Annotated in this window: 49 protein-coding genes and 1 riboswitch; of the genes, 24 read left to right on the top strand and 25 right to left on the bottom strand. The window is 63.4% G+C overall.

Translation table 11 applies throughout. The features are described 5' to 3' along the window. Both RIN13_RS10455 and RIN13_RS10460 read left to right on the top strand, forming a co-directional pair. Window positions 1–1,014 (top strand): ice-binding family protein (locus tag RIN13_RS10455; protein WP_309107269.1); only part of this gene is annotated, 1,014 nt, incomplete at its 5' end. Window positions 1,015–1,083: 69 nt separating this feature from the next. After that, entirely contained in the window at window positions 1,084–1,404 is a 321-nt protein-coding gene (locus RIN13_RS10460; RefSeq protein WP_309107270.1) for an MmcQ/YjbR family DNA-binding protein, read from the top strand. A 45-nt stretch (window positions 1,405–1,449) separates the two neighbouring features. Here RIN13_RS10460 and RIN13_RS10465 read toward each other — a convergent pair whose 3' ends face one another. From RIN13_RS10465 to RIN13_RS10480, 4 genes are all read right to left on the bottom strand, one after another. After that, window positions 1,450–1,911, bottom strand: coding sequence for a DUF4383 domain-containing protein (locus tag RIN13_RS10465; protein ID WP_309107271.1), 462 nt, complete (start codon window positions 1,909–1,911; stop codon window positions 1,450–1,452). Window positions 1,912–2,134: 223 nt separating this feature from the next. After that, window positions 2,135–2,374: a hypothetical protein gene (locus tag RIN13_RS10470; RefSeq protein ID WP_309107272.1), complete on the bottom strand. Its 240-nt coding sequence runs from the start codon at window positions 2,372–2,374 to the stop codon at window positions 2,135–2,137. A gap of 7 nt (window positions 2,375–2,381) precedes the next feature. Beyond that, a complete protein-coding gene (locus tag RIN13_RS10475) occupies window positions 2,382–2,681 on the bottom strand; it encodes a DUF4193 domain-containing protein (RefSeq protein WP_309107273.1) in 300 nt (99 codons plus the stop codon). Between the two features lie 157 nt (window positions 2,682–2,838). After that, window positions 2,839–3,063, bottom strand: a complete 225-nt coding sequence (locus RIN13_RS10480; protein ID WP_309107274.1) for a hypothetical protein — start codon at window positions 3,061–3,063, stop codon at window positions 2,839–2,841. A gap of 99 nt (window positions 3,064–3,162) precedes the next feature. Between RIN13_RS10480 and RIN13_RS10485 the strand changes: the two genes are divergently transcribed. Genes RIN13_RS10485 through purM form a run of 3 tightly spaced genes read left to right on the top strand, consistent with a single transcriptional unit; the run spans window position 3,163 to window position 6,415 of the window. After that, complete coding sequence (locus RIN13_RS10485) at window positions 3,163–3,558, top strand: hypothetical protein (RefSeq protein ID WP_309107275.1); 396 nt, start codon at window positions 3,163–3,165, stop codon at window positions 3,556–3,558. Window positions 3,559–3,605: 47 nt separating this feature from the next. Continuing rightward, a complete protein-coding gene (gene purF, locus RIN13_RS10490; protein ID WP_309107276.1) occupies window positions 3,606–5,255 on the top strand; it encodes an amidophosphoribosyltransferase in 1,650 nt (549 codons plus the stop codon). Then, window positions 5,252–6,415, top strand: a complete 1,164-nt coding sequence (gene purM, locus RIN13_RS10495; RefSeq protein ID WP_309107277.1) for a phosphoribosylformylglycinamidine cyclo-ligase — start codon at window positions 5,252–5,254, stop codon at window positions 6,413–6,415. Before purF ends, purM begins: the two co-directional genes overlap by 4 nt. Window positions 6,416–6,493: 78 nt before the next feature. Here the strand turns inward: purM and RIN13_RS10500 are convergent, their stop codons facing one another. Next, entirely contained in the window at window positions 6,494–7,315 is an 822-nt protein-coding gene (locus tag RIN13_RS10500; protein ID WP_309107278.1) for a VOC family protein, read from the bottom strand. Between the two features lie 275 nt (window positions 7,316–7,590). Beyond that, a complete protein-coding gene (locus RIN13_RS10505) occupies window positions 7,591–7,824 on the bottom strand; it encodes a DUF3073 domain-containing protein (protein WP_247041105.1) in 234 nt (77 codons plus the stop codon). Between the two features lie 552 nt (window positions 7,825–8,376). On the opposite strand from RIN13_RS10505, the gene RIN13_RS10510 reads away from it, so the two are divergent. Further along, window positions 8,377–8,904 (top strand): septum formation family protein, encoded by a 528-nt coding sequence (locus RIN13_RS10510; RefSeq protein ID WP_309107279.1) that lies wholly within the window; start codon window positions 8,377–8,379, stop codon window positions 8,902–8,904. Between the two features lie 33 nt (window positions 8,905–8,937). On the opposite strand, the gene clpB is transcribed toward RIN13_RS10510, so the two are convergent. Both clpB and RIN13_RS10520 read right to left on the bottom strand, forming a co-directional pair. Then, window positions 8,938–11,595 carry an ATP-dependent chaperone ClpB gene (gene clpB, locus RIN13_RS10515; protein WP_309107280.1) on the bottom strand — a complete coding sequence of 886 codons (2,658 nt, stop codon included), beginning with the start codon at window positions 11,593–11,595 and terminating at the stop codon, window positions 8,938–8,940. Between the two features lie 103 nt (window positions 11,596–11,698). Continuing rightward, window positions 11,699–12,730, bottom strand: coding sequence for a PHP domain-containing protein (locus RIN13_RS10520; protein ID WP_309107281.1), 1,032 nt, complete (start codon window positions 12,728–12,730; stop codon window positions 11,699–11,701). A gap of 189 nt (window positions 12,731–12,919) precedes the next feature. Here RIN13_RS10520 and RIN13_RS10525 point away from each other — a divergent pair, with 189 nt between their 5' ends. Both RIN13_RS10525 and RIN13_RS10530 read left to right on the top strand, forming a co-directional pair. Then, entirely contained in the window at window positions 12,920–13,546 is a 627-nt protein-coding gene (locus RIN13_RS10525) for a PadR family transcriptional regulator (protein ID WP_309107282.1), read from the top strand. 95 nt (window positions 13,547–13,641) lie between these two features. Beyond that, the gene (locus RIN13_RS10530; RefSeq protein WP_309107283.1) at window positions 13,642–14,127 is read left to right on the top strand and encodes a carboxymuconolactone decarboxylase family protein; all 486 of its coding nucleotides are present in this window, start codon (window positions 13,642–13,644) and stop codon (window positions 14,125–14,127) included. A 27-nt stretch (window positions 14,128–14,154) separates the two neighbouring features. Here RIN13_RS10530 and RIN13_RS10535 read toward each other — a convergent pair whose 3' ends face one another. From RIN13_RS10535 to RIN13_RS10550, 4 genes are read right to left on the bottom strand one after another with little or no spacing between them, the layout of a single operon-like run. Next, window positions 14,155–15,213: an ATP-binding cassette domain-containing protein gene (locus tag RIN13_RS10535; RefSeq protein ID WP_309107284.1), complete on the bottom strand. Its 1,059-nt coding sequence runs from the start codon at window positions 15,211–15,213 to the stop codon at window positions 14,155–14,157. Beyond that, window positions 15,210–16,082, bottom strand: a complete 873-nt coding sequence (locus tag RIN13_RS10540) for an ABC transporter permease (protein WP_309107285.1) — start codon at window positions 16,080–16,082, stop codon at window positions 15,210–15,212. The genes RIN13_RS10535 and RIN13_RS10540 overlap by 4 nt, the downstream gene beginning before the upstream one ends. A 4-nt stretch (window positions 16,083–16,086) precedes the next feature. Next, entirely contained in the window at window positions 16,087–16,908 is an 822-nt protein-coding gene (gene modA / locus RIN13_RS10545; RefSeq protein ID WP_309107286.1) for a molybdate ABC transporter substrate-binding protein, read from the bottom strand. An 8-nt stretch (window positions 16,909–16,916) separates the two neighbouring features. Next, the gene (locus RIN13_RS10550) at window positions 16,917–17,327 is read right to left on the bottom strand and encodes a TOBE domain-containing protein (protein ID WP_309107287.1); all 411 of its coding nucleotides are present in this window, start codon (window positions 17,325–17,327) and stop codon (window positions 16,917–16,919) included. Window positions 17,328–17,439: 112 nt separating this feature from the next. Here RIN13_RS10550 and RIN13_RS10555 point away from each other — a divergent pair, with 112 nt between their 5' ends. Together RIN13_RS10555 and RIN13_RS10560 are read left to right on the top strand one after the other, a co-directional pair. Then, window positions 17,440–18,330 carry a DUF4031 domain-containing protein gene (locus tag RIN13_RS10555; protein ID WP_309107288.1) on the top strand — a complete coding sequence of 297 codons (891 nt, stop codon included), beginning with the start codon at window positions 17,440–17,442 and terminating at the stop codon, window positions 18,328–18,330. After that, window positions 18,330–18,485 carry a hypothetical protein gene (locus tag RIN13_RS10560; RefSeq protein ID WP_309107289.1) on the top strand — a complete coding sequence of 52 codons (156 nt, stop codon included), beginning with the start codon at window positions 18,330–18,332 and terminating at the stop codon, window positions 18,483–18,485. Before RIN13_RS10555 ends, RIN13_RS10560 begins: the two co-directional genes overlap by 1 nt. Window positions 18,486–18,553: 68 nt before the next feature. Here RIN13_RS10560 and xylB read toward each other — a convergent pair whose 3' ends face one another. Together xylB and xylA are read right to left on the bottom strand one after the other, a co-directional pair. Next, window positions 18,554–19,957 (bottom strand): xylulokinase, encoded by a 1,404-nt coding sequence (xylB, locus tag RIN13_RS10565; protein WP_309107290.1) that lies wholly within the window; start codon window positions 19,955–19,957, stop codon window positions 18,554–18,556. Between the two features lie 71 nt (window positions 19,958–20,028). Continuing rightward, on the bottom strand, window positions 20,029–21,216 hold the full coding sequence (gene xylA / locus RIN13_RS10570; protein ID WP_309107291.1) for a xylose isomerase: 1,188 nt from the start codon (window positions 21,214–21,216) through the stop codon (window positions 20,029–20,031). 115 nt (window positions 21,217–21,331) lie between these two features. Here xylA and RIN13_RS10575 point away from each other — a divergent pair, with 115 nt between their 5' ends. Then, entirely contained in the window at window positions 21,332–22,543 is a 1,212-nt protein-coding gene (locus tag RIN13_RS10575) for an ROK family transcriptional regulator (RefSeq protein ID WP_309107292.1), read from the top strand. Window positions 22,544–22,698: 155 nt separating this feature from the next. Here RIN13_RS10575 and RIN13_RS10580 read toward each other — a convergent pair whose 3' ends face one another. From RIN13_RS10580 to RIN13_RS10590, 3 genes are all read right to left on the bottom strand, one after another. Continuing rightward, window positions 22,699–23,595 carry a dihydrodipicolinate synthase family protein gene (locus tag RIN13_RS10580; protein WP_309107293.1) on the bottom strand — a complete coding sequence of 299 codons (897 nt, stop codon included), beginning with the start codon at window positions 23,593–23,595 and terminating at the stop codon, window positions 22,699–22,701. Between the two features lie 165 nt (window positions 23,596–23,760). Then, window positions 23,761–24,162, bottom strand: a complete 402-nt coding sequence (locus tag RIN13_RS10585; protein WP_309107294.1) for a YccF domain-containing protein — start codon at window positions 24,160–24,162, stop codon at window positions 23,761–23,763. Next, window positions 24,159–24,707: a YceI family protein gene (locus RIN13_RS10590; RefSeq protein WP_309107295.1), complete on the bottom strand. Its 549-nt coding sequence runs from the start codon at window positions 24,705–24,707 to the stop codon at window positions 24,159–24,161. Before RIN13_RS10590 ends, RIN13_RS10585 begins: the two co-directional genes overlap by 4 nt. 525 nt (window positions 24,708–25,232) lie before the next feature. On the opposite strand from RIN13_RS10590, the gene RIN13_RS10595 reads away from it, so the two are divergent. After that, on the top strand, window positions 25,233–26,660 hold the full coding sequence (locus RIN13_RS10595; RefSeq protein WP_309107296.1) for a PLP-dependent aminotransferase family protein: 1,428 nt from the start codon (window positions 25,233–25,235) through the stop codon (window positions 26,658–26,660). Between the two features lie 62 nt (window positions 26,661–26,722). Here RIN13_RS10595 and RIN13_RS10600 read toward each other — a convergent pair whose 3' ends face one another. Both RIN13_RS10600 and RIN13_RS10605 read right to left on the bottom strand, forming a co-directional pair. Then, window positions 26,723–27,760 carry an LLM class flavin-dependent oxidoreductase gene (locus RIN13_RS10600; RefSeq protein ID WP_309107297.1) on the bottom strand — a complete coding sequence of 346 codons (1,038 nt, stop codon included), beginning with the start codon at window positions 27,758–27,760 and terminating at the stop codon, window positions 26,723–26,725. Window positions 27,761–27,813: 53 nt separating this feature from the next. Then, complete coding sequence (locus RIN13_RS10605; RefSeq protein ID WP_309107298.1) at window positions 27,814–28,410, bottom strand: phosphoribosylanthranilate isomerase; 597 nt, start codon at window positions 28,408–28,410, stop codon at window positions 27,814–27,816. A 115-nt stretch (window positions 28,411–28,525) separates the two neighbouring features. Between RIN13_RS10605 and RIN13_RS10610 the strand changes: the two genes are divergently transcribed. The 3 genes from RIN13_RS10610 to RIN13_RS10620 are packed head-to-tail and all read left to right on the top strand — an operon-like array spanning window position 28,526 to window position 30,148. After that, window positions 28,526–28,879: a hypothetical protein gene (locus RIN13_RS10610; protein WP_309107299.1), complete on the top strand. Its 354-nt coding sequence runs from the start codon at window positions 28,526–28,528 to the stop codon at window positions 28,877–28,879. Between the two features lie 58 nt (window positions 28,880–28,937). Continuing rightward, complete coding sequence (locus tag RIN13_RS10615) at window positions 28,938–29,570, top strand: HutD family protein (protein WP_309107300.1); 633 nt, start codon at window positions 28,938–28,940, stop codon at window positions 29,568–29,570. 47 nt (window positions 29,571–29,617) lie between these two features. Further along, on the top strand, window positions 29,618–30,148 hold the full coding sequence (locus tag RIN13_RS10620) for a ferritin (RefSeq protein ID WP_309107301.1): 531 nt from the start codon (window positions 29,618–29,620) through the stop codon (window positions 30,146–30,148). Between the two features lie 83 nt (window positions 30,149–30,231). Here RIN13_RS10620 and RIN13_RS10625 read toward each other — a convergent pair whose 3' ends face one another. The 5 genes from RIN13_RS10625 to RIN13_RS10645 form a co-directional block, all read right to left on the bottom strand. Continuing rightward, on the bottom strand, window positions 30,232–31,941 hold the full coding sequence (locus tag RIN13_RS10625) for a CBM35 domain-containing protein (protein WP_309107302.1): 1,710 nt from the start codon (window positions 31,939–31,941) through the stop codon (window positions 30,232–30,234). A gap of 65 nt (window positions 31,942–32,006) precedes the next feature. Then, a complete protein-coding gene (locus tag RIN13_RS10630) occupies window positions 32,007–33,950 on the bottom strand; it encodes a beta-L-arabinofuranosidase domain-containing protein (protein WP_309107303.1) in 1,944 nt (647 codons plus the stop codon). 117 nt (window positions 33,951–34,067) lie between these two features. Continuing rightward, window positions 34,068–34,886, bottom strand: a complete 819-nt coding sequence (locus RIN13_RS10635; RefSeq protein ID WP_309107304.1) for a carbohydrate ABC transporter permease — start codon at window positions 34,884–34,886, stop codon at window positions 34,068–34,070. Next, window positions 34,883–35,851, bottom strand: a complete 969-nt coding sequence (locus RIN13_RS10640; protein ID WP_309107305.1) for a sugar ABC transporter permease — start codon at window positions 35,849–35,851, stop codon at window positions 34,883–34,885. Before RIN13_RS10640 ends, RIN13_RS10635 begins: the two co-directional genes overlap by 4 nt. Window positions 35,852–35,880: 29 nt before the next feature. Further along, a complete protein-coding gene (locus tag RIN13_RS10645; RefSeq protein WP_309107306.1) occupies window positions 35,881–37,140 on the bottom strand; it encodes an extracellular solute-binding protein in 1,260 nt (419 codons plus the stop codon). A gap of 256 nt (window positions 37,141–37,396) precedes the next feature. Here RIN13_RS10645 and RIN13_RS10650 point away from each other — a divergent pair, with 256 nt between their 5' ends. From RIN13_RS10650 to RIN13_RS10675, 6 genes are all read left to right on the top strand, one after another. After that, window positions 37,397–38,437, top strand: a complete 1,041-nt coding sequence (locus RIN13_RS10650) for a LacI family DNA-binding transcriptional regulator (protein WP_309107307.1) — start codon at window positions 37,397–37,399, stop codon at window positions 38,435–38,437. Window positions 38,438–38,564: 127 nt separating this feature from the next. Then, a riboswitch (guanidine-III (ykkC-III) riboswitch) is annotated at window positions 38,565–38,630 on the top strand. 9 nt (window positions 38,631–38,639) lie between these two features. After that, window positions 38,640–38,963 (top strand): SMR family transporter, encoded by a 324-nt coding sequence (locus tag RIN13_RS10655; protein WP_309107308.1) that lies wholly within the window; start codon window positions 38,640–38,642, stop codon window positions 38,961–38,963. Continuing rightward, window positions 38,963–39,334 (top strand): multidrug efflux SMR transporter, encoded by a 372-nt coding sequence (locus RIN13_RS10660; RefSeq protein WP_309107317.1) that lies wholly within the window; start codon window positions 38,963–38,965, stop codon window positions 39,332–39,334. Before RIN13_RS10655 ends, RIN13_RS10660 begins: the two co-directional genes overlap by 1 nt. 97 nt (window positions 39,335–39,431) lie before the next feature. Beyond that, window positions 39,432–40,058: a nucleoside/nucleotide kinase family protein gene (locus tag RIN13_RS10665; RefSeq protein ID WP_309107309.1), complete on the top strand. Its 627-nt coding sequence runs from the start codon at window positions 39,432–39,434 to the stop codon at window positions 40,056–40,058. Window positions 40,059–40,146: 88 nt separating this feature from the next. Further along, on the top strand, window positions 40,147–41,142 hold the full coding sequence (locus RIN13_RS10670) for an aldo/keto reductase (RefSeq protein WP_309107310.1): 996 nt from the start codon (window positions 40,147–40,149) through the stop codon (window positions 41,140–41,142). A 3-nt stretch (window positions 41,143–41,145) separates the two neighbouring features. Beyond that, entirely contained in the window at window positions 41,146–41,796 is a 651-nt protein-coding gene (locus tag RIN13_RS10675) for an MBL fold metallo-hydrolase (RefSeq protein WP_309107311.1), read from the top strand. 111 nt (window positions 41,797–41,907) lie between these two features. Here the strand turns inward: RIN13_RS10675 and RIN13_RS10680 are convergent, their stop codons facing one another. Beyond that, entirely contained in the window at window positions 41,908–43,779 is a 1,872-nt protein-coding gene (locus RIN13_RS10680) for a DEAD/DEAH box helicase (protein WP_309107312.1), read from the bottom strand. 442 nt (window positions 43,780–44,221) lie between these two features. Between RIN13_RS10680 and RIN13_RS10685 the strand changes: the two genes are divergently transcribed. From RIN13_RS10685 to RIN13_RS10695, 3 genes are read left to right on the top strand one after another with little or no spacing between them, the layout of a single operon-like run. After that, window positions 44,222–44,569 carry a molybdopterin oxidoreductase gene (locus RIN13_RS10685; protein ID WP_309107313.1) on the top strand — a complete coding sequence of 116 codons (348 nt, stop codon included), beginning with the start codon at window positions 44,222–44,224 and terminating at the stop codon, window positions 44,567–44,569. Next, window positions 44,569–47,082 (top strand): nitrite reductase large subunit NirB, encoded by a 2,514-nt coding sequence (gene nirB, locus RIN13_RS10690; protein WP_309107314.1) that lies wholly within the window; start codon window positions 44,569–44,571, stop codon window positions 47,080–47,082. The genes RIN13_RS10685 and nirB overlap by 1 nt, the downstream gene beginning before the upstream one ends. Before the next feature lie 59 nt (window positions 47,083–47,141). Then, entirely contained in the window at window positions 47,142–47,456 is a 315-nt protein-coding gene (locus tag RIN13_RS10695; RefSeq protein ID WP_309107315.1) for a Rieske (2Fe-2S) protein, read from the top strand. The last annotated feature ends 275 nt before the right edge of the window (window positions 47,457–47,731 follow it).

The raw sequence follows: 47,731 nt of genomic DNA on the forward strand, positions 1-47,731 counted from the left end.
CCTGTGGGGTTGGGTGCTGCGGGGACGTATTCGGTGCTGGCCGGAACGATGGTGACCAGCACTGGCGCGACCACCATCAGCGGTGATCTCGGGGTGAGCCCGGGCACCGCCGTTGTCGGGTTCCCTCCCGGCATCGTTACCGGCGCCATCCGCACCGGAGAGAACGCAGCCCAGGCCCAGACCGACCTGCTGGCCGCCTACAACAACGCCGCCGCCCGCACCCCAACAGGCGACTTCAGCGGGGACAACAACGGCCGGACCTACACCCCAGGTATCTACCGGACCGCCGCAGCCTTCGCCCTGACCGGGGCCATGACCCTGGACGGCCAAGGCGACCCCAACGCCGTCTTCATCTTCCAGGTCAACGCCGCCCTCAACACCGCCGCCGACAGCAACATCACCCTGATCAACGGCGCGCAGGCACCCCGCATCTACTGGCAGGTTCTCGGCGCCGCAGGAACCGGAGCATCATCAACCTTCAGCGGAACCATCATGGCCACCGGCGCCATCACCCTCGGAGCCGGCGCAACCCTCACCGGCAGAGCACTCTCCCGCGACACAGTCACCCTCGCCGGAAACACCATCACCACATTGGGGGGAACACTCTCCATCAGTGCACCGACGGAAGCCGGCAGCCTTGGCTCCGCTTCCCCTCAACCTGGTGGGCGGGTGATCAGCGGCGCTTTGGGACAAGTGCAGGTGACTGACACGCGCCTTGCAGGCGAGGGGTCAGGCTGGACAGCAAGCGTTACCTCAACAGCCTTCACAACGCCCATGGGAGCAGCCATTCCTGCAAGCGCGGTGGGCTACGCCGCGGGCCCAATCATTAAGACAGGTATTGGGGATCACACCTCTAATGATCCGGGTGCGCTCACAGTAGGGACGCCTGTAATGACCGCCGCCGGAATCAATGGTGACAACTCCGCGGCCTGGAACCCTCTTATTAGCGTCACGATCCCAGACAACGCCATCGCCGGCATCTACTCTGCCACGATCACCCACTCGGTCCTGTAAGGCTGGATACTTTGCCCCGCGCACTCCGGTTTTCCTTGCCTGCCCGGCAGCCAGGTGCCACAGTAGGGCATGCCCACCGAAGAAGACGTGCGGAGCATTTGCCTCGCCATGCCGGGGGTGACCGAGCGGCTCAGTTGGAACCAGCCCGCGTGGTTTGCCCGCACCCTCATGGCAAGGATCTGGGAGCCGGGCGTCCTCACGGTCAAGACCGGGGAGCGTGAGGCGCTGGCCGGAACCGATCCCGAAACGTACTTCTGGACACCCCATCACCAGCGCTCGCCTCAACTGGTCCTGGTCCGGCTGGCCAGGGTGACCAAAGAGGAGCTCAGTGAGCTCCTCGAAGATTCCTACCTGTTGGCCGGCGGCCCGGGGAGGACAGGCCAGGCCTGACATCCGCCGGGTCGCACCAGCTCGGCGTCCCTTGTGAGTGGTCCCTTATGCTAGCGCCCGGGCCTGGTTTTTCCGGCCCTTTGTCAGCAGCAGGGCGAGCGCAATCATGGCCACGCCCAGCAGCAGGTGGAGCCAGTTGTCAGCAGCGTTCAGCGGGACAAAGTTGCCAGCCGATTCCTGATCAACCACCAGACCGTAGATCCACAGGACGAGGTAGATGATGCCGCCGAAGAGCAAGTAGGAGCGGGAGCCTGACGCGCTCCGGGCAAGGACCAGTCCCGCCACACCGAACAACAGGTGCACGGCGTTATGCAGCACGGAAACCTGAAACAGGCCCAGAAGCATGGCCCCTGAGTGGTGCCCGGCGAAGCTCAACTGGTCCACGTTGCTGGTGATCCCCGGGATGAAGCCCAGGATTCCGACGAGGAGGAAAACGGCACCGATAACCAAAGCTGCCTTTTGCACGTTAGTACGCACCCCGGTGCGTGAGTTGCTGACTGTTGTCATGATCGCTCCTGATCAATACCTATATGGATTGGGTAACAGAACCTGCTGGTTCCAGCTGTTATTCGGGAGCGACGGCGCAACGGATGGGCCATCCTGGAAGTTTTCTTACTGCTGGCTACTCCACGGCGGCCCGAGCTGTTCCTTCCTGACCTTCTTTGCGTGCGGATAGGGGTCCGACACGCTGACTTACTGCGTTTTGGCCCTCGTTGCAGCGCAAAGAGGGTCAATTGGGACGGTCGCCGGACGCGTTGTCGTCCTCGCCCTTGACGTCAGGCTCTTCCTCATTTTTGTGGCGGGCTTCCTGGAGGTGTTGCTCCAGTTTTGCTTCAGCGTCACGACGCCGGTGACCGATAGCCCGCAGCTGCCCGGTAGTCGGCGTCCGATGCTCCCGTTCCCAGGCGTGGTCGTTGATTCCGGTACGGTACAAATCGTCGTCGCGGTGCTGTTCCCTGTCTTCACCCATAGCTGTTCTACCCTTCACACTCACTGCAAAAGGTCATGCCGTTGGACTGCCGGGCTACCTGGGATCTGTGGCGGACCAGGAAACACGACGAGCAGACAAACTCGTCCGGCTGGGGCGGAATGATCTCAACCGTGAGTTCCAGTCCTGAGAGATCCGCGCCGGGCAGTTCGATGCCTTCGGCCGTCTCCGCTTCATCGATGTCGGCATCCCGTGTCCGGACTGCACCCGGGACCGCTTGGAGCTCGTCGAGCGATTCCGGGACCACGTCTGCTTCAGACTTCCGGGGTGCGTCATAATCAGTGGCCATGCCAGGTCTCCCTTCAGCGATCGGGCCGGAACCAATGAGCCCCGGAGTGACTGCTCGGACAAGCAGGGTGTCATCCTTTGGTATGCAATAGTAAGCGTACTTATTTTTTAAGTACAGTTACGGCAACCCCATCGCACGGCTGACTTGAGATGATCCCTCAGGCACGGTTTCGATCCCGAAGCATCTGAAGGTGTTCCTTTCTGGCTGCCGCATTGAGCGGGCCAAAAAGTGCCAGGTACAGTCCGAGGGCAATGAAGAACGCCGTCCAGAATTCCAGGAACGTCATCAGCACCAAGCCGAGCCCTACGGCCAACAGCAATCCAATGGACCCCCACTTCGCGAGCCTTCGGGCTTTAGGCGGGAGTGATTCATATGTTCTCATCGGCGTCCTCCTCGAGGAATTAATCGTATGCAGCCCCGGTATGCCTGTCGATTGCCGCCCGCATCGCTGGAGGACAACCAGCACAGTAGGCTTGATGGCATGGCTTTCGAAGAAAACCCCGGCGCTGCAGGCAACAACCCACAGCCGGCTGAAACAGAACGCCGGGCCGTCACTGTTCGCAGGGCTCCGAGGTATGTGCCGTTCCTCATACTGGGAGGCCTCGTGGGTATTGCGGTGGCAGCCGTCGTCGCCTTCGCCGTGCCAGGGAGCGCCAGCTACGACCCCGGCTCGGTTTTTGGTTTCTTCATGATCCTGTTCGCCGCGGGTGGAGCCCTCCTGGGCGCCGCTGCGGCCCTTGTGCTGGACCGTTTGAGTGTCCGACGGGCCGAGCACGCCGTCGTCGAATCTGTTCCCGATACGGAAGCGGACGCAGGCCCTGCCACAGGCACCAACCCAGAGCCGGGCGCAAACGGCCGCCCTTCTCCGCAGTCATAAACGCCCCGCCGGAAAAGTCTTAGCGTATGGCGTGAGATAATCGACCAGTGGCACGCGGCGACGGAAAACTTTCTCATGATCTTCTCCCTGGCGAAAAAGGCCCTCAGGACGCATGTGGCGTCTTCGGGGTCTGGGCACCAGGTGAAGAAGTAGCAAAACTCACCTACTACGGGCTGTATGCATTGCAGCACCGCGGTCAGGAGTCGGCTGGCATAGCCACGTCCGACGGCAAGCGGATCAACGTCTACAAGGACATGGGCCTGGTGTCCCAGGTCTTTGACGAGACGACGCTGAACACCCTGACAGGGCACCTCGCTGTAGGCCACTGCCGCTACTCCACCACCGGCGCAAGCCACTGGGCCAACGCCCAGCCCACCCTCGGCGCAACCTCAACAGGCACCGTCGCCCTGGCACACAACGGCAACCTCACGAATACCGCCGAACTCAAAGCAATGATCATGGGACGCAACGGCGGCCAGCTCAGCGGCGAAATGAAGCAGGGAAACACCTCTGATACCGCCCTGGTCACAGCCCTCCTCGAAGGTGAGCCCGGCAAGTCCCTCGAACAGACCGCCATCGAGCTCCTGCCAAAGATCAAGGGTGGATTCTGCTTTGTCTTTATGGACGAAGGAACCCTGTACGCAGCACGCGACACCTACGGTATCCGCCCCCTGTGCCTTGGCAGGCTGGAACGCGGCTGGGTTGTCGCCTCCGAGCAATCCGCTCTGGCCACCGTGGGCGCGAGCTTCATCCGCGAGATCGAACCCGGCGAATTCATCGCCATCGACGAAGAGGGCGTCCGGTCCCAGCGCTTTGCAGAGGCGACGCCGGCCGGTTGCGTTTTCGAGTACGTCTACCTCGCCCGCCCGGACGCTTCCATCGCAGGACGTTCCGTGTACGAATCCCGCGTGGAAATGGGCCGCCAGCTTGCCCGGGAAAACACCCAGGAAGCCGACCTCGTCATCCCGGTCCCGGAATCAGGAACGCCGGCAGCCGTAGGCTACGCCGAAGAATCCGGCATCCCCTTCGCGCACGGGTTCGTGAAGAACTCCTATGTGGGCCGTACCTTCATCCAGCCGTCCCAGACACTGCGCCAACTGGGCATCAGGCTCAAACTCAACGCCCTCGAATCCGTTATCCGCGGGAAGCGTGTTGTTGTGGTGGACGACTCGATCGTCCGCGGCAACACCCAACGCGCCATCGTCCGGATGCTTCGCGAAGCCGGCGCCGCCAGCGTCCATGTCAAGATTTCCTCGCCGCCCGTCAAATGGCCCTGCTTCTACGGCATCGACTTCGCCTCCCGGGCAGAGCTCATTGCCAACGGCGCTACCGTGGATGAGATCACCCAGGCCATCGGCGCTGACTCCCTGGCCTATATCTCCGAAGACGGCATGATCGGCGCCACCCAGCAGCCGCGCGAACGCCTGTGCACCGCCTGCTTCACGGGCAAATACCCCATCGAGCTCCCCGGCGCGGACAAGCTCGGCAAGAACCTTCTGGAGCGCACCGACCTCGGCGGAATCCCGGCCACAGGAGCCTCAGCATCGGGCAGTCCCTCTGATGAGGTCCCGGCTGATGAGGACCCCGCTGAGAAGGCGGGCGCTACCGGCTGCGATCCGGGACCGGACTCCGAATTTGAAAACCTGCTGACTGACGCTGATCGCCTGATCGACTCTGACAAGAAAGAGCCAGTATGACTTCCGCCTCCCCAGCCGCCGGAGCCAACAGCGCCGGAATCACCTACGCCTCTGCCGGCGTCGACGTCGAAGCGGGCGACCGCGCCGTCGAGCTGATGAAGGGCGCCGTCAAGGCGACCCACAATTCCTCGGTGCTTGGCGGAGTGGGCGGCTTTGCCGGCCTTTACGACGTCTCCAGGCTGCTGACCTACAAGCGGCCGCTGCTGGCGACTTCCACGGACGGCGTCGGCACCAAGGTTGCCATTGCCCAGGCGATGGATATCCACGACACCATTGGTTACGACCTCGTGGGCATGGTGGTGGACGACATCGTGGTGGTGGGCGCCGAGCCGTTGTACATGACTGACTACATTGCATGCGGCAAGGTTGTACCCGAACGCATCGCCGACATCGTCCGCGGGATCGCCGCAGCCTGTTCCGTAGCCGGTACCGCATTGGTGGGCGGCGAAACCGCCGAGCACCCCGGCCTCTTGGGCGAGCACGAATACGATGTTGCCGGTGCGGCCACCGGTGTGGTCGAAGCCGATTCCCTCCTCGGCCCGGACCGCGTCCGGGCCGGAGACGTCGTGATCGGCATGGCCTCTTCCGGACTGCACTCCAACGGCTACTCCCTGGTCCGACGGGTCATCAACCACGCTGGCTGGGCCCTTGACCGGCAGGTCTCCGAGCTGGGGCGCACCCTCGGCGAAGAGCTCCTGGAACCCACACGCGTCTACGCAGCAGATTGCCTGGACCTCGCCCGCACTTTCCCGGTAAGTAATCCGTCTGCAGCAAGCGGCGCTGTCCACGGCTTCAGCCACGTCACCGGTGGGGGCCTCGCGGCAAACCTCGCCCGCGTTCTCCCGCAGGGCCTGGTGGCCACGGTGGACCGTGCAACCTGGGAACTTCCCGCCATCTTCAAGCTGGTCTCCGAGCTTGGCAACGTGCCTCTCGCCGACCTGGAGCGCACACTGAACCTGGGTGTCGGCATGGTGGCCATTGTGTCGCCGGAAGCCGCCGACGCCGCGGTGAACCGCCTCAATGACCGCGGGCTGCCCTCCTGGATCATGGGCACCGTGGAACAGGATTCCGACTCCATCCTCAAGACCGGACCGGACTACGTCCAGGGTGCCAAGGGTGTTGACGGCGGCGCGGTCCAGCTGGTCAACGCCTACGCGTAGCCCTACCTTTACCATCGAGTGCTCCATAGCTGCCCTTTAGCAGGCTTATAACGGCAGTTATGGAGCACTCGATGCTGTTTATGTCGAAGGGGCGGGCTCAATCTCCACAACACTGAAGACGCCGCCCTGCGGATCCTTCAGCGTGGCCACCAGGGCTCCGGCATCTTCACCGAACTCCGGTTCCACCAGAACTTCCGCTCCCGCGGCCGCAGCTGCCAGGACGGCCTCGGAGGCACTGGACACCCCAAAGTACACCTGCCAGCCGAGGGTGGCAGGTGAAGCCTTGGCCTCTTCGTCTCCTTCAACACCTGGCGCCGGTGCGATTCCAGCTACCTCAGCGCCGTCCACCATCAGCGTGATGTATATACCGCCGTCGTCCTGCAGGTATTCGGTGACATCATGGCCAAAGAGATGCTGGAAGAACGCGACGGCGGCCTGCGGCTCAGGTGTCAGCAGCTCGGTCCACGCGAACGCCCCGTGCTCGTTGTACAGGGCGGAACCGGTATGCGTGCCTGCCTGCCACACCCCTGTTGTTCCACCGCCGGGCACCTCCATAAAGAGCATCACCCCTGTATCGTCCACATCCTCCGGGCCGAACTGGACTGTGCCCCCGGCGTGCACCACGTCGTGTGCGAGGCTCCGGGCGTCATCCGCAGCAAAGTAGACGTTCCATTGAGCGGGCTGGCCCGCAGCCTCCTGCTTGGGGTTCTGGGGCGCGATCACACTGACCAGGTCCTCATCGATAAAAGCCTGTGCGTAGCTTCGGCCATCCGGAGTGGGAAGGTCCTGAAAGGTCCAACCGAACACAGCGGCATAAAAGGTCTTGGCTGCCTCCACGTCAGGGGTTTGGACGTCCGCCCAGCAGGGTGCGCCCTCCTGGTAGCGTTCGACTCGCGCCATGATCATCCCTCCGCAGCTTTCGGTAACCCAATCAATCTAGTGCGGGGACGGGTCCATACCAACAGTCGAACCACGGACACCAAGGCAGATTCGGTCAAACAGCAAGGCCCGTTGGTACACCAAGATAAGGCGTGGCCAACGGGCCTGATAACTGAGGTCGGAACTCCTCGTCCATGCGTACATGGATCCGGCGTACCGCAATAGAAGCATCGCACTCCAGGCACGACGGCGGCACACGACTGAGAGTGCCTTACGGCAAGTTCAGTGGGTGACAACTAGCCGATGCGACGGGTGTCTACCTCGTCGTCGTCTTCTTCCAAATCGTCCGCGTACTTATCCACATAAGCTGAATAGTCCGGTTCTACCGGGTCATCCGCGAAATGGCTCGTGGCACGACTTCCCGGGCCCGTCAGCTCGCGCTGAAGTGCCGTGTAGTCAGTGTTCGGGGAGTAGTACTTGATGTCCCGAGCCTGCTTTGTAGCTTTTGCCTTTTGACGGCCGCGCCCCATGGCGTGACCCCCTTTTGTACTTGGACCGGAGGTGGTCACCTTGGCGATCGGTGAGGCCCCGGAATGTTTGGTCAATTTGTCGTACACCTAGGTTACATGCTTTCTGGTGCAACTGCGCGCCAGTTAACCGCCCCTGTGGCAAGTGTCTCGCACAGCGCACTCTTAGCACACCACTTCCCTGACTGTTTCTTGGGTAGAGTCGGGGTGGGGGATGCACGGAATTGCTGGCCGCCGCCGGTATCCCGCATCAGAATTAGCAGGGAAGAGGTGAGCTCCGCAGTGGATAAAAAAGATGCCGGACAGAATAAGGATGATTCGCATCAGCCCGGCTCCGGCCCAGGAAAAGGCACTCGGCGTGTGCCGCCACAACCGGCAAAACCTCCGACCGTCCCAATCGCGGTAATCCCTCCCGCTCCGCCACGGAAACCGGCGGACGTTCCCCCAGCACCCGCCGTAGAGCCAAGCGCCGCGGAAGCAATCACGCCGGGACCGAGCTTCCCTGAACCAGCTGAATATGAACCAACCGCAGCCGAACGCAAACCGAGACAGCCGATGTCAGATCGTTCCAAGCAACTCCTCACTAATGGCAGCATCATCGCAACCGGCCTGGTGTTGCTGGGCCTGATGGCCTGGGGTCTGCTGACATTCTTGAACACAGGCTCCCAGGACGGACAAGCTTCCGACGGCGGAACCCCCACGTCCACTGCAGACGCCAGTCCCCTTCCACTGCCCCGGGAAGGGGTGAGCCCGTTGGACTTCCGCCTCGGTGACTGCTTCAAAGACTTTGACCCCAACGCCACAAGCTCCACACTGGTGGCATGCGATACGGAGCACTCAGCGCAACTCGTCGCTGTCCATCACTATCCTGAAGGCGATGCCTACCCCGGACAGGATGCGCTCAGGAACAAGGGCCGCGAAGTCTGCCAGGGCGCCAAACTCAATGGCGCCGAGGCGAACTACGTGCTCTTGCAGCGCACTGCGTTCCCGAGCACTACGAGCTGGGAAACAGGCGACCGCCGTGTGGACTGCTACGTCACAGCCGATGCTGGCAACGTCATCAAGGAAAACCTGCTCCCCTGATCGGCGTCGCCCAGCTGGCCCCTCCGGCCGTGCCTAGCCCTTCCGGCGGACCGAGAGACCGCTCCCTGCGAGTTCCCTGCCGTCATTCGCGCCTGCTGACATCAGGCCCTCAACCGTGAGTTCGTCGACGTCGGCGGCGGTATCCACCAGGACGGTGTCGCCGTCGGCGATCTCCCCGGCGAGTATCGCCTTGGCCAACCGGTCGCCGATCTCGCGCTGCACCAGGCGGCGCAATGGACGGGCGCCGTAGGCAGGGTCAAACCCGGACATCGCCAGCCATGCGCGGGCACCGTCGGTCACTTCCAGGGTCAGCCGCCGCCCGTGCAACCGCGCGGCAAGCTCGTTCACCTGAAGCTCCACGATTTTCGCGAGCTCCTCCACGGTCAGCGCGTCGAAAAGCACCACTTCGTCAAGCCGGTTGAGGAACTCGGGCTTGAAGGAGGCGTTCACCGCAGCCATCACTGCATTCCGCTTCGCGTTGGCATCCAGGGTCTGATCCACGAGGAACTGGCTGCCCAGGTTTGAGGTCAGCACCAGGATCACGTTCCGGAAGTCCACCGTGCGCCCCTGGCCGTCAGTGAGCCGGCCGTCATCGAGCACCTGCAGGAGGATGTCGAAGACCTCAGGGTGGGCCTTCTCCACCTCGTCCAGGAGGATCACGGAATACGGACGACGGCGGACGGCTTCAGTCAGCTGACCGCCCTCCTCGTAACCCACGTAGCCCGGAGGGGCACCAACCAGCCGCGCCACTGAATGCTTCTCCGAGTACTCGGACATGTCGATCCGGACCATGGCGCGTTCGTCGTCGAACAGGAAGTCCGCCAGCGCCTTTGCCAGTTCCGTCTTACCCACGCCAGTGGGTCCCAAGAACAGGAAGGATCCTGTGGGCCGGTTGGGGTCGCTGATGCCGGCGCGGGCGCGCCGGACCGCGTCAGACACCGCAGCAACTGCCTTCGTTTGGCCGATAAGCCGTGCTCCCAGCACCTGCTCCATGTTCAGCAGCTTCTGGCTTTCGCCCTGCAGCATCCGACCCGCAGGGATCCCGGTCCAGGCGGAGATGACTTCAGCGATATCATCTGCCGTGACCTCCTCGGCCACCATCTGGTTGGACTTGTCCGTTACGGCAGCCTCGGCCTCCGCCGCGGCGTTCAGCTCCCGCTCGAGGGCAGGAATCTCGCCGTAAAGCACGCGCGACGCCGTCTCCAGGTCACCTTCACGCTGGGCTTTGTCTGCGGCGGAGCGCAGCTCGTCCAGTTTTGCTTTCAGGTCGCCTACCCGGTTGAGGCCGGCCTTTTCTGCTTCCCAGCGCGCGTTCAGCGCATCGAGCTGTTCCTTCTTGTCAGCCATGTCCGCACGGAGCGCAGCAAGGCGTTCCACGGAAGCTGCGTCCGTTTCGCCACTGAGGGCCAACTCCTCCATGGTAAGCCGGTCCACCTGGCGGCGCAGCTGGTCGATTTCCTCCGGGGCGGAGTCGATTTCCATCCGCAAGCGTGAAGCGGCCTCGTCCACGAGGTCGATCGCCTTGTCCGGCAGTTGCCGCCCGGAAATGTAGCGGTGGGACAACGTGGCAGCAGCCACAAGAGCGGAGTCGGCAATGGCCACCTTGTGGTGCGCCTCGTAGCGCTCCTTAAGGCCACGCAGGATGCCGATGGTGTCATCCACGCTCGGCTCCCCAACGTAGACCTGCTGGAAGCGACGTTCGAGCGCCGGGTCCTTCTCGATGTTCTCGCGGTACTCATCAAGGGTGGTGGCACCGATCAGCCGGAGTTCCCCACGGGCAAGCATGGGCTTGAGCATGTTGCCGGCATCCATGGAGCTGTCACCTGTTGCACCTGCGCCCACCACAGTGTGGATCTCGTCGATGAAGGTGACGATCTGCCCCTCGGAGTTCTTGATCTCCTCGAGCACAGCCTTGAGACGCTCCTCAAACTCCCCGCGGTACTTGGCCCCGGCCACCATGGAGGCCAGGTCCAGGGCGATCAGGCTCTTGCCGCGGAGGCTTTCCGGGACGTCCCCGGCTACGATCCGCTGGGCAAGACCTTCGACGACGGCCGTCTTGCCAACCCCGGGCTCACCGATGATGACGGGGTTGTTCTTGGTGCGACGGCTCAGGACCTGGATGATTCGGCGGATCTCGGAATCGCGCCCGATGACGGGATCCAGCTTGCCTGCCCTCGCCATGGCTGTCAGGTCCGTGCCGTACTTTTCCAGTGACTGGAAGGTGTTTTCCGGGTTCTCAGTGGTGACCTTCCGGTCCCCCCGCAAGCCAGGCAAGGCGGCGAGCAGTGCTTCATGGGACGCCCCGGCGTCGCGCAGCAACCTTGCTGCAGCGTCGTTGCCGGCAGAGATGCCAAGCAACAGAACCTCGGTGGAGACATGGGTATCCCCAAGCTTGTCCGCCTCGTTCTTGGCGTTCTGGATTGCCTGCAGAGCGGGCCGGGACAACTGGGCCTGCTGGGTGGAAGATCCCGATGTAGCCGGGAGGGCCTTGATCGCAGAGCTGGCCTGAACGCTGACAGCATCCACGTCGGCACCGGTGGCGCGCAGGAGTGCGACGGCGACACCATCGCGCTGGTCCATGAGCGCCTTGAGCAGGTGTGCGGGTTCGACCTGAGGATTTCCTGCCGTGGAGGCATTCATGGCTGCTGCAGAAAGAGCCTCCTGGCTCTTGATGGTGAATTTGGCGTCCAAAGAGGGCTCCTTTCGGGGAAGATGTCTAAGTTGAGTGTACTACGCTCAACTTTTAGTTTGTGTTGCACGAGGAGCACTTTTTGCCGTAGGCGAACAGAAGATTTCAGCGTTTCCGCCGCGTCCACTCAAGGAGTTTTTCCAGAGGCCAGGTGGTGACGATCCTGTCGGCCGGCACTTCATTCAGCACAGCACGCTCCGCACCATACTGGAGAAAATCGAGCTGACCGGGAGCATGAGCATCGCTGTCAATACTGAAGAGGCATCCGGCGTCGAGGGCAATTTGGATCAGGTTGTCCGGCGGGTCCTGACGCTCTGGACGGGAGTTGATTTCGACCGCGACGTCGTTCTCCACGCATACTGCAAACACCCTTTCGGCGTCGAACTCTGATTCGGGGCGTGTGCCCCTGGAGCCGGCGACGAGCCGGCCGGTGCAATGGCCAAGAACATTGGTGTGGGGATCCCTGATGCCTCCCAGCATTCTCCGGGTCATGGTGCCTTTCTCCGAGCGGAGCTTCGAGTGCACACTTGCCACCACGACGTCGAGGGTGTCCAGCAAGACGGCCTCCTGGTCCAGGGTGCCATCCTCCAGGATGTCCACTTCGATGCCGGTCAGGAGCCGGAACCCGTCGGACTGTTCACCCCCGCTTTGTTCATTAATAACGGCTACAACGTCCAGCTGTTTTGCGAGGCGTTCAGCTGTGAGCCCGTTGGCAACCTTGAGATTCGGCGAATGGTCCGTGAGGGCCAGATATTCGTGACCCAGTATCCGCGCCGTATCCGCCATGACCTCAATGGGGGAGCCGCCGTCGGACCAGTCACTATGACTGTGAAGGTCGCCACGAAGGGCTTTCCGCAACCCTTGGCCGCCCTGGACAAGGGGCTTGGCCGTGCCTCGAAGCTTCTCCAGGTAATCGGGCACCTGGCCTTCCAGCGCCTGCCTGATGACCTCGAAGGTCCTGTCCCCGATTCCTCCCATTTTCCGGAGCCGGCCAGTCCGGACCCCCTCAGCCAACTGGTCCTCCCCCATTCCCTGGATGGTCTCCGCTGCATTCCGGAATGCCTTCACTTTGAACGTGGGGGCGAGGTCACGCTCGAGCCAGAAAGCAATCTCATTGAGTGCGTCAGCGGCGTCCATTTCTCCATCTTGCACGAAGTTCGGCTCTTCGCGCAGGGTCCCGCAGCTCTGATTGCCAACGAGATGGCGTTTTATCATCTGCTCAAAACCTTTTCTTGACCGGCGATAGTTACCGATATATCGTTAAGTATCGCCAAAGCATCGGCGATACTCTGACAAGAGAAGACCAGATGGAAGGACCATGCCGTCATGAAAGGCATTCACGACAACAAATTTGCAACCCCTGAACAGGGCGGACCAGTAGGCCAAGTACCAGGACGCTTCGGACGGGGCAGGAGCCGACGCGGACCCCATGGACATGGTGGTTTCGGTCCGGGCGGCCGTGGTTTCGGCCCGGGCTTTGGGCCTGGCTTCGGCCCCGGTTTTGGCCCGGGCGGATCACGGCGGGCCAACAGGGGGGACGTTCGTTCGGCGATTCTCTCACTCCTCGCCGAAGCACCATCCAACGGCTACGGGCTGATTAAGACGATCGCTGAGAAGACCTCGGGAACCTGGCGCCCCAGCCCCGGTTCGGTGTATCCCACACTGCAGCAACTCGTTGATGAGGAACTCATCACGCCTGTTGGTGAGGGCAAGCGCACGGAGTTCACGCTCACTGACGAGGGCCGGGCGTATGTGGAAGAGAACGCCGAGGAACTCGAAAACGCCTGGAACTCCGACCCCAAGGGAACCGGCCCTGCGTTCCACCAAAGCGTGGGAAAGCTGATGGGGGTTATCCACCAGTTCCGCTTCTCGGCCACCGAGGAACAGCGCAATGCGGCCATCGAGAAAATCGACGAAACCCGCCGGGCGCTCTATCACATCCTTGCGGACTGAGGCGGCAAAGATCAGGGCAGCCATATGATCAGGGCGCCACAACCGGACGAACTGCCCAGGCTTCAGGAAGTCCCTCCTGACCTATTGTGGAAGGCATGAATCACAGCCTGCCTGACGATACTCCCACTAAGCACGTCTTCATCGACAAGCAGCATCCCCTGCTCTGGCGGGCACTGAACGGACTTGGCCTGAAGGTACGGGAGGCCGCTGAGGAGGCTGGGATCAGCCGCATGCTGGTCGAACTGCTGTACGTCCGCATCTCCCAGCTGAACGGCTGCGCCTTTTGCCTCGACATGCATGTGAGCAGTGCGTTGAAGCAAGGCGAGACCACGCAGCGACTCGCGGTGCTTTCGGCCTGGCGGGACACCGACCTCTTCACGGAACAGGAAAGCGCTGCGCTCGCCCTGGCCGAATCAGTCACGGAACTCCCTGATGCAGTCAGCCGCGAGCGCGAGGAAGAGTCCGCCCGTCAACACCTGAGCGATGAAGAGTTCGCGGTCGTGACATGGCTGGCCATCACCATGAACGCCTTCAACCGGGTGTCCATTATCAGCCATCACCCGATCCAGGACGACGCCTGACATCAGCGCTCAACAATAGATACGGCCTCACGCTGGATAGACCGCTACGGCTGCCGCCTTGGTCACGAAGTACACCGTCATCCCCGGCGCCAGCCCGAGGTCCGCGGCTGCTGCCGGTGTGATGTCGGCGGCCAGCTCGTCGCGGGCCCCGGCACGCACCCGGATCTGGTCGCCATGGGGCTCAAGATCAGTCACGGTCACAGCCATGGAGTTCCGCGGACTGCCGTGGGCTTCGCTAAGGAAAACCGAAACGGCCGACGGCGGGAAGGCAGCCACGCCGTCCTGCCCGGGCTCCAGGCCGTCGTCGTGCTGGCCCGAAAAGTGCAGACCGTCCACGGTGGTGATGCCGTCCTCGGTGACGGTTCCGGACAGGAGGTTCAGCCCGGCGAGCCCGGCCGCAAACCTGCTCCGCGGCCTTTGGAGCACCTGGCGCGTGGGGCCTTCTTCGGTGATCTTCCCGTTCTCCAGGACAATGACGCGGTCAGCCAGCATCAGTGCGTCGAGGACATCGTGAGTGATGATGATGGCGCTCCGGCCCGCAAGTACGTGTTTGAGCAGGCGTCGGAGCAAAGGAGCGGCGTGAATGTCCAGTGCGGCCAGCGGCTCGTCCAGTAGCAGCAGTTCCGGATTGGCCGCCAGAGCCCTCGCCACAGCCACACGTTGCGCCTGCCCGCCGGACAGCTCACCCGGCCGCCTCTGAGCCAGGCCTCCGGCTTCGACGGCGTCCAGCCACTCCTGCGCCCTGTTCCGGGCGGACGCACGGGTGGCTCCGCTGCTGCGCGGGCCGAAAGCGACATTGTCCAGGGCGTTCAGGTGGGGGAAGAGCAGCGGGTCCTGGGCCAGGAGTACGGTCCCGCGGCGGTGCGGCGCCACCCAGGTGCGGCCGCCGTCGCGGGCCTCAAAAAGGACCTTGCCACCCAGCACCGATTTTCCCGAATCGGGATGAAGCAAGCCCGCGATGAGATCCAACAACGTGGACTTGCCCGCTCCGTTGGGTCCCATGACGGCTACCGTCTCCCCCGATCCCACGGTGAGGGAGACATTGAAATTCCGCTCGCGGACTGCGGCGCTGAAGGTGAACGTCATCGGCGGCTCCCGCTGCTGACAACCGAAGTCGGGGTCTCCTTTGACGTGTTGCCGGTACCGCCAAGGAAACCATGACGGCGGTACGACACTCCCACTACGGTGACGGCAACCGCAACAAGGACCAGCGAAAGGGCGACGGCGGAATCGGCATCCGCTTCCCGCTGCAGGTAGATTTCAAGCGGCAAAGTCCTGGTCACCCCCTCCAGGCTCCCGGCGAAGGTCAGGGTGGCGCCAAACTCACCGAGGCTGCGGGCGAAAGAAAGGACCGCGCCCGAGACCAGGCCCGGCAGGACCAGGGGTAGCGTCACGCGGCGAAGCACCGTGGTGGGGCCGGCCCCGAGGGTGGCGGCCACCGCTTCGAACCGGCCGCCGGCTGAACGGAGGGCCCCCTCAAGGCTGACCACCAGGAACGGCAAGGCCACAAAGGTCTGCGCGAGCACCACCGCCATCGTCGAGAAGGCAATCTGGAGGCCCAGCACCTCAAGCGTTCCCCCGAGCAGGCCCTGCCGACCGAACGTATAGAGCAGGGCGATGCCGCCAACCACCGGAGGAAGGACCAGCGGCAACAGGACAAACGCGCGCAGGATCTGCTGGCCCCGAAAGCGTCCCCTCGCCAGAACCAGGGCAAGCGGAACGCCCAGGAAGAGACACAGCATTGTGCTCGCCGCGGAAGTCCGGAGGCTGAGGCCAAGCGCAGCGAGAGAGGATTCGGAGGTGATCAGGGGGATGAACTGAGGCCAGTTGACTCTCGCAAGCATCGCCACGAGCGGCAGTATCACCAGCAGCGCCCCCGCTATGGCTACTGCATAGATCCACGACGGTATGCCGCTGTATTCGACGGAATGGCTGGCCCGGTTTCTGGACTGCATAGCGCTAGTCCCCCTGGGCCGGACCGAAGCCTGCGGCGGACAATATCCGCTGGCCTTCGCTGCCGTTGACCATGGCAATGAAATCGTCCGCCAATTCCGTCTCTCCCGCCGTCTTCAAGGCAGCGATCGGGTAGGTATTAGGGGCTGCTGATGCTTCAGGGAACGGAATGCCTTGAACTCTGCCCTCCGCAGACCGGACATCAGTCACGTAGACAAGGCCGGCGTCGGCTTCCCCCGAGGCCACTTTTCCGAGCACATCCGTGACCGACGATTCTTCGCTCACAGGCTTCAGCTCCACGCCGGCGGACTGGGCAACAGCTGACGCTGCAGCCCCACAGGGAACCTGGGGGGCGCAAACCACCACCTTCACCCCCGGCCTGTCGAGGTCCGTAAAGGAACGGATCGACGCCGGATCGGAAAGCGGGACGGCAATGGCCAGGGTGTTGCTGGCGAAGTCCTTGGCGCTGCGTTTGACCAGGCCTGCGTCTGCTACTTTGGCCATGTTCCGGGTGTCAGCAGAGGCGAAGACGTCGGCCGGTGCACCCTGGATGATCTGCGTTGCCAGGTCAGAGGAGCCAGCGAAGCTGAGGACCACCTTGACCCCGGGATGCTGGCTTTCGAAACTGCGGGCCAGCTCGGTGAAACTCCCCTTCAGGGACGCGGCGGCAAAGACCGTGACCGTCTCAGGTCCGGACGCGCTGGTGTTTCCGCAACCGGACAGCCCGGTGCCGAGAGCCAGTATCAACCCACCCGCTGCCAGGGGCGCGGCAAGCCGTCCTCGCCGTGTTCTGCCGCCTCTCATGCCTGGCCTGGTCCACCCGCTCATGGGCCCGCTCATCCTACGGACTTGCCCTGGGGCGTCTCGATAATGACGGTGGTGGCTTTGACCACCGCCGTGGCTACCGAACCGGGTTCCAGCCCAAGGTCGCGGACGGCTTCGCTGCTCATCAGGGAGACCACACGGAAGGGCCCGCACTGAAGCTCCACCTGGGCCATGACCTTGTCCATTGTGATGCCGGTGACCAGCCCTACAAACCGGTTCCGGGCGGAGCTGCCAACTTTGGTGGGGTCATCGGGGAGCTGGGACTGGTCCTTGGCGAGTTTGGCCAGCTCCAGGCCATCCACGGCCAGTCGTCCGGACTGGTCCTTGACCGGGGTCAGCGTTCCGTTTTCGGTCCAGCGCCGGACGGTATCGTCGCTGACGCCCAGGAATCTGGCAGCTTCAGCAATGCGGATCATAGGCATGGCTCCAGCCTAGTCCTCAAATGCGGAGCCAGGGAGCCGTTTCCTCCGCAAATGTCCTTTCCTTCCACCGGATCCAGCTGGGTCCGTTCCTTCCAGGCACTAGACTTCCCCCATGGCCATCTACTTGGATCCGCCGCTGTGGCCGGCCCACGGAACGCTTTTCTCGCACCTCATCTCGGACACCTCCCTTGAGGAGCTCCACGCCTTCACCGCCAAGGCCGGCATTCCGCCGCGGGCCTTCGACGGCGACCACTATGACGTTTCCGAGACCCGGTACGACGCCCTGATAGAAGCCGGCGCCATTCCGGTGGAAGCCCGCATCCTTGTCCGCAAGCTGATTGCGAGCGGCCTCCGCATCCCGGCACGATTGCGGAACAAGTCCCTCAAAGTCCCGCTCCTGAACCGGTGGAACACCGTCCTTCCCGGCCATGATGCGCTGTTCCTGGACCTGCTGGACCGCTGGGGTGAAGAGCACCGGAAGTACCACGGACGCACCCATCTCCTGTCGACCCTCGAGGCCCTTGATGTGCTCACCGAACCGGAGGAACCACCCCGGACTGTGGTCCTGGCTGCCTGGTTCCATGACGCCGTCTACCACGGGATAGCGGGCCAGGACGAGGAGGATTCGGCCGTCCTGGCAGAGGATCGCCTTCACGACGCCGGGCTTCCCGCCGCCGAGGCAGCGGAAGTCGCGCGGCTGGTGCGCATGACCGCTGACCACCGCCCGGAGCAGGGAGACCGCCACGGCACCCTCCTGTCGGATGCGGATCTTTCCGTTCTGGGCGGAGAGCCGGAGGAATATGCCCGCTACGTCAGCGCCGTCCGGCAAGAATATGGGCACATCGGTGACGCTGATTTCGCTGCTGGGAGAGCCGCCGTCGTGCGTCACCTGCTGGAGCTTGATCCGCTTTTCCACACACGGCGGGCTCGGGATCTGTGGCTGGAAGCAGCGCGTCGGAACCTTGCCGGAGAGTTGTCGGGCCCGAAAGGATCGGGGCAGTGATGTTGGCACCGTTTGTTCACGAAGCGCTTCTTGCGGTGGGCGGTGATTCCGACGGCGCCGCCCCCGGCGCCGCTGTCACGCTGGAGTTGTGCGGCAGCCTTGAGCATCAACCGCCATGCCCACTGGCGCCGCATAACACCAGGGCGGAGCGGTAGGACGAAACCGCGACCATGCGGTGGTCTTCGCGACGCAACCGCGTCCTGCTGCGATCGTCCCGGCCGCCCTACTGGGCCCCTTTGGCGGCGGCCCGGTAACGTTCAAGGACCTCCGGCGTCGGCTCTGCATTGACCGTGATGGCCCCTTCGGCTTCCCAAACAGGGAGTGCTCCAAGCAGGATGCCCGCGGCCTGACGGGCAGCGCCGTCGGCCACGTACTCCCCCGGTTCGGGGACTGTTACCGGCAGACCGAAGACTCCTGCCAGGATCTGCTGCAATGCGAGCGACCGTGCGCCGCCGCCGACGAGGATGACCCGCTCCCCCGCGATTCCGAGGTCAGTGAGAGCCTGCAGTCCGTCAGCCAAGGAGCAGGCAACGCCCTCGATGGCCGCCCGGGCCACATTTGCGGGTGTGAAGCTGGCGAGGGTCAGGCCATGGAGGGAGCCGGTGGCGTCGGGCAGATTGGGCGTCCGCTCCCCCTCGAAGTAGGGAACCAATGTCAGACCCCCGGCCCCGGCGGGGGCAGTCAGGGCAAGCCGGGAGAGCTCCGCCAGGTCCACGGACAGCACGGCAGCCGTTGCATCAAGAACCCGCGAAGCGTTGAGAGTACAGACCAGGGGAAGGAAAGCGCCCGTTGCGTCGGCGAAGCCGGCAACCAGCCCTGTGGAGTCAGCGGAGGGCTGGCCGGCGATGGCAAAAACGGTCCCCGATGTGCCTACGGACACCACAACATCGCCCAATTTGGCGTTCACTCCGAGTGCCGCTCCTGCGTTGTCGCCGGCTCCCGCACCAATCAGAATGCCCGACGGCGTTTTCAGCCCCGCTTCAAGCGGGCCGAGGACTTCGGGAAGCACCGGGACGTGCCCCAAAGTCCGTTCCAAAACCTCGGGCAGGTACGTCCCGGTAGCCGGGGACCAGTAACCGGTGCCGGACGCATCCGACCGGTCTGTCCGCAGGGCAGCCAGTCCCTCCGTACCGCTTCCCGGTCCGAACCCGGCCAGGCGCCAGCTCAGCCAGTCGTGGGGCAGGCAGACGGCAGCAGTGCGGGCGGCGTTCTCCGGCTCATTTTGCGAGAGCCATAAGAGCTTCGTGGCCGTGAGCGACGCCACCGGGACCGTCCCGGTGGCGTCGGCCCAGTATCCAGCGCCGCCAGGCGCCTCACTGATCAGGAGCTCGGCGGCAGCTGCCGAGCGTGTGTCGTTCCACAGCAGCGCGGGCCGGACAACGCTGCCGTCGGCATCAAGGCACACCATTCCGTGCTGCTGCCCTGCGACCGAAACAGCTGAAACATCGTCCAGTCCGCCGACTGCCTCGATCGCCTCCTGCAGCGCACTCCACCAGGCTTCCGGATCCACTTCGGTTCCTTCCGGATGCCGGGCCTGCCCTTGGCGCACCAGAACTCCGGTTGCGGCATCGCGGATGACGATCTTGCAGGACTGGGTGGAGCTATCAATTCCGGCTACCAAGGGCATTGCTGGGCTCTTTCAGAGGAGGGCTAGTGAGGCGGATGGTTCAGCGGGCGCAGCTATTTCGCGCAGCTGTGTCAGCGGGCGCCGAGGAGGTGCTCGATGGCCAGCTGGTTGAGCCGGACGAAGGCGAAGGAGCGCTCAGCGGCCTTGTCTGCGTCGAACTCCGCGAAGGCTGAAGGATCAGCCAGCAGATCAGCTGCGGACTCGCCCGCTGCCAACGTGGGCTCCCCGAGCTCAAACACGCCGGAGGTCTTGAGGGCTTCCTGGACCTCGGCGTCGGCGCGGAAGGCGAGAGCCCGTTCCTTGAGCAGGAGGTACATGGCCATGTTTGCCTTGGCCGATTCCCAGACGCCGTCGTAGCCGTCGGTGCGCGAAGGCTTGTAGTCGAAGTGGCGGGGGCCGTCGTACTTCGGCCCGCCGTTGGGGAAGCCGTTCTCCAGCAGGTCCACCGTGAAGAACGCGCTGGTGAGGTCGCCATGGCCGAAGACGAGGTCCTGGTCGTACTTGATGCCACGCTGGCCGTTGAGGTCGATGTGGAACAGCTTCCCGGCCCACAGTGCCTGAGCGATGCCGTGGGTGAAGTTCAGGCCCGCCATCTGCTCGTGCCCGGTCTCCGGATTGAGCCCAACAATGTCGCCATGCTCAAGCTGCGCGATGAAAGCGAGCCCGTGCCCGACCGTGGGGAGGAAGATGTCGCCGCGGGGCTCGTTGGGCTTGGGTTCGAGGGCGATCCGCAGCCCGTAGCCCTTCTCCTTGATATAGCCGGCGGCCGTATCCACGCCTTCCTTCATGCGGTCAAGGGCTGCTGAGAGGTCCTTCGAGCCGTCGTACTCGCTGCCTTCACGGCCGCCCCACATCACGAATGTCTCGGCTCCCATTTCAGCAGCAAGGTCGATGTTCGCGAGCACCTTGCTGAGCGCGAACCTGCGCACGGAGCGGTCATTGGAAGTGAACCCGCCGTCCTTGAACACGGGGTGGCTGAACAGGTTGGTGGTCATCATGGGGACCTTCAGGCCTGTCTCGGCCAGGGCTGCCCGGAAGTTCTTCAGGATCAGCTCGCGCTCTGAGGCGCTGGCACCAAACGGGATGAGGTCATTGTCATGGAATGTGATGCCGTAGGCGCCTGCCTCACTGAGACGGTGGACTGCCTCCACAGGGTCCAAGGCGGCACGGGTGGGCTGGCCGAAGGGGTCTGCACCGATCCAGCCGACTGTCCAAAGGCCGAAGGTAAAGCGGTCTTCAGGTGTGGGATGTGTTGACAATTCAGGCACCTCGTTGGGCTTGTAGGGAGAAAAAACCACAATTAGTTTTCGTTCTGAACTATAAGTGGCATGATCAACTAAGGTCAATGGCCTACTGAGAATTACAAGGAGTGAAATGTCCACGGCACGCTTGGAAGACAGACCCGCCCCCGGCCGCGTCGGCGACGTGCGTAAACAGAACCTTGCACTGGTGCTGCGGAACGTCCAACCAGGCGTCCAGACAACCAGGGCCCAGCTGGCGGTCGAAACTGGTCTGACCAAGGCTTCTGTTTCCAGCCTCGTGGCCGACCTCCTGGGTGCAGGGCTGCTGACGGAGGTGGGAATCACCCGCGACGGCGAGAGGGGAAGGCCCGGCGTGGGGCTGGCACTCAATCCTCTACGGGGCGCCCTTGGGGCTGAGGTGAACGTCGATTACCTGGGAGTGGGCGTTGTTGACCTGAACGGCAACCTCCGTTTTCAGGAAACTGTTGAGCGACACAACAGCGGAAGCAGCCCTGAGGACGTCCTGCGGGCACTGCGGCTGCTCACCAGACGCGCGGCTGATGCCGCCTCGGATGCAGGCATACTCCTCCTTGGCGGAGGGCTTGCCGTTCCGGGGCTTGTTGATGCGGACAGGAATTACGTGGCGACCGCCCCGAACCTGGGGTGGACCGGCGTCGAACTTTCCGGCGAGCTTGAAGCCTTGCTTCCCCACAGCCCGTTTGGGGTCACACTTTCCAACGAGGCCAACAGTGCAGCCCTGGCGGAGCTTTGGTACGGGCAGGGAGCCTCGTTCCAAGCATATCTGTACATTTCCGGTGAAGTCGGCGTCGGTGGTGGCCTCATCATCGATTCGCGGCTTTTCACCGGACCTGCCGGCCATGCAGGCGAAATCGGGCACACCGTGGTTCAGCCAAAAGGACCAAAGTGCACCTGTGGGGGCCACGGCTGCCTGGAAACATTCGCAGGCCAGGAAGCCATATTCTCGGCTTCGGACATAGGCGATGGGCCCACAGGGCAGCGGATGGCACAGTTGCTGGCAGCTCTGGCTGAAGGCGACTCGCGCGCTTTGGCCGCGGTCGAGGAGGCCGGCTATTATCTGGGCGTGGCGACGGCGACCACCGCCAGGCTCATGAACGTGGCCGCCGTGGTGCTGGGCGGCCATTTCTCCCTGCTCGAGGAATGGATCAGGCCCGCCCTGCAGCAGAGTGTGGACGGGTTTGCGCCGGGAGTTGTAGCGCCGGACGCCGTCGCGTTTTCCGATCTGCGGCAGACTGCCGCACTGATGGGAGCAGCCGGGAGCAGCCTGCGCAGGGCTCTGGCAAACCCTCAGGAGCTTGTCCCTTAGGAACGCCTCCCGTAAGAGTCAGTCGGGGCGGACCCTGGGCAGAAAACCCTTGGCAGCCCAGTATCCGGAGCCTCCCCTATGGGCCAGATTTATCGTGTGAAGCAGGACCTTCAAAATCGGCAGGTCTCGCGGACGCGCAACAGCCGAGCGGTAGCTCAGGAATGTGGCCGAAGGACTCCTGCGGTTTCCAGGGCCCTGGCTAAGTGGCGCTCCTGTCCGGATGAGAGCGGAAGCAGTGGCAGGCGCGGCGGCCCGGTACGGACTCCGCACAATCTGGCCATGCTGTGCAGCACACCGCCTTTAGGCAACGCGGATATCGCTTTGATCAGTTCCGTGAGCACGTGGGAAGCGGATGCGGCGCGTTGAGTGTCACCGGCAACAACGGCGGCCCGCAGGTTCACGTAAAGCTCCGGAATCAATGCTGCGGGCCCGCTGTGCCAGGCCGTTGCCTCAGTTCCCGCAGCGATCATCAGGTCACCGCTGAGACCATGCGAGAAGCGGGCGGATACCAGAACCTTCAGGGCCTCCTGCCGCTCACAGAAGATGGAGGCTGTTGCGGCGTTGTCTTTGAAAGCTACGACGTTGGGCATCTGCGATAGTTCCGCGACGACGGCAAGGGGGAATTCGTAACCCGTGGTTTGGGAGTTCTGATAAAGGCACAGGGGAAGACTTGTGGCAGCAGCGACTGTGTGGGACTGCTGCAGGACCTCGGCATCGGAAAGCGGCAGATAGGAAACGGTGGACAGCAGCAGTCCGCTGGCACCCGCCGACTCAGCGTCCTCGGCATGCTCAAGGATTTCCCGGGTACCTACTGCGCTGATCCCGGCGATGACAGGAACCCGTCCCTCAGCTGCCGTGACCGCCGCTTGGACGACCTGGAGGCGTTCGCGGCGGTTCAGGAAAGCGAAGTTGCCCGAACTGCCAAGCACCGTGACGCCGCTGACCCCGCGAGTGGAAAGGTCGGCCACTTGCCGCATCAGGGATTCAAGATCGAGTCCTGAATCCTCGTCTGTCGGCGTTATAACGTAGGCGAGGACGCCGCCGTAAATCATGCCCGACTCCCCTCAAACTCAGCCAGAACCCGGGCAGCATTGAGAGGCGTTTTATTTGTGCTCACGGTGCAGTCACTCGTTCTCTGTGGGTTTCATGTCCGGTGGTCCTCACCGACAGTACCCGAAAAGGGGCCTTTGCACCCCTCGGCGCCGGTAGCCAGTCCGCTACCGGTAGCTTTGAACGAACGGCCGGTCCGTCGGCACGATCTGCTTCCCCAGCGGCATGAGCGAGACCGGAATGAGCTTAAGGTTGGCGATGGCCAGCGGTATGCCGATGATGGTGACGGCCATGGCCACCGCCGTCACCACGTGGCCGATCGCGATCCAGATGCCTGCCACCACCAGCCAGATCACATTGCCGAGCAGCGCAAACACACCGTTGCCACCGGGCTTATCCACCACCATCCGCCCAAAAGGCCAGAGCGTGTAGGCGGCGATCCTGAAGGATGCGATGCCCCAGGGAATCGTAATGATCAGCACACAACAGATGACGCCGGCGAGGAAATAGCCGAAAGCCAGCCACAGGCCACCAAACAGTAACCAGATGATGTTCAGGAGTGTCTTCACGCGGCCTGCTTCACCATTGCGGCGTCCACGGTGATCCTGACTTTGTCGCTGACCAGCAGTCCACCCGTCTCAAGCACCGCGTTCCAGGTCAGCCCGAATTCCTTGCGGCTGATTTCGGCCTCGGCACTGAAACCCGCGCGGGTGGCGCCGAACGGGTCAACAGCTATGCCCGTGAACTCCACCTCCAGCTCTACAGGCTTGGTAACCCCTCGGATGGTGAGGTCGCCCGTGAGGGTGTAGTCCTCGCCGTCGCCCTCTATGCCTGTGGCATGAAAAGTCATCTCCGGATATTTCTCGACGTCGAAAAACTCGGGACCGCGCACGTGGGCATCACGGTTGGCATCGCCGGAATCGAAGCTGGCAGTTTTGACGGTGGCATTCAGGTTGGAGTGGGCCAGGGAATCGCCCACGTGGGCTTCCGCTGTGACATCCGTGAAGCGGCCGCGTACCTTGCTGATCCCTGCATGGCGGACCGTGAAGCCAACCTCGCTGTGGGAGGGATCCAGAGTCCAGATGCCTGGAGTCAGTCCTTGTGGAAGTGTCATTGCTGTCTCCTTCGTGCCGGGTGGGCCGGGAGCGGCGGCCCCAACCAACGATGCTCCGTCAACGGGGTGCTCCCACTGCATGCTAATCGCGACACAATCCCAGCCGCTACCCCGGCGTCATCGGAGGTGTGTTGAGGAGTAGGGCTCGCTGGGGAGATCGCCCGCAGTCCACGGGCGGTGGGCTGGCTCCGGAGGCAGCGTGCCGTGTCCGTCCCTCCGCACAAGGGAAACAAGAACGGCTGCGGGAACGAAAACCAACAGGACGACGACGACGACTATCAGCAACATTTCTAACTCGCTTTCTTGGTGGGTGAGTACGGGATCGGTGTGCCGGTTCCGTTTGAGGGTGGGAAGGGGTGGCTGTTTTCGGGCGCAACTGATGGTCCTGGCGCCTTTTGGGCACACTGATATGCGGCGATGCCGTGATTTACGGCCGGGGAGGATCCGCGGAGAATCGGCGCTGAAGAGGCCGGGCGGGAGAGTAGCGCTTTCCTGACTGGAGCAGTAGCGCTATTGTTGTCTTTCATGAACCACGATAGCAGTAGCAGCAGGCGGACAACAGAGTATCTGCGGCAGCTGTCAGGCGGCCTGCGGCCTGGAACCAAACTGCCATCGACCAGGAGCCTCGTTGCCGAGCTCTCCGTGAGCCCGGTAACGGTACAAAGCGCCGTTCAGAACCTGGTGAGTGAGGGCTTGATCGAAACCCGGCCGGGGTCAGGCAACTTCGTGGCCGTCCAGCGGCCAAAGGGGAAGTCGGATTTCAGCTGGCAGACCACGGCCCTGGGACCTGCCCACAGGACCTCTCAGTTCGGTTCCATCATGTCCTCGCTCCCCGATGGCGCTATTGCCCTGCACGCCGGGTATCCGACCTCGGAGCTTGTGCCGTTGCGCCTTCTTCGCGCGGCGCTCAGCAGGTCAAGCCGTTCGGACGCCATCGAGGTCCGGCCTCCGGCAGCAGGTCTTCCGGAGCTGCGGAGATGGTTCGCCAGCGAGTTGGCCGCGGGTTCCCGGAGGGGCGGCCCGGCGCCGGACAAGAACGACGTCGTCATCACCCCCGGTGGGCAAAGTGCACTCTCGTCCATCTTCCGCGCCCTTACGGCCCGTGGCGGTGCGATTGTCATGGAATCGCCTACCTATTGGGGAGCAATTGCCGCTGCCCGGCAGGCCGGGCTGCGTATCATTCCCATCGCTTCCAGCGGTTCCGCGGCTCCCGACCCCGAAAGCCTCAGGGCAGCCCTCAGCTCCAGCGGCGCAAGAGTCTTTTATGCCCAGCCCCATTTCCACAACCCGACCGGGTACCAGTGGACCGACGCTGAGGCCGAGGCAGTTATGGAAGTCATGCGGGACACTGGCGCGTTTCTCGTCGAGGACGACTGGGCCCATGACTTCGCCATCGATTCAACCCCCAAACCGCTCGCCGCCGACGACGCAGATGGCCATGTGGTTTATGTGCGGTCCCTGAGCAAGAGTGTGTCGCCCTCGATCCGGGTCGCAGCCATCATCGCAAAGGGTCCAGCCATGCAGCGGATCCAAACGGACAGAACGGTTGACCATCTCTACGTCAGCGGGTTCCTTCAGTCAGCAGCGCTTGACGTTGTGACCCAGCCTGGGTGGCACTCCCACAACAAGCAACGGATCAGGGAGTTGCGTCAGCGCCGCGACGACCTCGCGGCCCTTGTCGCCAAATACCTTGGGAAGGAAACGATCACCCGCATACCCAAAGGCGGGATGAACCTTTGGCTCCAGCTTCCCGACTCCATCGATACTCTCCAGCTGGCCCAACGCTGCGAGGCCGACGGCCTGTTGATCTCGCCGGGGCCGGAATGGTTTCCGGAAGAACCCTCCGGGCAGTTCATCCGCCTTAACTACTCCGGTCCGCAGCCTGAGAGATACGAGGAAGCGATCCAGATCCTGGCGTCAGCAGTGAGAAGCCTGTCCGACTCCGCGCCCTGACGGGGCAAGCGCGACAGCCAGCACCCAGCGGACGGGCTGCAGTCAGCTAGGGCCGGCAGCCCCTAACCTGACGTGTTGGGTGTCCAGCCGATGGCCGGGGCAATGTGCCTTGCGATGTTCCCCAGAAGCTTGGCGTTGAAGTCGACCCCCAGCTGGTTGGGGACTGTGAGCAGCAGTGTGTCAGCGGCCTGGACTGCGGAATCGGCCGCCAGTTGCTCAGCGAGCACATCAGGTTCCCCGACGTAGCTCTTGCCGAACCGGGCGATGAACCCGTCAATGATTCCCACCTGGTCGCGCGTTTCACGCAAGGCGCTGAGACCGAAATATCGCCTGTCCTCGTCGTCCACCAAGGGCAGCACGCTTCTGCTTACAGAGACCCTCGGCTCGTGCCCGTGCCCGGCATCCGCCCATGCCTTCCTGAACATGCTGATTTGCTCGGCCTGGAGTTCGTCGAACGGCACACCCGTGTCCTCAGTGAGCAGTGTGGAACTCATGAGGTTCATTCCCTGCTCGGCAGTCCACACCGCTGTTGCCCTCGTTCCCGCGCCCCACCAGATCCGTTCGCCGAGCCCCGGGGAATTCGGCTGGACGGGCAACAGGCCGGTCGCCCCTCCGGCGTAGCGCGGATCAGCTTCGGCAACCCCGGCACCGGTGACGGCATGCCGGAAGACTGCTGCATGGCGGCGGGCCATCTCTGCGGGATTTTCGCCCTCAGCCGGTACGTGGCCAAAAACAGCCGCGCCGTCCCGGGCGGGCTCGGGTGAACCACGGCTGATGCCGAGCTGCAGGCGTCCTTCGCTGATCAGGTCAGTAGCGGCTGCCTCCTCAGCCATGTACAGCGGGTTTTCGTACCTCATGTCGATAACGGCCGTGCCCATCTCGATCCGGCTGGTCCGGGCAGCGACGGCGGCAAGAAGCGGGAACGGCGAAGCCAACTGGCGGGCGAAGTGGTGGACCCGGAAAAAGGCGCCGTTCACTCCCAGTTCCTCCGCGGCCACCGCAAGTTCTATGCCCTGAAGCAGGGCATCGCGCGCGGTCCGGGTGCGGGAACCCTCAACATTGCCCCAGTGGCCGAAGGAGAGAAATCCAATGCGCTTCATGGGAACGGCAACAAAGCGGGCGGCAGTCTCATTCCCACGAGCGGAGGCGCAGTCTAGCCTTTTGCTGCCCTGACAAAAGCCGTGACTTTAGCCAGGTCCTTAACACCGCGGGAACTTTCGACGCCGGAGGAAACGTCCACTCCCGGCGCCCCTGCTTCCTTCGCAGCACTGGCCACATTCAGCGGGTCCAGTCCGCCGGCGAGCAGCCACACCCGGTCCCCGAGCCCCTTGGCCAGGACCGAGGCGTAGTCCCAGGCCTCGCCCGAGCCTGGTACGGCTGCGTCGATCAGCAGCAGTTCCTCACCCCGATTGGTGAAGGCGTCCGGAGCGGCACTCATGGTGACGGCCCGGATAACCTTCATTCCGGCGTCGTGCGCTGTTTTGACGTCCAGCGCAGTCCGCTCGCCGTGAAGCTGGATCCACTCCAGGCCTGCCTGCCGGGCCAGGCCGATCGCCTGGTCTACCGGTTCATGCCTGAAGACGCCCACAGCCTGTACGCCGGCGGGAACATGCGACAGCAGGTCCAGCGCCTGCGCGGGAGTCACTTCGCGAGGGCTGGCTGTGAGGACAAAGCCGACGGCGTCTGCACCGGCATCGGCGGCCGCCTGGACCGATTCCGGGGTACTGAGACCACACACTTTGACGAACATCAGGCTCCTTCAATCTTCTTGCTCATCTGACGTTAGCAAGCAATCGGTGGCAGCGGGTTGCCCATGGTGCACAATGAACCCTAAGCGGCACCCATCCTGTGGAGAGGAAGTCACCGTGACCGAAACAGACGATCCGCGCCGATCTGCGCAGCGGATGGCGGAAGCAGCTTTCCAGCTTGCGCACTCCACAAGGAGCCTGACCAGGCCCTCCGACAGTTACGTGGTTCTGGGCGAGCTCCTTGAGACGCAGCGGGCCATTGAGCAGACCCTGCGGCAGCTCGCGGAATGGCACCGTTCCACTTCTCCCGGTGCCCACTACGCCGAAGGGCACGAGGAAAGCGCCCTCGGGGTCATGACCTCCGTGGCGGAGCTTGACCTCGCCGCGCAGCAGGCAGAAGGGCTGCAGGAAACCCTGGCCCGCGCCTACGGCGGCAACAGCGTGGTCCACTGGTTCGATAGCGTCGACTGAGGGTGGGCGCCAACCCGGGAGTGACCCTGCGTCCCGCCTATCCCGTTAGGCTGGGCGGATGGAGATCATCCGCTATTCCGAGCTGAAACCCCAACCATGGCGCAACGGCGGCGGGGTGACCAGGGAACTCGCCAGCCACCCACAGGCTGCGTCTGCCCAGGATGACTTCTGGGACTGGCGGGTGAGCATCGCCGAGATCTCCAAGGCGGGACCATTCTCCGCCTTCGTGGGCACAGACCGCGTACTGACCGTGATCGACGGAGAGCTGCTGCTGCTCAACGTGGACGGTGCAGAGCAGCCCTTGGAGAAGCACCGGCCTTTCCGGTTTTCCGGCGACGCCCCTTCTTCGGCTACCCTCCCGACCGGCAACGTCCAAGCCCTCAACGTGGTTACCCGCAAGGGATCGTTCAAGGGCTACACCTCCATCATCGAGCTGTCCAAGAAACGCGCCCACCCCGTTTTCAATGGCCAAATCGGCGTCCTGCTGCAGGGCCAGGCGACCGTGAGTCCCGGTGGTACAGCTTCATCGGAGACAGGTTCTTCCGCTACAGGTCCCGACGTCGGGGCGGAGCCACTGGCCCGCTATGACGCCGTCGTCGGTTCTGATACCGAAACGCCGGAAATCCTCGGCCGGGGTTTCCTGGCCGTCGTGTCCATCGACCGCGTGGATCCGGCCCCATCCGCAGGCTGAAGAGCCCGCTCTGGCAAGTTCCGCCGGACAAACCCTAGACTCGGTTCATGAGAAAAGCATCCTTTAACGATCTGCTGAGCACTCAAGTGGGCAACGAATTCTCGGCCTCCCAGCAATACATTGCCGTGGCCACATGGTTTGCCAACCAGGACCTGCCCCAGCTTGCCAAGTACTTCTACCGGCAATCCGTTGAGGAGCGGAATCACGCCATGATGATGGTGCAGTACATGCTGGACCGTGACCTGCCCGTGAGCATTCCCGGAATTCCCGCGGTCCGCAATGACTTCACTTCCGTGACCGAGCCGTTGGCGCTCGCGCTGAAGCAGGAGAAGGAAGTCACCAAGAACATCGAAGACATGTTCCGTGCTGCCCGCTCGGAGGACGACGCCCTCGGCGAGCAGTTTATGCTCTGGTTCCTCAAGGAGCAGGTGGAGGAAGTGGCGTCCATGACCACGCTGTTGAACATTGCCCAGCGGGCGGACAACCTCTTCGACATCGAAAACTTCATCGCCCGGGAAACCATCGGCGACGGCGGGCACGACTCCTCGGCACCGGAAGCGGCGGGCGGCTCGCTCTAGGTCCGCCGGGGCATCCGGGCCCACTGGGCACCAAGGGGCCCGGTCCCTTCCGTACGGAAAGAACCGGGCCCCAACTCGCCCGGCTAGCGGGTGAGGGTGATGGAATCAATCTCGGCAAACCCGGTGCCGCCCCCATAGTTCGGGGCACCCTTGGCGAGCCGGATAGTGTTGAATCCGGCTTTGAGACTCAGCGGAGCCGTGACACTCTGGGAGAAGTTGCCCCAGCTGCCGGTGCTCGGGTAGGACACCTGCGTGAACGGGCTGCCGTTGGCGGCCAGACCCTGCGTCGCAGTTCCCGTTCCGCCATTGGCGTAGCGGATGGCCATGGAGTACGTACCCGCAGCGGGGACTTCAACCACGAAGTCCACGAAGCTGCTGTTCCGGGCGTTTGCTGCACCGTCGATACGGCCCACGTAGGAACCGTTCGAGGCGGAGGCCGCGCTGAGGATGCTGGCGTTCACTACGGTGGCATTCTCCGCCTCATAGACCTGCTGGTAGCTGGTGGTGGGTCCGGCCGCAGGAGTCACCACGATCTGGTACGCGCCCAGGTAGTCCTGGTTAGTCACGGGAACAGTGATACTGCCGTTGGTGATTGGAATTGTTGTGGTGGAGACCGTGGTGGGTGCATCGACGTTGGTCTGCCGACCCGAGCGCGGAGTGTAATTCAGGGTGACCTTGGCCGAGGTACCGAATCCGGAGAGACCCTTGACTTGCACTGCGTTATCGCCAAAAGTCCCGCCAAAGGCCACGTTAACAATCTTGCGGCTGGAATCGTAGGACGCGAAGCCATCCAGATCACCGGAAGGCGTGACGGCGAGCATGTTGCCTGCCATTTCGCCGTACCACTTGTAGAGCCAGTAGGAACCGGTGGGGCGGTTGTTCCAGACCAGGCCGCCCACAGTCCCGGACTCGTACCAGTAGGCCCGCTCGGCGTCTTTGATGCCGGTGCGTTCGAACTGGGCAATGTAGTGAGCAGCCACGCTGGGCGAATCCACTTGGTTGGGCGAACCGTACTCATTGATGGAAATAGGACGTGGGGAAATACCCAAAGAGCGTTCAATCGCCCGGTAATCGGCTACGTGTTCATCCACCGCATTCCAGGTTCCGTCTTCGAGTTCGTGCCAGGAGATGACGTCGGGCAGCGTGTTGTCTGCCTTCGCCCGCGTGAGAAAGTCCCGCAGCCACTGACTCTCATAGCGGCTGTAGCTTGGCCCGACAATGGGCGTCACCGTGTCCTGGAGCTTGACCTGGCGGAACGTGCGGGTCCAGCCGTCGAGGAAGGGACCCGCCTTGGTAGTATCCCAGGTCCAGTCAGGTTCGTTCCACAGCTCCCAGCCGTTGATGTTGGTGGTGCCCGTGGCGTCCATCCTTGCTTTGACCATGGTGTTGACCTTGGATTCCCAGTCCGCCCAGCTGACCCAGCGGTACGGGAAGTCGGGGTATACGTCAGGCATCCGCGCGTAGGACTGCGCGCCGTCGGACGTGAACTGCGGGGCGGTCTTAAGGATGTCCCCGGTAGGTGAGGTGGCACCGTTGCCCAATTGCAGGACTCCAGGAGCCGGCTGAGTGTGCTGCTTCAGACGCAACGGCGTCAGGAGACCAGGAGCCGGATCCGTTGCGGTTGCCAGGGCGTACAAGCCGCCGGCACCCACGCGGGTAACCGGGCGGATGGGCGAGGCTGCGTCCACCACGAGGGTATTGCCGGCGGCTTCGGCCGACGGCGCAGGGACGGCCAGGGATGAAACAAGGACAGCTATAGCGGCTGCCCCGAGGACAAAGCGGTTTTTCTTCACGTATTGCTCCATTGCGTATGTGAGATTGGCGGCCGGGAGGTGCCCGGCCGGTTACTGCCCTGTTTTCAGTTCTCCTTTCCGTCTGGTGCTGCAGGCATCGTGGAACCTGGCTCTGCTGTCGGAATCCAGACGCGCATGGTGGCCGGACCACGGTTTCCCCATGAGTGGTAGGGCACCAGGTTCAGGTCCACGATTCCGGTTAAGGTGGTTTCGTCACGATCTGTATAGGGCCAGTCGGCGGCTGACGGATGACGCAGGCGTGCGCGCGCCACAGTGTGGCCGTCGCCGGTAGTGTGCAGGCCGTGCGCGGCGTCCAACGCGATGTCGTTAACCGTGTAGCCGGCCGGGAGGTCCACATCCTCTGCGCACAGGACCAGTGGGCCGCGTTCCACGGCGACGGTGCCGCGGACGGCGTCGATCTGCGGGTGAGGGTGGGTGATGCGCGGATCCATCGGCAGTTCCAGGATCACTACGTCGCCAGCCAGGAAATGACGCCGAAGGGCTCCGCCCGCTGGAACGTTCTGGCCATTGAGGCTCATCCGGGCGTCCGTGGCCCATGAGGGGATGCGGAGGTCTATTCCGAACTCGCGGTCCGGGGTCTCGAGGATCTCAACCCGGATACTGCCATCGTGGGGATATCCGGTGCGCACTGAGAGTGCCACGTCGCCGGCGCCATCCAGGGTGGTGCGGATGTCGATGTCGCCGAACTGGTGGATCTGGACCGCGTCCTGAGTGGCCGTGGCAAAGTAGAGCTCCACGCTGGCCAAGGTGCGGGCAACGTTGGTGGGGCAGCAGGAAACCTCGAACCAGGGCGCCCGGAGGGTGGACAGGGCGCGGACGTTGATGCTGTCGTCATCCGGAACCGTGCTGGCCGTCCGCTGATGGAGGGTGTTGGTGTAAAAGAAGCCCCTGCCATCCTCGCGCGGGGAAGCCAGGACGTTGTTAAGCAGCGTACGTTCCATCAGATCCGCATACTTCGAATCCCCAGTCCGCAGCAACAGGCGCCAGCTGAGCATCACAGAGGCGATACCCGCGCACGTCTCGGAATAGGCGCGGTCCGAGGGCAGCTCATAGTCGGCGCCGAATGCTTCGTCCTGGTGGTGGGACCCCATACCGCCCGTAATGTAGGTCCGCTTGGCCACCGTGTTGGCCCACTGCTGTTCAACGGCATGGATGAGACCAAGGTCATTGGCCTCAGTTCCGACGTCAAGCGCCCCGGAAGCGAGGTACAGGGCTCGAACTGCGTGGCCCCGCAGGACGGTGGCGTCACGGACGGGCATGTCGTCCTGGAAGTATTCCTGGCCCCATTCGATGGTGGCCAGCGTCCCGGTCCCACGGCGTTCCACGAACAGCCGCGCCAGTTCCACCGCCTGCGCGCTTCCGGTAGCGCGGCCGAACTCCACAAGGGCGGGCTCGATCTCCGGGTGTCCGCAGACTGCCGGCCGCCCATCAGGGCCGAACTCCCGGTACACATGGTCAACCAGCCGGCGGGCCACAGTGACCAGTTTGTCGTCGTGCCCGGTGCGCAGGCGCGCGACTGCCGCCTGGATCAGGTGCCCAAAGCAATACAGTTCGTGTCCCCATTCCAGATCGGAATACCGGTCGCGCTGGCCGGGGCGGCCGAAGCTGGTGTGGAGGTATCCGTCCTGGTCCTGGGCGGCAGCCACCCGGGCAACGAGGGCGGCGTACCTGTCCGCCAGGTCCTGCTGGTGCCCACGCCCCAGTTCCCAAGCCATGGCCTCAAGGAGCTTGTAGACCTCGGAATCCACGAACTCGATGCCCGAGTGGTTCGTGGCCACGGTGCCTTCTGCCGCCCGGTCGAAGTTGGCGATCCAGCCGATGCGTTCCATCCAGTTTTCGCAGTGTGCCAGGATGACCTGCGAATTGAGATCAACCAGTGCACCCCAGAAGCCGCCTGCCACCCTGACCTCATGGGCGCCGAGGGGACGGAGAGTGGCGGTGCCGGGCTGGACTGGACCGCCGATCAGGGACAGGTTGGTGATGGTCACGAGGAATCTCCAGGGGTAAATGGGTTGGTGTAGACAGGCAAAGGCCGGGGCAGGCCGCAGGTTCGGAAGGGCCGGTGCGCGATGCTGCGGTGGCACTGGGGGATGTTCGGGGGTGCGCTAGTCCTTGACGGCGCCGGCTGTGACTCCGGCCGCGACGTAGCGCTGGGCGATCACCAGGAGGATGGCGGCAGGAACGGATGCAATGACGGCGGTGGCCATGATGGCGTTCCATTGGGTGGTGTTGTTACCGATGTACTGGTAGATGCCCAGGGTGATGGGAATCAGGTCACCGCTGCGATTGAGCGTTGACGCAAAGATGAAGTCGGACCAGGCCCAGAGGAATGCGAACAGAGACACCGTCAGGATGGAGTTCCTGCTGATGGGCAGCACAATCTTGGTGAAGGTCTGCCACACGCCCGCACCGTCCAGTCGGGCAGCCTGGATCAGTTCGCGGGGGATCCCGGACATGAATGCCCGGAAGAGCAGAACCGCGAACGGCACAGCCACCGTGGAATTTGCCAGTATCAGGCCTGGCAGCGTATTGAGCAGGTCCAGCCGTAGGTATATAGCGTAGAACCCCATGGCCATCACCACCGCAGGGATCATTTGCGCCACAAGGAGGACGAAGCCCAGCGCGTTGCGCCCGGGCAACACCAGGAGGGACATGGCATAGCCGGCCGGCGCAGCGATAACCAGGGTCAGGACTACGGTGGCGACGCCGAGGATCAGGCTTGTGGTCAGGTGCGGCAGTTGTTGGTTCAGGGCCGCGGTGTAGCCTTCCAGCGTTGGGTTCAGCGGCAGCAGGCTGGGTGGCGATTTCCGCAGATCCGAAGTCCGGGTAAAGGACACGTTCACAATCCAATAGACCGGGAACAGCATCAGAGCAGTGAAGATGAGCCCGAGGCCCGTTTTCCACCAGGTCCGTGTTGCGGTCATGATTCCTCCTGGTTTTTCTGTACCCGAAGGTAAAGCAGGCCAAAGGCGAGAGCTATCAGAATCAATAGGTTGCCTACTGTCGCGGCGGGGCTGAAGTCCGGCGTCCCGGTGCCGAAGGCTTCACGGTAGGACCACGTAGCGAACGTGGTGGATGTGTCCCCGGGTCCACCGGAGGTCATGATCCAAATGATGTCCACCACTTTCAGCGTGTAGACCAGGCCCAGGAGGAGCGTGATGGCGGTGACCGGCCGAAGGAGCGGGAACGTGATGCTCCAGAACTGCTTCCACGAGGAAGCACCATCCAGTGCAGCCGCCTCATAGTAGTCCTTGGGTATGTTCTGCAGTCCCGAGTAGAGGATCACCAGGTTGAAGGGGATGCCAAGCCAGATGTTGGCGATGATAACCGATGTCAGAGCCAGCCCTGGGCTGGTCAGCCAGTTGAGCGGTTCGAGACCCAGTCCCACCAGCGCCGCGTTGACTATCCCGTTGTCGCTGTTCAGCATCCAGGACCAGGCGGATGCGGACACGATGAGCGGCAGCAGCCACGGGATAAGGAACAGGCCCCTCAACACCGAGGAGAGTCGGAAGCTGCTCCTGAAAAACACTGCAAGGGCAAGACCCAGGGCGTACTGGAACACCAGGGAAACTGCGGTGAACACCGCCGTGTTGGTGAAAGCTGTTATGAAGGTGCTGCTGCTGAAAACGGCGAGGTAGTTGTCGAAGCCCACAAACTCAGCCTTGCCCTGCACAAAAGCCCGGAGGGTGTAATCGTGAAGGCTCAGTTCAATGTTCCGGTACAGCGGGAACGCGTAGAACACGAGCAGGTACACCAGCAGTGGTGCGGCGAAAAGCGCTGCCGCGGTACGGGGGCCAAGCGAACGCTGCCGCCGGTTTCCCGGCACTGCAGCGTCCGCCTTCTCCCCCACGTCCGGCCGGCTCTCAGCCGTGTGGGTCACAGTCATCATCTTGTCCGTTCCATGTTGCTGGCCCCGGGCTATTTGCCGGTGGCGGCCGCGGCTTTCTGCTGGGCGGCCTTGAGCGCATCCTGGGATGACTGGGCGCCGCTGAGGGAATTCTGGACGGCGGTCCAGAGTTGTTCCGAGATCACGGGGTAGTCCGTGCCCAGGTTGTCGCTGGTACGGCCCTTGGCCTCGTTTACCGCCTCCACCCATACCTTCAGCTCCGGGTGTTCCTTCAGCAGCAGCTCCTGGCCCGGGACTGTCGCAGGGATGTAGTAGGCGAACGTGTTGGCAGTTTCCACCTGACCCTCAGTGGTGCTCATGCACTCCACGATCTTTGTCGACGTTGCGTAGCGGCTTTCATCCTTCTGGACGGGCATGAGCAAGAATTCGCCGCCGGTAGGGGCTGGCGCCACGCCACCGGCCTTGGACGGAATGGGGATGTAGCCGGTGGCGAAGCCGGCCTTTGCGGCGCTGTTGACCTGCCAGGTGCCGTTGACCACGAAACCGAAGTCACCGGTGAGGAACTCCTCCCACGTCGTGTTCTGAGAGTTGTTGATCACCGAGTTGGGCGCCAGCCCGTCCTTGACCCACGAGCTCCACAGGTCAAGCGCGCTGACCGCTTCGGTTGAATCAAGAGCGCTCAGCTTCGCCCCGGAGCCCCAGAAGAACGGCAGGAATTGGAAGGAGCCTTCCTCGGTGCCAATACCGGCGAAGGTAATGCCCTTGTGCCCGGAACCCTTGATGCTTTGCAAGGCTGCGGTTAGTGAATCCCAGCTGGTGATGGAAGCGGGGTCAACGCCGGCTTGGGCCAGAATGTCCTTGTTGTAATAAAGGGCCAAGGTGTTGGCGCCTACCGGGATGCCGAATGTCTCGCCGTCCAGCTCACCGGCCGCGAGCAGGTTCGGTTCGATGGCTGAGGTATCCAGGCCCGCGGTCTTCATGTCCACCAGCGCCCCGGTTTCAGCCAGGGTGGAAACTGCAGGGTTGTCCAGCAGGATTACATCGGCGGACTTGCCCTCCTGCGCGGCGAGGAGTGCCTGGTTGGTAAGAGCCTGGGTGTCGTAGGCCGTGCGGGCAATGGTGACGCCGGCTTCCTGTCCGCACTTGTCGATCCGCTTGGCCCAGGCCGATGACGCTTCATGCTGGGGATAGGGATCCCAGACAGTGAAGCTTCCGCCGCCCTCCTGGGAGGCTGTTGCCTGTCCGGTTGTTCCTGAGCAACCGGTGGCAGCTAAAGCCAGGGACAACGCCCCCACAGTGGCAATGGCTATCTGGGTAAATTTTTTCGACACGGCTGGTTGTCCTTTTCTCCGTTGAAAGATGACTGCTGACTGCAAGACCGACTGTTCCGCCAATTTCCACAAGACCGGAGCCTTCGCTTTCCGAAAATTCCGAAACTAGTTTCTGCCCGAAAACGTACCAGTGAAAATGGCGCTGGTCAACGGTCAGTCCAGCGCTTTCCGAAATGGCTGCGAAAGGATGCTTGATCATTTCCCGAAACTTTTCCGTTTGTGCAAGGATGGAGATGACGAATGCAAAGGGGACGTGATGGCGAAGACCAGCAAACGGCCGGTACTTATCGATGTGGCGGCGGCAGCCGGCGTTTCGGTGGCAACCGCGTCGAAGGCGCTCAACGGCAGGCACCACGTCAACGAGGCCACACGCAAGCGGGTGCTTGACGCCGCCGAACAGCTGAGATTCACGCCCAATCCGTTTGCGCAGGCGCTCAACTTTCCGGTCACAGGAACCATCGGAGTGCTCACTGCAGACTTATCGAGCAGGTTCGTCCTGCCCATCCTGATGGGCGTGGAGGAGGCGTTCGGCGCCGGCTCCACGTCCGTGATCATCAGCGACGCACGCAACGACAGGGTCCGGGAACAGTTCCTCCTGCAGACGCTGGTTGCCAAGCGCGTGGATGGCATCATCGTCCTGGGTGCAGACGCCAATCCCCGCCAATCAATCTCTGCTGACGTCCCCGTCCCCGTGGTGTACGCCTACACACCCTCCGTTGTGGAAACCGATTGTTCCTACACGCCGGATAACGCCATGGGTGCCCGGCTGGCCATCGACCATCTGGTGGCCCGCGGCCGGAGAAACATTGCGATGCTCAACGGCGAACCCCGCTATGACGCAGCCACCGAACGTGGGGACGCGGCGGTGGAAACCCTCAAGAACCACGGGCTGGGGCTGGTCACCGGCGAAGTGCTGTACGGGGACTGGAGTGAACGGTGGGGCCGTCAAGGCGTGCAGGCGCTGCTCAATTCCGGGCTGCCCGTGGACGGGATCTTCTGCGGCAGCGACCAAATCGCCCGCGGCGTCGTGGACGAACTGCGAAATGGCGGAATATCCGTACCACACGACGTCGCGGTGGTGGGCTTCGATAACTGGGAGCTGTTCAGCACCACATCCCAGCCGCCCCTGACCACAGTGGACATGAACCTCGAAGAGATGGGCCGGGCAGTGGCGGAGGAACTCCAGGCCGCCATCTCGGGAAAGCCGCGTACAGGAAATCACCGGTTACCCGTCCAACTCATTCCGCGCGAATCCACCGCCAGCCTCGCTCGCGGCGCGGGAAATCCCGGCGCATAGCAGAGCGATCCAAGGGCCAAGGTCCCAGCAGGAAACAGGGATCTGGACGCCGAGGAGGCTAAGGGAGCGGGTGGTGAGGTTGGCCACGAAAACTGGCCCGCCGGCGTCGGGCGTTGCTAGGCTGGAATGAAGGGTCCGCACCGGACCCTCCGGACGACGGTTCAGTACCCGGCACGCGACAAGACTGGCCAAAGGAACTGTCATGTCTTGGATAATTCTTATCCTCTCCGGTGCGCTTGAGGCCGTTTGGGCCGCTGCCCTGCACCGGACCTTCCAAGCCACAGGCCGCCGTCGGACTCTTCCCGCCCTGCTGTTCCTGGTCTCCGTCATCGCGAGTACCGGTGGACTGGCAATTGCCATGCAATCCATCCCCACCGGCACTGCTTATGCGGTCTGGGTGGGCGTGGGAGTTGTGCTGACCAGCGCCTACGCGATCATCACCAAAGTGGAACAGGCGACGGCGGCGCGGCTCCTGCTGCTCGGCGGGATTGCAGCCTGTGTCGTCGGCCTGAAAGTGGTGGCGTGATGCTCTCGAAAGCCGCAATTGCCTGGGGTGTCCTACTGGCTTCGGCCGTTCTCGAAGCCGTGTGGGCCACCGCCCTTGGCTTATCTGACGGCTTCACCAGGCCCCTGCCCACCATGGTTTTCGCAGCCACGGCAACCCTGAGCATGCTCGGCCTCGGCCTGGCCGTGAAGCAGATTCCGCTGGGGACGGCCTACGCGGTTTGGGTGGGAATCGGTGCGGCCCTGACCGTTGGGTGGGCGATGGCCACCGGCGTCGAACCGGCCAGTCCGCTCAAGTTGCTGTTCATCGCGGGAATCGTTGCCTGTGCGGCGGGCCTGAAGATGCTGCCAGGCCATGGTTCGGCGGACCCGGAAGCGCTCCCGCCCAGTTAGTCGAGCCCCTGACGGCGTGTTGCGAAAGGCGCGCCGCTCCAGGGGCAGGCGGCGGACAGCAACTGGGCTGGAGCGTCCGGAGCACTAGGATTTTGCCATGGATTCTCCCGAAATTGTGCTGGCAGTGGATACGTTGCGCCACCGGATCGAAGCAGGGAACAGGACCCTGCTGGGCATCACAGGCTCCCCGGGAGTGGGCAAGTCCACGTTTGCCGCCTACCTCCAGGACGCCTTCGGTCCCAAAACCGCCGTGGTGGTTCCCATGGACGGCTTCCACCTGGGCAACGCGATTATCGACGGTACGCCCCTGAAGCATCGCAAGGGCGCCATTGATACGTTCGACGTCGGCGGTTATCTTTCGCTGCTGCAGCGGCTCAGGCGGCGGGATGAGGACGTGGTTTATGCCCCGGACTTCCGGCGTTCCATTGACGAACCCGTGGCGGCTTCCATCGCCATTCCTGCGGCGCTTCCCCTGGTGATTACCGAGGGAAACTATCTGCTCGCGGACCACCCGCAATGGCGGGAGGTCAGGGCACAACTGGACGAGGTCTGGTTCATTGAGGTGCCGGCCAGCATCCGGATGTCGCGGCTTGTGGAACGTCACGTGCTGTTCGGCAAGGAACGGAGCGCGGCGGAAGCGTGGGCTGGCGGTTCTGACCAGGCCAATGCAGAGCTGATCGAAAAAACGAAGGCCTTTGCGGACCGGATCATCAGCTGGTCCTAAGGGACGCCTCCTACGATGACGGAATACCTTGACCGGCCGCGGGGTTCTTGGCTGGGACAACACTTCAGAGCAGCGAACGGAGCGCATCATGACTGCAGCATCAGTAGAGCTCGGCGACGGCCTTAAGGTCAGCCCACTGGGATTTGGCGGGATGGCGTTGACGCCGGTTTACGGAGAAGTGGATCAAGGCGACGCGTTACGTACCCTTCATCACGCTGTGGATGCGGGAGTCAGCTTCATTGACACCGCAGATGTCTACGGCGCAGGCAGCAATGAGGAACTGATCGCGCAACTGCTGGCCGAGCGGCGGGGTGAAGTCCAGCTCGCCACCAAGTTCGGCATTGTCGGGAACCCGCACGATGGTTACACCGGCATACGAGGGGATGCCGCCTATATCAAGCAAGCGGTGGAAGACAGCCTCCGCCGCCTGGGCACGGACACCATCGACCTTTACTACATGCACCGCCGCGACCTCAGCGTTCCGCTAGCGGAAACCATTGAGGCCATGGCGGAGCTGGTGCGCGAGGGTAAGGTCCTGCACCTGGGCTTGTCCGAGGTGACCGCCGCTGAGTTGCGGGAAGCCAACAACATCCACCCCATCGCGGCAGTCCAGAGTGAATGGTCCATCTGGAGCCGCGACGTGGAAAGGAACGTTGTCCCCACTGCTGCCGAGCTTGGAGTGGGCTTTGTCCCCTACTCACCCCTCGGACGCGGGTTCCTGACCGGAACCGTGGACGCTACCCAGCTGTCCGACACTGACTTCCGGCGGCGGATCCCCCGTTTCGCTGAGGATGCAGCTGACGCCAACCAAGGGGTAGTGGCGGCCGTGCAGTCTGTTGCCGGGGAGCTCGGAGCAACTGCCGCTCAGGTTGCCCTCGCCTGGCTGCTCGCCCACGGTCGGCGTCTCGGCATTCCGGTCGTGCCGATCCCTGGTACCCGGAAGGCGCACCGGATTGACGAGAACCTGGGGGCGCTTTCTCTGAACTTCACCCCATCACAACTGGAGACGCTCGACGCCGCTGCGGACGCCGTCGTCGGCTCCCGGTCCGCTGACCCGAAGTGGGTATCGCAGGGGCGTGAATAGCGCATGGACTCGCTGATTCACTCACTCAGGGACATCACCATCCGCCGCATTTCCGTCAGCGAGATGGACAACAATGTATATCTGCTCACCGCCAAGAAGTCCGGCGCGCAGCTGTTGATCGATGCCGCGGATGACCTGCCTGCGATCCTGAACCTGCTCTCTGACGCGGCCGCCGATACTGCTGCCGCACCCAAGCTGACGCTGATCGCCACCACCCACCAGCATTGGGACCACGTCCGGGCGCTTCCGGAGCTCGTGAAAACCACCGGTGCAAAAACAGCGGCCGGAACGGATGATGCTCCGGAGCTGCCCGTGCCCGTCGATGTGCTGCTGGACCATGGGGACGTCGGCAACTTCGATGGCTTCGATGTGGCGGCCGTGCACCTGCGCGGGCACACGCCGGGCTCGGTGGCGCTGGTGTACCAGGACCCGAAGGGACCGGCCCACATCTTCTCGGGCGATTCCCTGTTTCCGGGCGGGGTGGGCAACACCCAGAAGGACGCCGAGCGGTTCAACCAGCTGATCACTGACGTTACCGAGCGGCTGTTTGCCATGTACCCGGATGACACCGTGGTGCACCCAGGCCACGGCAAACCCACTACCCTTGGTGCCGAACGCCCACACCTGGAAGAGTGGCGCGCCCGCGGCTGGTGACGGCCCGGGTGGCGCCCGGACGTTGAGACGCGCTACGAAAAAGGACGGCCGCACCCTGGATCCAGGGTGCGGCCGTCCGATTCTGTCGCGGATATCTGTAAAGTCAGGGCCTTAGCGGCCGCGGCGTTCGTTCGATGCCGGAGCCGAGGCGCGACGGGGGCCGCTGCGCGCCGGACGGCCTGAGCCGCCGTTGCCGCCGGACTTCGAGCCTCCGTTGCCGCCACCTGAGTAGGATCCGCCGGATGTGCCGCCAGTGTTCGAGGACCAAACAGCAGCGTTTCCGCCTGACTTGGCGCCGGCAGCGGCACGCTGACCGGTTCCGGCAGCACGCTGACCGGTTGCCGGACGTCCGCCACGCTGGCCACCTGTTGCGCCGGAGCGGGCTGCGCCGCCACGGGTATCAGCAGCGCGTCCGTCGGATCCGCGGCCAGCCGCTGCACGGCCACCTGCCGCGGGAACGTCGTTGCGGTGTGAGTTGTACGCAGACGTCCGGGTGCGGGCGCTGCGACGGGCAGCGCGCTCGGCGTCCAGGCGGTCCTCGTTGCGCTCGGTGACGCGCTCCGCAGCATTGCGGGCAGCGGCCTGGCCTTCATAGGCCACAGCACGACGCTCGGCGCGGGGCAGGTCCGTGCGGGGCGCCTCAGCTGAAACGCGTCCGCGTCCGCCACGGCCGCCACGGCCACCGGCAGTGGGAGAACCCTGGGTGGAGCGGCGGGCGCGCTTTCGTTCGGCGTTGGCACCGGTGGAGGTGCCGCCGCCCTGCTGCTGCGCCTTGGCAGCAAGGAGAGCTGCGCGGGTGCGGGGATCGATCTTGTCGGCCATTTCGCCCACCAGTTCAGCAACCAGGGGTGAGTTGGCGGTAACGCGCTCGAAGTTGACCTCGACGCCGGCAGCCTTCATCAGCTTCTTGACGTCCGACTGCTGCTCGGGCAGGGTCAGCGTAACCACAGTTCCGTCCGAACCCGCGCGGGCCGTACGGCCTGAACGGTGCAGGTACGCCTTGTGCTCGGTGGGCGGGTCAACGTGGATGACCAGTTCGACGTCGTCCACGTGGACACCGCGGGCGGCGACGTCGGTGGCCACCAGGACGCGGACGTCGCCGTTGGAGAACTCGGCGAGGTTGCGGTCACGGGCGTTCTGCGACAGGTTGCCGTGAAGATCGACGGCGGGGATGCCGGCATCGGTCAGGGTCTTGGCAAGCTTGCGGGCGTGGTGCTTGGTGCGCATGAAGAGCACGCGGCGGCCGGATCCCGAGGCGAGCTCAACGATCAGCTGCTTCTTGACGGTCTGGTCGTTGACCACCAGCACGTGGTGCTCCATGGTGGTCACGGCGGCCTGCGGATCGTCAACGGAGTGCGTCAGGGGGTTGGACAGGTAACGCTGGACGATCTTGTCCACACCGTTGTCCAGCGTGGCGGAGAACAGCAGGCGCTGGCCCTGGCTCGGGGTCATGTCCATGAGCTTCTTGACGACGGGCAGGAAGCCGAGGTCAGCCATATGGTCGGCCTCGTCCAGCACGGTGATCTCGACGGCTTCAAGGGTCAGGATGCGCTGGCGGATCAGGTCCTCGAGGCGGCCCGGGCAGGCGATGACGATGTCGACCCCGGCGCGGAGTGCCTTCTCCTGGCGCGCCTGGGAGATGCCGCCGTAAATCACGGTGGTATTCAGGCCGGCAGCCTTGGCAAGCGGCTCGATGGTTGCGTTGATCTGGGTGGCCAGCTCACGGGTGGGTGCAAGAACCAGGCCCATGGGGCGGCCGGGCTTGCGGAAGTGCTTGGCTTCCCGCTCAGCGAGTCTTGCTACAAGCGGGATAGCGAAGGCAATGGTCTTGCCGGAGCCGGTGCGGCCGCGGCCAAGGACGTCGCGTCCGGCCAGGGTGTCCGGAAGGGTCTTGACCTGGATGGGGAACGGTTCCACGATCCCCTGGGCTGTCAGGGTGTCGGCGAGTGCTTTGGGCGTGCCGAGGGCAGCGAAAGTAGTCATGTGTTTCAAAGGTCTTTCAGGCGGTATCCATGTGGATATCGGCCCCCGACGCCGGTTGGCTCAGGGGTTCGCCGAAGAAAAGTCAGGTGATCAACCAGGCTGCTGCCATATTGCAAGGGCGGAAGTCGGGACCAAATAGAACGCGTTCATCGACGCAGGATGTGCCTCTCACATGAAAAAACCCACTCCCTTCCGGATAAATCCTTCGGGGAACCGGTTGATGAACCGGTTCAAAAGTGGGCATCACTGCACATCAAGTTCCACCAGCTTAGCATCCGGCTGGGCTTTGCCCTGCATCGCCGCCAACGGGCTGTGGTGAGAAGGGCTTTGGTGAGAAAGGTGTTAAGCGGAAATTACACAGCCCGCAGAAGGCTGTAACACGGCGAGCGCAGGATGGCCCTATGCCGGGAAAAGTGCACCACTTTGCCGAAAGGGTCCGACCATGAATCTGAAGAACCTCTTCCTCCAAGGCATTTTCCCCTTTGTGGGAGCCGGGTTGGATAAACCCGTCCCCATCCACAGCCAGCTCTCCCACTTCGTTCCCGACGGCGTGATCAACCAGATTCTCTACTTCCGCGGTGGCAACTCCTCTCCCGAGCTGATCACCGTAGCGCTTATGAGGGACGGCATCCCCTTGCGGTACTTCCCGATCGGAGCAAAAGGCGACGTGCATGTACCCCTGCGCGTAGTAGAGGACATCGACGGCGGTTCGCTGATCGAGTTGAGGCTGCTGGCGGATACAGGTGTCACTGGCTCAGTGGTGGTGGACCTGGGCATGGTGGAGCACTGATGACTGCCATGGCCAGCAGGACCGCCCGGTCTGCAAGCAAGGACTCCCGCCGCCGGCTTGTGGTGATCGGCAACGGCATGGCCGGGGCCCGGGCCGTGGAGGAGATCCTGGCCCGCGGCGGGGGCGCCCAGCACAGGATCACCATGTTCGGCGACGAACCCTACGGCAACTACAACCGCATCATGCTCAGCCACGTTCTGTCCGGTGACGAGGATGCCGGTGACATCTTCCTCAACTCCCTGGCCTGGTACCAGGAAAACAACATCACCCTTCACGCAGGAATCCGGGTGGAAAGGATCGACCGCTTCGCCAAGCTGGTATTTTCCGACGACGGCAGGGCCACCCCCTATGACGTCCTGATCATTGCCACAGGCAGCCGCTCGTTCATGCCCGCGGTGGACGGGCTGTACACCGCGGGCGGACTACTGCGGCCGGGGATCTTCGCTTTCCGCACCATCGACGACACCCAAAACATGGTGGCGTACGCCCAACAGGATCATCATCACCGTGCCGTGGTAATCGGCGGCGGCCTGCTCGGCCTGGAAGCCGCACGCGGTCTTCAAAGCCACGGTATCGACGTCGAAGTGGTTCACTCGGGCGGGCACCTGCTGAATACGCAGATGGGTCCGGACGGAGGCGCCGTCCTGCGGCGCAGCGTCGAGGCCCTGGGAATCAAAGTCCACACCAACAGCCGGACAACAGCAATCCTGGGAACGGACAAAGTGCAGGGCGTCCAGCTCCGGGATAAGCCGGACATCGCGTGCGACATGGTGGTAGTTGCCGCGGGGATCCGCCCCAACGTAGACGTCGCCGTCACCAGCGGGCTGCCGGTGGAGCGCGCGATTGTTGTTGATGACCAGATGCGGGTACCGGACGAGGACGAGATCTACGCAGTCGGCGAGTGCGTCCAGCACCGCGGCGAAGTGTATGGGCTGGTGGTACCGGTGTGGGAGCAGGCCGCCGTGCTGGCCGACCACGTCACGGGGGCTGATCCGTCGTCGGCCTATCTCGGTTCCCGGACCGCCACCAAACTCAAGGTGGCCGGTGTCGACGTCGCCTCCATGGGGCTGCAGGCCCCGGAGCGTGACACTGACGAGCACGTTGTTTTCTCCGAGCCCAGCCGCGGTGTTTTCAAGTCGATAGTGATCCGGGACAGCAAGATCGTGGGCGCAACGCTCCTGGGTGACAGCCGGAAGGTGGCCTACCTGACCCAGGCGTTCGACCGCGGCCTGCCGCTGCCGGAAGAACGGGTCTCCCTGCTTTTCGACATCGGCGGACCCGGCGAAGAAGCGGCTGTGGCTGAGCTGGATGCGGACGCTCAGATCTGCAACTGCAACGGCGTCAGCAAAAAAGCGATCGTGGAAACTGTCAAGGGCGGCTGCAACACCGTGGCAGGCGTAATGGATGCCACGCGGGCCGGAAAGGGCTGCGGCTCGTGCAAACTGCTGGTGCGGCAAGTGGTGGAATGGGCCGCTGACGGCTCAGTGGCGGAGGATCCAACTTCCGCCTACTACGTGCCCGGGGTGCCGCTGGAGAAGGCCGCGTTGATGAAGGCCATCCGGCAGCAGGGACTCCGCTCCGTCTCTGCGGTCTTTGCTGCACTGGCCCCGGGCGGTGCGGAGGACGCGAAGTCGAAGATGGGCCTGGCATCGCTGCTGAAGATGATGTGGGCGGACCGATACATCGATGAGCGCGATGCCCGGTTCATCAACGACCGTGTCCACGCCAACATTCAGCGCGACGGCACCTTCTCGGTGGTGCCCCAAATGAAAGGCGGGGTTACGACGCCGGACCAGCTCCGCCGGATTGCCCACGTCGCGGACAAGTACAGCGTTCCGATGGTAAAGCTGACCGGTGGGCAGCGGATCGACCTCCTGGGGATCCGGAAAGAGGACCTCCCGAAAGTCTGGGCTGACCTGGACATGCCCTCCGGTTACGCATACGGCAAGAGCTTCAGGACCGTGAAGACGTGTGTTGGGAAGGATTTCTGCCGCTACGGAACCGGCGACTCAACCAAGCTTGGCATCGAGATCGAATCCAGGTTCCAAGGGATCGAATCCCCCGCGAAGCTGAAACTGGCAGTCTCAGGCTGTCCCCGGAACTGCGCCGAGTCCTTGGTCAAGGATGTCGGCGTTGTGGCTGTCGACGGCGGCCGCTGGGAAATCTATATCGGCGGCGCTGCGGGGGCCCACATCCGTAAGGGAGATCTGCTGGCCACGGTGGACAGTCCTGAGACTGTGAAGCTTTTGACGGGCCGCTTTATGCAGTACTACCGCGAGCGGGCCAACTGGCTTGAACGGACGTACTCATTTGTGCCCCGGGTAGGCATCGACCACCTTCGCTCAGTGATTGTTGACGACTCTGAAGGGCTCGGTGCTCAACTGGACGCGGCGATGCAGGCGTCAGTCGACAATTACGTTGACCCCTGGACTGAACGCGGCGACCCGTTCACCCCGGGACAGTTCCGCACCTCGCTTCCGCTTGAGGTCCTCCCCCAAGTGCCGGTCCGATGACTTCCGGTGCGTCAATTTCCGGTCCAGCGGCTTCCGGTCCAGCGAGCGGGGGCGCTGCGGTGAGCGGGGAGCTGTACGGGCTCGGGCCGATCGAGCAGGTGCCGCCCGGGGAAGGCCGGTCCTTCGGTGTAAACAACCAGCAAATTGCGGTGTTCCGGCTCCGGGACGGATCCCTTCGCGCTGTCTCGGCCGTCTGCCCGCACCGAGGCGGCCCGATTGCAGACGGCACCATTGACCAGACAGAGGTCCTGTGTCCCCTCCACCAGCACGCGTTCGCCCTGGATACGGGATGCTCGACCACCGGAGCCCCGCCGCTGCAGACCTACCCCGTTTTTGTAGACGCGGACCAGAACATCATGCTGCAACTGGAGTGAGGACCCCGCACAGCGCAATTGGGCGCTCCGAACGCGCCCTGGGAAGCGGCACTGAACCCGCTGGACAGTGGGCGTCAGCCGTCTTCGCTGGCTCGGCCTTCTTCGCCACCTTTTTGGCACGATCGGAGGTGCTGTTGTGGGGGTCCCTGGCGGCGGTGCCGGCGCTGCCGCTGGAGCTACAATTGGTTTCCTTGGTGGGGCTCTCGCCGGAGTGGGGCAAGGTGCCGTCTGGCGATTGACCCGAGGATCTGGAAGAACATCCGGCCGATCGCGGT

The sequence above is a fragment of the Arthrobacter sp. genome, from assembly GCF_031179985.1.
Taxonomy (GTDB): domain Bacteria; phylum Actinomycetota; class Actinomycetes; order Actinomycetales; family Micrococcaceae; genus Arthrobacter.

Coding starts and splice junctions, on each gene's coding strand:
- RIN13_RS10535 (WP_309107284.1), bottom strand. CDS start 15,213: ATGACGTTCACCTTCAGCGCCGCAGTCCGCGAGCGGAATTTCAATGTC.
- nirB (WP_309107314.1), top strand. CDS start 44,569: ATGACTGCCATGGCCAGCAGGACCGCCCGGTCTGCAAGCAAGGACTCC.
- RIN13_RS10595 (WP_309107296.1), top strand. CDS start 25,233: ATGAACCACGATAGCAGTAGCAGCAGGCGGACAACAGAGTATCTGCGG.
- RIN13_RS10670 (WP_309107310.1), top strand. CDS start 40,147: ATGACTGCAGCATCAGTAGAGCTCGGCGACGGCCTTAAGGTCAGCCCA.
- RIN13_RS10530 (WP_309107283.1), top strand. CDS start 13,642: ATGAATCACAGCCTGCCTGACGATACTCCCACTAAGCACGTCTTCATC.
- RIN13_RS10575 (WP_309107292.1), top strand. CDS start 21,332: ATGTCCACGGCACGCTTGGAAGACAGACCCGCCCCCGGCCGCGTCGGC.
- RIN13_RS10685 (WP_309107313.1), top strand. CDS start 44,222: ATGAATCTGAAGAACCTCTTCCTCCAAGGCATTTTCCCCTTTGTGGGA.
- RIN13_RS10510 (WP_309107279.1), top strand. CDS start 8,377: ATGTCAGATCGTTCCAAGCAACTCCTCACTAATGGCAGCATCATCGCA.
- purM (WP_309107277.1), top strand. CDS start 5,252: ATGACTTCCGCCTCCCCAGCCGCCGGAGCCAACAGCGCCGGAATCACC.
- RIN13_RS10465 (WP_309107271.1), bottom strand. CDS start 1,911: ATGACAACAGTCAGCAACTCACGCACCGGGGTGCGTACTAACGTGCAA.
- RIN13_RS10540 (WP_309107285.1), bottom strand. CDS start 16,082: ATGCAGTCCAGAAACCGGGCCAGCCATTCCGTCGAATACAGCGGCATA.
- RIN13_RS10460 (WP_309107270.1), top strand. CDS start 1,084: ATGCCCACCGAAGAAGACGTGCGGAGCATTTGCCTCGCCATGCCGGGG.
- RIN13_RS10590 (WP_309107295.1), bottom strand. CDS start 24,707: ATGACACTTCCACAAGGACTGACTCCAGGCATCTGGACTCTGGATCCC.
- RIN13_RS10600 (WP_309107297.1), bottom strand. CDS start 27,760: ATGAAGCGCATTGGATTTCTCTCCTTCGGCCACTGGGGCAATGTTGAG.
- RIN13_RS10525 (WP_309107282.1), top strand. CDS start 12,920: ATGAAAGGCATTCACGACAACAAATTTGCAACCCCTGAACAGGGCGGA.
- RIN13_RS10475 (WP_309107273.1), bottom strand. CDS start 2,681: ATGGCCACTGATTATGACGCACCCCGGAAGTCTGAAGCAGACGTGGTC.
- modA (WP_309107286.1), bottom strand. CDS start 16,908: ATGAGCGGGTGGACCAGGCCAGGCATGAGAGGCGGCAGAACACGGCGA.
- RIN13_RS10470 (WP_309107272.1), bottom strand. CDS start 2,374: ATGGGTGAAGACAGGGAACAGCACCGCGACGACGATTTGTACCGTACC.
- RIN13_RS10480 (WP_309107274.1), bottom strand. CDS start 3,063: ATGAGAACATATGAATCACTCCCGCCTAAAGCCCGAAGGCTCGCGAAG.
- RIN13_RS10505 (WP_247041105.1), bottom strand. CDS start 7,824: ATGGGGCGCGGCCGTCAAAAGGCAAAAGCTACAAAGCAGGCTCGGGAC.
- RIN13_RS10675 (WP_309107311.1), top strand. CDS start 41,146: ATGGACTCGCTGATTCACTCACTCAGGGACATCACCATCCGCCGCATT.
- RIN13_RS10640 (WP_309107305.1), bottom strand. CDS start 35,851: ATGATGACTGTGACCCACACGGCTGAGAGCCGGCCGGACGTGGGGGAG.
- RIN13_RS10660 (WP_309107317.1), top strand. CDS start 38,963: ATGCTCTCGAAAGCCGCAATTGCCTGGGGTGTCCTACTGGCTTCGGCC.
- RIN13_RS10500 (WP_309107278.1), bottom strand. CDS start 7,315: ATGGCGCGAGTCGAACGCTACCAGGAGGGCGCACCCTGCTGGGCGGAC.
- RIN13_RS10665 (WP_309107309.1), top strand. CDS start 39,432: ATGGATTCTCCCGAAATTGTGCTGGCAGTGGATACGTTGCGCCACCGG.
- RIN13_RS10655 (WP_309107308.1), top strand. CDS start 38,640: ATGTCTTGGATAATTCTTATCCTCTCCGGTGCGCTTGAGGCCGTTTGG.
- RIN13_RS10615 (WP_309107300.1), top strand. CDS start 28,938: ATGGAGATCATCCGCTATTCCGAGCTGAAACCCCAACCATGGCGCAAC.
- RIN13_RS10620 (WP_309107301.1), top strand. CDS start 29,618: ATGAGAAAAGCATCCTTTAACGATCTGCTGAGCACTCAAGTGGGCAAC.
- RIN13_RS10680 (WP_309107312.1), bottom strand. CDS start 43,779: ATGACTACTTTCGCTGCCCTCGGCACGCCCAAAGCACTCGCCGACACC.
- RIN13_RS10650 (WP_309107307.1), top strand. CDS start 37,397: ATGGCGAAGACCAGCAAACGGCCGGTACTTATCGATGTGGCGGCGGCA.
- RIN13_RS10520 (WP_309107281.1), bottom strand. CDS start 12,730: ATGGACGCCGCTGACGCACTCAATGAGATTGCTTTCTGGCTCGAGCGT.
- RIN13_RS10635 (WP_309107304.1), bottom strand. CDS start 34,886: ATGACCGCAACACGGACCTGGTGGAAAACGGGCCTCGGGCTCATCTTC.
- RIN13_RS10560 (WP_309107289.1), top strand. CDS start 18,330: ATGTTGGCACCGTTTGTTCACGAAGCGCTTCTTGCGGTGGGCGGTGAT.
- RIN13_RS10485 (WP_309107275.1), top strand. CDS start 3,163: ATGGCTTTCGAAGAAAACCCCGGCGCTGCAGGCAACAACCCACAGCCG.
- RIN13_RS10555 (WP_309107288.1), top strand. CDS start 17,440: ATGGCCATCTACTTGGATCCGCCGCTGTGGCCGGCCCACGGAACGCTT.
- RIN13_RS10550 (WP_309107287.1), bottom strand. CDS start 17,327: ATGCCTATGATCCGCATTGCTGAAGCTGCCAGATTCCTGGGCGTCAGC.
- RIN13_RS10605 (WP_309107298.1), bottom strand. CDS start 28,410: ATGTTCGTCAAAGTGTGTGGTCTCAGTACCCCGGAATCGGTCCAGGCG.
- RIN13_RS10580 (WP_309107293.1), bottom strand. CDS start 23,595: ATGATTTACGGCGGCGTCCTCGCCTACGTTATAACGCCGACAGACGAG.
- xylB (WP_309107290.1), bottom strand. CDS start 19,957: ATGCCCTTGGTAGCCGGAATTGATAGCTCCACCCAGTCCTGCAAGATC.